The organism is Jeotgalibaca dankookensis (assembly GCF_002005405.1).
Taxonomy (GTDB): Bacteria; Bacillota; Bacilli; order Lactobacillales; family Aerococcaceae; genus Jeotgalibaca; species Jeotgalibaca dankookensis.
Map to the genome: position 1 here is coordinate 1,672,469 of NZ_CP019728.1, position 57,671 is coordinate 1,730,139.

General features: G+C 38.3%; 52 protein-coding genes, 1 tRNA gene, 2 riboswitches and 2 other annotated features (1 of these 57 cut by a window edge). Of the genes, 11 read left to right on the forward strand and 42 right to left on the reverse strand.

The window, feature by feature from the left end:
• Positions 1–281 precede the first annotated feature (281 nt).
• A complete protein-coding gene (locus tag BW727_RS08200; protein ID WP_062471469.1) occupies positions 282–1,265 on the reverse strand; it encodes an AI-2E family transporter in 984 nt (327 codons plus the stop codon).
• A 154-nt stretch (positions 1,266–1,419) separates the two neighbouring features.
• Between BW727_RS08200 and fabV the strand changes: the two genes are divergently transcribed.
• Positions 1,420–2,616, forward strand: a complete 1,197-nt coding sequence (gene fabV, locus BW727_RS08205) for an enoyl-ACP reductase FabV (RefSeq protein WP_062471472.1) — start codon at positions 1,420–1,422, stop codon at positions 2,614–2,616.
• A gap of 77 nt (positions 2,617–2,693) precedes the next feature.
• Here fabV and BW727_RS08210 read toward each other — a convergent pair whose 3' ends face one another.
• The 4 genes from BW727_RS08210 to yghU form a co-directional block, all read right to left on the reverse strand.
• Positions 2,694–3,656, reverse strand: a complete 963-nt coding sequence (locus BW727_RS08210) for a hypothetical protein (protein ID WP_062471475.1) — start codon at positions 3,654–3,656, stop codon at positions 2,694–2,696.
• Positions 3,657–3,794: 138 nt separating this feature from the next.
• Complete coding sequence (locus BW727_RS08215; RefSeq protein WP_149025744.1) at positions 3,795–4,202, reverse strand: hypothetical protein; 408 nt, start codon at positions 4,200–4,202, stop codon at positions 3,795–3,797.
• A 26-nt stretch (positions 4,203–4,228) separates the two neighbouring features.
• The gene (locus BW727_RS08220) at positions 4,229–6,499 is read right to left on the reverse strand and encodes an ATP-binding cassette domain-containing protein (protein WP_062471481.1); all 2,271 of its coding nucleotides are present in this window, start codon (positions 6,497–6,499) and stop codon (positions 4,229–4,231) included.
• Positions 6,500–6,644: 145 nt separating this feature from the next.
• Positions 6,645–7,433, reverse strand: coding sequence for a glutathione-dependent disulfide-bond oxidoreductase (yghU, locus tag BW727_RS08225; protein ID WP_062471485.1), 789 nt, complete (start codon positions 7,431–7,433; stop codon positions 6,645–6,647).
• Positions 7,434–7,658: 225 nt separating this feature from the next.
• On the opposite strand from yghU, the gene BW727_RS08230 reads away from it, so the two are divergent.
• Together BW727_RS08230 and BW727_RS08235 are read left to right on the forward strand one after the other, a co-directional pair.
• The gene (locus tag BW727_RS08230; RefSeq protein WP_062471487.1) at positions 7,659–8,135 is read left to right on the forward strand and encodes an RrF2 family transcriptional regulator; all 477 of its coding nucleotides are present in this window, start codon (positions 7,659–7,661) and stop codon (positions 8,133–8,135) included.
• 18 nt (positions 8,136–8,153) lie between these two features.
• A complete protein-coding gene (locus BW727_RS08235) occupies positions 8,154–10,769 on the forward strand; it encodes a YhgE/Pip domain-containing protein (RefSeq protein WP_062471490.1) in 2,616 nt (871 codons plus the stop codon).
• Positions 10,770–10,820: 51 nt separating this feature from the next.
• Here BW727_RS08235 and BW727_RS08240 read toward each other — a convergent pair whose 3' ends face one another.
• The 3 genes from BW727_RS08240 to rlmH form a co-directional block, all read right to left on the reverse strand.
• Complete coding sequence (locus BW727_RS08240) at positions 10,821–12,014, reverse strand: NAD(P)/FAD-dependent oxidoreductase (RefSeq protein WP_062471492.1); 1,194 nt, start codon at positions 12,012–12,014, stop codon at positions 10,821–10,823.
• Positions 12,015–12,145: 131 nt separating this feature from the next.
• Positions 12,146–12,216 (reverse strand) — tRNA-Ala (locus BW727_RS08245).
• A gap of 89 nt (positions 12,217–12,305) precedes the next feature.
• A complete protein-coding gene (gene rlmH, locus BW727_RS08250; RefSeq protein ID WP_062471495.1) occupies positions 12,306–12,785 on the reverse strand; it encodes a 23S rRNA (pseudouridine(1915)-N(3))-methyltransferase RlmH in 480 nt (159 codons plus the stop codon).
• 173 nt (positions 12,786–12,958) lie between these two features.
• Here rlmH and BW727_RS08255 point away from each other — a divergent pair, with 173 nt between their 5' ends.
• Together BW727_RS08255 and BW727_RS08260 are read left to right on the forward strand one after the other, a co-directional pair.
• Positions 12,959–14,344 (forward strand): TrkH family potassium uptake protein, encoded by a 1,386-nt coding sequence (locus BW727_RS08255; protein ID WP_077795828.1) that lies wholly within the window; start codon positions 12,959–12,961, stop codon positions 14,342–14,344.
• A 12-nt stretch (positions 14,345–14,356) separates the two neighbouring features.
• A complete protein-coding gene (locus BW727_RS08260) occupies positions 14,357–15,025 on the forward strand; it encodes a potassium channel family protein (protein WP_062471498.1) in 669 nt (222 codons plus the stop codon).
• Between the two features lie 398 nt (positions 15,026–15,423).
• Here the strand turns inward: BW727_RS08260 and BW727_RS08265 are convergent, their stop codons facing one another.
• The 5 genes from BW727_RS08265 to BW727_RS08285 all read right to left on the reverse strand — a co-directional run bounded on the left by BW727_RS08265 (position 15,424) and on the right by BW727_RS08285 (position 20,595).
• On the reverse strand, positions 15,424–16,869 hold the full coding sequence (locus BW727_RS08265) for a TrkH family potassium uptake protein (protein WP_062471501.1): 1,446 nt from the start codon (positions 16,867–16,869) through the stop codon (positions 15,424–15,426).
• Between the two features lie 10 nt (positions 16,870–16,879).
• Entirely contained in the window at positions 16,880–18,232 is a 1,353-nt protein-coding gene (gene trkA, locus BW727_RS08270; RefSeq protein WP_062471505.1) for a Trk system potassium transporter TrkA, read from the reverse strand.
• Positions 18,233–18,377: 145 nt separating this feature from the next.
• Positions 18,378–19,490: an alpha-hydroxy-acid oxidizing protein gene (locus BW727_RS08275; protein ID WP_062471508.1), complete on the reverse strand. Its 1,113-nt coding sequence runs from the start codon at positions 19,488–19,490 to the stop codon at positions 18,378–18,380.
• A gap of 30 nt (positions 19,491–19,520) precedes the next feature.
• Positions 19,521–20,228 carry an LrgB family protein gene (locus tag BW727_RS08280; protein ID WP_062471511.1) on the reverse strand — a complete coding sequence of 236 codons (708 nt, stop codon included), beginning with the start codon at positions 20,226–20,228 and terminating at the stop codon, positions 19,521–19,523.
• Complete coding sequence (locus BW727_RS08285; RefSeq protein WP_062471514.1) at positions 20,221–20,595, reverse strand: CidA/LrgA family protein; 375 nt, start codon at positions 20,593–20,595, stop codon at positions 20,221–20,223. Before BW727_RS08285 ends, BW727_RS08280 begins: the two co-directional genes overlap by 8 nt.
• Before the next feature lie 175 nt (positions 20,596–20,770).
• On the opposite strand from BW727_RS08285, the gene BW727_RS08290 reads away from it, so the two are divergent.
• On the forward strand, positions 20,771–21,673 hold the full coding sequence (locus tag BW727_RS08290) for a LysR family transcriptional regulator (protein ID WP_062471517.1): 903 nt from the start codon (positions 20,771–20,773) through the stop codon (positions 21,671–21,673).
• Between the two features lie 44 nt (positions 21,674–21,717).
• On the opposite strand, the gene BW727_RS08295 is transcribed toward BW727_RS08290, so the two are convergent.
• The 10 genes from BW727_RS08295 to BW727_RS08340 form a co-directional block, all read right to left on the reverse strand.
• Positions 21,718–22,959, reverse strand: a complete 1,242-nt coding sequence (locus BW727_RS08295) for a S1C family serine protease (RefSeq protein WP_062471520.1) — start codon at positions 22,957–22,959, stop codon at positions 21,718–21,720.
• A 64-nt stretch (positions 22,960–23,023) separates the two neighbouring features.
• The gene (locus tag BW727_RS08300) at positions 23,024–23,800 is read right to left on the reverse strand and encodes an MBL fold metallo-hydrolase (RefSeq protein WP_227807267.1); all 777 of its coding nucleotides are present in this window, start codon (positions 23,798–23,800) and stop codon (positions 23,024–23,026) included.
• Positions 23,801–23,903: 103 nt separating this feature from the next.
• Positions 23,904–25,724, reverse strand: coding sequence for a DUF2207 domain-containing protein (locus BW727_RS08305; protein ID WP_062471527.1), 1,821 nt, complete (start codon positions 25,722–25,724; stop codon positions 23,904–23,906).
• Positions 25,725–25,842: 118 nt separating this feature from the next.
• Positions 25,843–26,733 (reverse strand): two-component system regulatory protein YycI, encoded by an 891-nt coding sequence (locus tag BW727_RS08310; RefSeq protein WP_062471530.1) that lies wholly within the window; start codon positions 26,731–26,733, stop codon positions 25,843–25,845.
• Complete coding sequence (locus tag BW727_RS08315; protein ID WP_062471533.1) at positions 26,723–28,039, reverse strand: YycH family regulatory protein; 1,317 nt, start codon at positions 28,037–28,039, stop codon at positions 26,723–26,725. Before BW727_RS08315 ends, BW727_RS08310 begins: the two co-directional genes overlap by 11 nt.
• Positions 28,036–29,886 (reverse strand): cell wall metabolism sensor histidine kinase WalK, encoded by a 1,851-nt coding sequence (walK, locus tag BW727_RS08320; protein WP_062471536.1) that lies wholly within the window; start codon positions 29,884–29,886, stop codon positions 28,036–28,038. The genes BW727_RS08315 and walK overlap by 4 nt, the downstream gene beginning before the upstream one ends.
• 5 nt (positions 29,887–29,891) lie before the next feature.
• Positions 29,892–30,599 (reverse strand): response regulator YycF, encoded by a 708-nt coding sequence (yycF, locus tag BW727_RS08325; RefSeq protein ID WP_062471539.1) that lies wholly within the window; start codon positions 30,597–30,599, stop codon positions 29,892–29,894.
• A 149-nt stretch (positions 30,600–30,748) separates the two neighbouring features.
• Entirely contained in the window at positions 30,749–32,125 is a 1,377-nt protein-coding gene (locus tag BW727_RS08330; protein WP_062471542.1) for a L,D-transpeptidase family protein, read from the reverse strand.
• 113 nt (positions 32,126–32,238) lie between these two features.
• Positions 32,239–32,928 carry an O-methyltransferase gene (locus BW727_RS08335; RefSeq protein ID WP_062471636.1) on the reverse strand — a complete coding sequence of 230 codons (690 nt, stop codon included), beginning with the start codon at positions 32,926–32,928 and terminating at the stop codon, positions 32,239–32,241.
• 86 nt (positions 32,929–33,014) lie between these two features.
• Complete coding sequence (locus BW727_RS08340; protein WP_062471545.1) at positions 33,015–34,349, reverse strand: hemolysin family protein; 1,335 nt, start codon at positions 34,347–34,349, stop codon at positions 33,015–33,017.
• A 277-nt stretch (positions 34,350–34,626) separates the two neighbouring features.
• Between BW727_RS08340 and cbpA the strand changes: the two genes are divergently transcribed.
• Positions 34,627–35,265 carry a cyclic di-AMP binding protein CbpA gene (gene cbpA, locus BW727_RS08345; protein WP_062471548.1) on the forward strand — a complete coding sequence of 213 codons (639 nt, stop codon included), beginning with the start codon at positions 34,627–34,629 and terminating at the stop codon, positions 35,263–35,265.
• Between the two features lie 57 nt (positions 35,266–35,322).
• On the opposite strand, the gene BW727_RS08350 is transcribed toward cbpA, so the two are convergent.
• The 8 genes from BW727_RS08350 to BW727_RS08385 form a co-directional block, all read right to left on the reverse strand.
• The gene (locus BW727_RS08350) at positions 35,323–35,967 is read right to left on the reverse strand and encodes an MBL fold metallo-hydrolase (protein ID WP_062471551.1); all 645 of its coding nucleotides are present in this window, start codon (positions 35,965–35,967) and stop codon (positions 35,323–35,325) included.
• Between the two features lie 53 nt (positions 35,968–36,020).
• The gene (locus BW727_RS08355; RefSeq protein ID WP_062471554.1) at positions 36,021–36,509 is read right to left on the reverse strand and encodes a QueT transporter family protein; all 489 of its coding nucleotides are present in this window, start codon (positions 36,507–36,509) and stop codon (positions 36,021–36,023) included.
• Positions 36,510–36,514: 5 nt separating this feature from the next.
• Positions 36,515–36,560: riboswitch (PreQ1 riboswitch) on the reverse strand.
• Between the two features lie 83 nt (positions 36,561–36,643).
• Positions 36,644–37,780, reverse strand: coding sequence for an alanine racemase (gene alr / locus BW727_RS08360; protein ID WP_062471557.1), 1,137 nt, complete (start codon positions 37,778–37,780; stop codon positions 36,644–36,646).
• 13 nt (positions 37,781–37,793) lie between these two features.
• Complete coding sequence (acpS, locus tag BW727_RS08365; protein WP_062471560.1) at positions 37,794–38,144, reverse strand: holo-ACP synthase; 351 nt, start codon at positions 38,142–38,144, stop codon at positions 37,794–37,796.
• A 272-nt stretch (positions 38,145–38,416) separates the two neighbouring features.
• Positions 38,417–39,979: a degradosome RNA helicase CshA gene (gene cshA / locus BW727_RS08370; protein WP_062471563.1), complete on the reverse strand. Its 1,563-nt coding sequence runs from the start codon at positions 39,977–39,979 to the stop codon at positions 38,417–38,419.
• Positions 39,980–40,334: 355 nt separating this feature from the next.
• On the reverse strand, positions 40,335–41,717 hold the full coding sequence (locus tag BW727_RS08375) for a UDP-N-acetylmuramoyl-tripeptide--D-alanyl-D-alanine ligase (RefSeq protein ID WP_062471566.1): 1,383 nt from the start codon (positions 41,715–41,717) through the stop codon (positions 40,335–40,337).
• 67 nt (positions 41,718–41,784) lie between these two features.
• Positions 41,785–42,870, reverse strand: coding sequence for a D-alanine--D-alanine ligase (locus BW727_RS08380; RefSeq protein ID WP_062471569.1), 1,086 nt, complete (start codon positions 42,868–42,870; stop codon positions 41,785–41,787).
• Between the two features lie 113 nt (positions 42,871–42,983).
• On the reverse strand, positions 42,984–43,733 hold the full coding sequence (locus BW727_RS08385) for a hypothetical protein (RefSeq protein ID WP_062471572.1): 750 nt from the start codon (positions 43,731–43,733) through the stop codon (positions 42,984–42,986).
• A gap of 157 nt (positions 43,734–43,890) precedes the next feature.
• Here BW727_RS08385 and BW727_RS08390 point away from each other — a divergent pair, with 157 nt between their 5' ends.
• Entirely contained in the window at positions 43,891–44,622 is a 732-nt protein-coding gene (locus BW727_RS08390) for an SMI1/KNR4 family protein (RefSeq protein WP_062471575.1), read from the forward strand.
• Between the two features lie 50 nt (positions 44,623–44,672).
• Here the strand turns inward: BW727_RS08390 and BW727_RS08395 are convergent, their stop codons facing one another.
• Positions 44,673–44,951, reverse strand: coding sequence for a type B 50S ribosomal protein L31 (locus tag BW727_RS08395; RefSeq protein WP_062471579.1), 279 nt, complete (start codon positions 44,949–44,951; stop codon positions 44,673–44,675).
• 165 nt (positions 44,952–45,116) lie between these two features.
• On the opposite strand from BW727_RS08395, the gene BW727_RS08400 reads away from it, so the two are divergent.
• Positions 45,117–45,983, forward strand: a complete 867-nt coding sequence (locus BW727_RS08400) for a DegV family protein (RefSeq protein WP_062471582.1) — start codon at positions 45,117–45,119, stop codon at positions 45,981–45,983.
• Positions 45,984–46,002: 19 nt separating this feature from the next.
• On the opposite strand, the gene BW727_RS08405 is transcribed toward BW727_RS08400, so the two are convergent.
• The 8 genes from BW727_RS08405 to BW727_RS08440 all read right to left on the reverse strand — a co-directional run bounded on the left by BW727_RS08405 (position 46,003) and on the right by BW727_RS08440 (position 53,382).
• Positions 46,003–46,353, reverse strand: coding sequence for a DUF6568 family protein (locus BW727_RS08405; protein ID WP_062471585.1), 351 nt, complete (start codon positions 46,351–46,353; stop codon positions 46,003–46,005).
• Between the two features lie 40 nt (positions 46,354–46,393).
• Complete coding sequence (rho, locus tag BW727_RS08410; protein WP_062471588.1) at positions 46,394–47,653, reverse strand: transcription termination factor Rho; 1,260 nt, start codon at positions 47,651–47,653, stop codon at positions 46,394–46,396.
• A 28-nt stretch (positions 47,654–47,681) separates the two neighbouring features.
• A complete protein-coding gene (locus BW727_RS08415) occupies positions 47,682–48,953 on the reverse strand; it encodes a UDP-N-acetylglucosamine 1-carboxyvinyltransferase (RefSeq protein ID WP_062471591.1) in 1,272 nt (423 codons plus the stop codon).
• A gap of 81 nt (positions 48,954–49,034) precedes the next feature.
• Entirely contained in the window at positions 49,035–49,796 is a 762-nt protein-coding gene (locus BW727_RS08420; protein WP_062471594.1) for an AAC(3) family N-acetyltransferase, read from the reverse strand.
• Positions 49,797–49,875: 79 nt separating this feature from the next.
• On the reverse strand, positions 49,876–50,733 hold the full coding sequence (fba, locus tag BW727_RS08425; RefSeq protein ID WP_062471597.1) for a class II fructose-1,6-bisphosphate aldolase: 858 nt from the start codon (positions 50,731–50,733) through the stop codon (positions 49,876–49,878).
• A 142-nt stretch (positions 50,734–50,875) separates the two neighbouring features.
• Positions 50,876–52,198: an APC family permease gene (locus BW727_RS08430; protein WP_062471600.1), complete on the reverse strand. Its 1,323-nt coding sequence runs from the start codon at positions 52,196–52,198 to the stop codon at positions 50,876–50,878.
• Positions 52,199–52,329: 131 nt separating this feature from the next.
• Positions 52,330–52,905, reverse strand: a complete 576-nt coding sequence (gene rpoE, locus BW727_RS08435) for a DNA-directed RNA polymerase subunit delta (protein WP_062471603.1) — start codon at positions 52,903–52,905, stop codon at positions 52,330–52,332.
• Positions 52,906–52,950: 45 nt separating this feature from the next.
• Positions 52,951–53,382, reverse strand: coding sequence for a YwiB family protein (locus tag BW727_RS08440; protein ID WP_062471605.1), 432 nt, complete (start codon positions 53,380–53,382; stop codon positions 52,951–52,953).
• 155 nt (positions 53,383–53,537) lie between these two features.
• On the opposite strand from BW727_RS08440, the gene BW727_RS08445 reads away from it, so the two are divergent.
• On the forward strand, positions 53,538–54,380 hold the full coding sequence (locus BW727_RS08445) for a lipoate--protein ligase family protein (RefSeq protein ID WP_062471608.1): 843 nt from the start codon (positions 53,538–53,540) through the stop codon (positions 54,378–54,380).
• A complete protein-coding gene (locus BW727_RS08450) occupies positions 54,364–55,728 on the forward strand; it encodes an HD domain-containing protein (protein ID WP_062471610.1) in 1,365 nt (454 codons plus the stop codon). Before BW727_RS08445 ends, BW727_RS08450 begins: the two co-directional genes overlap by 17 nt.
• Before the next feature lie 52 nt (positions 55,729–55,780).
• Here BW727_RS08450 and BW727_RS08455 read toward each other — a convergent pair whose 3' ends face one another.
• Positions 55,781–56,326 carry a folate family ECF transporter S component gene (locus tag BW727_RS08455; RefSeq protein ID WP_062471613.1) on the reverse strand — a complete coding sequence of 182 codons (546 nt, stop codon included), beginning with the start codon at positions 56,324–56,326 and terminating at the stop codon, positions 55,781–55,783.
• 33 nt (positions 56,327–56,359) lie between these two features.
• A riboswitch (THF riboswitch) is annotated at positions 56,360–56,460 on the reverse strand.
• A gap of 75 nt (positions 56,461–56,535) precedes the next feature.
• Positions 56,536–56,967: a pyridoxamine 5'-phosphate oxidase family protein gene (locus tag BW727_RS08460; protein WP_062471616.1), complete on the reverse strand. Its 432-nt coding sequence runs from the start codon at positions 56,965–56,967 to the stop codon at positions 56,536–56,538.
• Positions 56,968–57,170: 203 nt separating this feature from the next.
• Positions 57,171–57,432: a binding site (T-box leader), on the forward strand.
• 42 nt (positions 57,433–57,474) lie between these two features.
• Positions 57,475–57,671: a binding site (T-box leader), on the forward strand (it continues 45 nt past the right edge of the window).

Here is a 57,671-nt window from a genome sequence, read left to right on the forward strand (position 1 = left end):
CATCCTCCATCTTTTTTTATATAAAATTATAATAATTGCTTCTTAGACTTAGTAATAGGCATCTAGTAATCTATTATGGTGGTTATTTAAATAAGATGCAAGCGTTCTTTCATTTTCATACAAAGTGTCCTATCATCAACCACCTCTTTAGTTAATATAGCTATTTCCTTATAGACGGACAATATGTTAATGATTTTTATTTACGATAATGAATTTCTTTCTATTCGATGAACCACGTACGTCACAATAATTTTAAGGCATAGGTAAAAAGGTGTAGCAATTTAAACCCCAATTACGCCAAACAAGTTAATCGACACCAAAACAACGACGATAACGGTAAAAGGATGAATGGGTAATTTGGACCCCATCACGTAAGGTGTTACAAAGTTTGACTCTATCTGTTGAATCACAATCGCAATGACTAGTGTTTTTAAAACCATAGGGAAGCTAATTGTTAAAGCTACAATAACCGCAGGAACGGTCCCGATGATTGGTCCAACGAAAGGGGTTAAGTTGGTAACCAGCGCAATGATTGTCAGTAAAAAAGCATAAGGAATGCCAATGACTAGATAACCAATAAACATCAGCATACCTAAAATAAGTGCAATGGTAATTTGACCGTTAATATATGTCGCTAACGTATCATCAATTTGCCTAGCTACCTCTTTTTGTTCAAGTCGTTCTTTTTTATCTTCCTTATCTAAAAAACCATTCAATCCTTTTTTTATTAAGGCATCGTCTTTCATCAGATAAGCAAAAGAAAGGAAAATTAATAGAATTTGTGAACCGATACTCCCCACGCTGGAAAATAAATCCGGCAGTCTTCTTGAAAAATTGATTGCTTTTTCTTGAACCCAAGCCACGGCATTATCAAAGATATTTTCCGTTGGTAAATAGCGATCAATTAATTCATAAAGAGCAAAATCTGATTCCGAAATAGCTGAAAAATCTAAGTTTATCGCAAGTTGGAGTGCTTGTTCATAAACAATTTTTACTACAAAGAAAAGTAAAAAGCCAAAAATGATAAAGAACAAGGTAACTGCTAAAAGGGCTGCTAACCCTTCTTTTCCTGTCTTACTAAAAATCCACAGTTTAATGGGACGAAAGGCATAATACAGATAGATCCCAAAAATAATTGGCACTAAGAGATAAAAAAAGACACTAGCAATGGGATAAAAAGTGTCGTATAAAAACGTTAATAAAATAAAAGCAAGTAAGACCAGTACAATATTCACGAGATACCGTGTGATTCGCGATTGGTTCATAATGGCGCTCCTTTTAAAATTTTGATAAGATAGACCAAAGCTTAGACAGTCATCCTGATATTCTTTTACTTTAACAGTTTTTTTATTCTTACCACTAAAACAACCTTTTTCTGGTATTATATTCTTATTAAGATTTAATGGGGGAAAATTAATCATGTTAAAATTCGAACAGAAATTACGAGGCAATGTCGCTTTAGGTGTTAATCCATTAGGATGTAAACAAGATGTTTTAAATCAAATCAATTATGTGAAAAATAATGGTACTTACGAAGGCCCTAAAAAGGTTCTTATTATTGGTGCTTCTTCTAGTTATGGTTTAGCAACACGCATTAGTCTGGCTTTCGGAGCAGGGGCAGACACTATCGGGGTTTCCTTTGAAAAAGGTCCAAAAAATGAAAGAAATTTAGGCACTGCTGGTTGGTATAATAACATTGCTTTCCGTCAAGCCGCTGAAAAGGAAGGTCTCATCGCTAAAAACTTTGTCGCAGATGCTTTTAGCCATGAAACTAAACAAGAAGTTATTGATTACATCAAGCAAGAGTTCGGTGGAAAAGTAGATCTTGTCGTTTACAGCCTCGCAAGTGGCGTTCGTAAAGATCCTGACACGGGTGAGACGTACCATTCTGCTATTAAAGCGATTGGTGAACCGGTAATTGGCCCGCATATCAATATGCAAACAGAATCTTTTTATACAGAAAAATTAGAAGCTGCCAGTGACGAAGAGATTGCTAACACAGTTAAAGTAATGGGGGGAGAAGATTGGCAGTTATGGATGGAAGCTTTAAAAGAAGCAGACGTTCTCGCTGATGGTGTTCTAACGACTAATTACTCTTATCTAGGAACCGAACTGAATCATGTTTATTATGGTGGAGGAACACTGGGACGTGCCAAGGCGGACTGTGATGAAAAGGCAGCAAATATTGATGCGTTGCTTGCGGATATTAATGGAAAAGCTCAAATGATTGTGGCGACGGCAGTTACTACCAAGGCGAGTTCTGTTATTCCCTTTTTCCCAGTTTACTGTATTGCTCTTTACAAGGTGATGAGTGAACAAGGCACCCACGAAACCCCAATTATGCATCAAGAACGTATTTATCGTGAAATGGTTTACGGTGATAAACCTGAATTCGATAAAGAAGGCCGCCTCAGGCCAGATAATTGGGAAATCGATGCTGATACACAAGCTAAAACTAAGGAACTTGTCTTACAGTTAAACGAGACAAACTTCAATTCGGATTTAACCGCGTATGACCTTTTTTACAAAGAATTTTCAAATCTAAGTGGCTTCCTAGTTGATAATTACGTTGAAGAAGCGATAACTCTAGATGAGTTAAAAGCATTAGAATATTAATACAGTTCATTTACCAAAATGATGAATAAAACAGCCTCTTCCTGTAATTAGTCTAGGAAGAGACTGTTTTATTGTGTTTATTTACTTCCATATTTGTAGCCTTTATATAGAGCTGAAATAGCTCCCAAAATAGTTGTGATAACAATAACTCCTACTATTAACGTAATGAGGCGATCAAAAGAGAGAATAGCATAGGATTCAAATTGACGAATAAATCCATTATCCCAGATGTTGGCGCTACTAATAGCAGAAATCAAAAACAGCGAAGAGAGAACATCCAAGACGGTTATGGTAATTGCTAATCTTAATGTCCATCTTCCTTTAACTAATTTAAGGAGTTCAACTATTATTGTTAAAATAAAAATAATTACAATAACGATTCGAAATAAAGGGATAGTTTCTAGATTAAAAAGTGGAAAAAATTGTGTCTGATTTTCAATTTTGAAATAAAAACCGATACGGTCAGATGATAAGAAAAAAATAGGTAGAATGATGGTAGTAAAGACAATCGTAAATATTGATTCTCCACGGGAAATCCGTGCTTTTTTTTCTGGTAATTCAGCTAGCTGAGAAGGGTCCCATTTTTGATTCTGGTTAGGTTTTTCAAGCGAAACGCCGCTATACTCGATAAAAGCAAAGATACCTGTTACCCACATTACCCCTTGAGCAAGGGATGTGATAAGGGTTCCGACATAGCTACTTGTAAATTTTACTAAACTGCCAACGGAAAAAACCACTGCAATACCAGAGGCAATTGATATTCCAATAAATATAGACAGGGCAACAATTTTCAATACAGATATATAAGCATCAAAATACATAGGACCAATTAAATAGCGTTCTTTTCCGCGATATTTATTGGCTAAGCGCTTTGGATCTCCCAATTCTTTTAGCACCAAATCAATTTTTTCCTCTTGGTTTATTTCACTGTCTAGCACACTTATCTTTTCAAGAATAAGTTCTCGTAACTTCTCGGCGGTTTCTACTTTGGCATTTTTAGGCAACTCTCTCGTGACCGCATAGATGTATTTTTCAATCATGGTTTACCCTCCTCTACTTCTTGCTCGTTACTAACAAGTGACCAAGTTTTACGGAGTTTTTTTCTGTTCTCATCTTTACGTTTATAGTAATTCATCACGTTGCAATCTGCAATTATGAGTGCCGTTAAAATGCTTCTTCTAATAGATTTCTTTGCGAAGAACCGGAATTATAAAGATTGTTACTTGTGCTATAAGAGTCGCAAGTAAATCATCTCTATCAACTGCAATTTCTTGGAAAACAGAAAAGATAACTTCATTCATAACTGCTCCTATGACCACTAATAGACAAATATAAAAATATTTCTTTATCGTCAAAGGAGTCGTAATAAGTGGGGTTTTGCTGAATGCTGGTTGATAGAGTTGTTTCAACATAGCCGTTAAAACCCAAGCAAAGGCGAGATTAGGAACATTCCAAAAGAGACTTAAAAAAGAATAAGTGGTTATCCATCCTGTTTTCCTTACTAAGTAGGTGAGATACCACAGAATAATCCCTACCAGACCAAAATAGTCAATACTGTTGCGGTTTTGGTTGCCTTCTTTATTCAAAAAAACCTTCCCCTTTAGTTTTTTAATTACTGTGTCGCTTTCTTTAACCATTTAGCAGTTAGGGTGTTTGCCTCTAACAAGTCAGTTGGCCGACCTTTGAAAATCACATGTCCGCCTCTTTTTCCACCTTCTGGACCCAATTCAATAATCCAATCACTTGCTGCAATAAAATCTAGGTTATGTTCAATGACAATAACCGAATTTCCTTTATCAACCAAGTCTTGGAATACTCGTAGCAACTTATCGTTATCTTTCATATGCAAACCCAGGGATGGTTCGTCTAATAGGTAGATTTGACCTTCTTTTTTTAAATGACTGGCTAACTTCAAACGTTGGATCTCTCCACCACTCAATGAACTTGTTGTTTGTCCTAAGGTTAAATAACCCAGTCCCACTTCTTTAAGGGTACCAACTTTTGTAAGAATTTTTGACCTCTCGAAATAATCCACGGCTTCATCAATCGTGAGTTGTAGAATTTCGACTATATTTTTACCGCGATAACGAAAAGACCGCGCTTCATCCGAGTAACGGGTCCCTTCACAAGCCTCACAGCGAATGGTCACCGGATCGGCAAAGGCAACATCTGGTTTCACTTCACCTTTCCCCTTACAAACAGGACAGGCTCCGAGCGAATTAAAGCTAAATAGACCTGGCGGTTGCCCCGTTTCTCTTGCAAAGACAGCCCGAATATCATCCATAATCCCCATATAAGTCGCAAGCGTTGACCGGCTGGAAATTCCTATACGGTCTTGGCTAACGGTTATAGTTTCAGGATACCGCTCAGGGAAAGCTTCTAGCATGAGGGAACTCTTACCTGAACCCGAAACCCCTACAATAGAAACCAAAACATTCTTAGGAATCCCAATACTGATATCTTTCAAGTTATTATTCGTAGCGTTTTTTATTTCAAAAAACTGATTCGTTTTGCGCGGATGCTTGTTGATGGATAGGTGGCGTTCCAACTTGGTTGCTGCACCGGGAGCATTCTTTAGCCCTGTTGGTTTTCCTTGATAAACAACTTCCCCGCCGCCAACACCTGCTCCAGGCCCCATTTCAATAATTTGATCAGCTGCCTTTATTACGGATAAATCATGTTCAATGACGATGACCGTATTATAATGATTTTTTATATTTTTTAACATGGTAATCAGTTGATTAACTTCTTCTGGATGCAACCCAGCGCTAGGCTCATCAAAAATATAGGTCATATTATTCAAACTACTCGCTAAATGACGAGCGATTTTAACACGCTGTGCTTCCCCACCGGACAAGGTTCCCATTTTTCGAGATAAACTCAAATAACCCAAACCCATTTCAATGAGCTGATTGATTAAAGGAATGGCTTGTTGCGCAATTGATTGACCCAGCGAATCGGTTACTTTTTTTAATTCCTCTACCAACTCTGTTATTTCCATCTCTCTATATTCTAAAATATTAAAACCATGTATTTTACTAGTTAAAACTTCTGGATTCAAGCCCGAGCCATGACAAAGTGGGCACACTTTATTCGATGAAACGGCTAAGACATCGTCTTGTGAAACTTGTTTGAGTTTGGTTACATCCCGGTTAATATAGAGTCTGACAAAGCGTGGCAACAGTCCATCCCATTGCGCGTTTTGGGGACCATCTTTAGTATGGAAAGGTGCATAGACCGTCCCGCCACCAGAGGGCCCATAGAGGAATAATTCACGCGTTTCTTCCGGATAGTCTTTGATTGGTAAATCTGGATCAAACAATCCACAGGTTATCATCCATTGGCCTTGCCAACCCGAAGGAGATAAAGGCTTAAATTGAACCGCATAATCACGTAAGGATTTATTAAAGTCAACGAGTTTATTAATATCTGGTGTAACGACTTGACCAAACCCATCACATTTCGGACACCTACCAAAAGAACTTTGTGTCGTGTACTCCGTTGCCGAACCGATTGAAGGATCACCAATTCTCGAAAATAGCAGTCTAATTAATGGATCGATATCCATATAGGTCCCCACCGTCGAACGCGAATTCCCACCAACCGTTCGCTGTTCAACGACTACAACGGGGCTTAAGTTCTGCATCAAATCAACATGGGGGCGTTCATAGCGTGGCATTTGGTTTCTAACATAGAGCGGATAGTTTAAGGTCATCTGCCTTCTACTTTCGGTAGCTAAGGTATCAAAAGCAACCGAACTTTTTCCAGAACCAGATAGACCGGTAAATACAGTTATCTTTCCCTTTAAAAGATTTAAGTCAATATTTTTAAGGTTATTTTCTTTGAGACCTCTTAAAATAATTTCATCTTTAAATTCTGTCATATCGCTTACCCTTTCTAGTCACTTTTTTATTTCTCTCTCCTCATTTTTATCATATCGATGGTATAAAAGCACACGAAAGCGATTTAAATGAAACGTTTCATTTAAATAAGGACGCTCTATTGCGTAGAGCGTCCTTATTTAGAAATTATTTTTCTATCGGTTGATATTCTGCTTTTAATCCTCTTTGAACAGCTGGTCGTTCGACGATACGATTTGCCCATTCTAAAAGATGAGTATATTCGTCCATATTTAAAAACTCATAGGACCCTTCATATAACGTTCCTAACGCTAATTGGCCATACCAAGACCAGATAGCGATGTCTGCGATTGTATAGGTTTCACCCGCTATGTAAGGTCGCTCTGCTAGCGTTTGATCTAGTAAATCTAATTGTCGTTTTGTCTCCATCGTAAAACGATCAATGGGATATTTCATCGGTTCTGGTGCATAGGCGAAAAAGTGACCAAATCCGCCTCCCACATAAGGTCCTGCTCCCATTTGCCAGAATAACCAATTCAACGTTTCAGTTCGACCATGAATATCGGTTGGAATGAGTTGGTTAAATTTATCAGCTAAGTAAAGCAAGATCGATCCCGATTCAAAAATTTCTAAACGCGGACTTTGACTTTGATCTACAAGTGCTGGAATTTTAGAATTAGGATTAATCTTAACAAAATCTGACCCAAACTGATCCCCTTCACCAATATTAATCAAATATAAGTCATAATCGGCTCCTGTTACCTTTAACTCCTTTAACTCTTCAAACATGATTGCTATTTTAACCCCATTCGGCGTTCCTAATGAATAGAGTTGAAACGGCGCTTCACCAACTGGCAACTTCTGTTCAAATCGGCTCCCCGCAGTCGGATTATTACCTGTTTTATTGGAATTTTCTTCTTCCCACTTCCATACTTTTGGCAATTCATATGTTCCCATATGACCCCTCCTCATTCTTATTATCGTACCTTTATCATACACTTCTGAGCTAGTAGACCCAAATGATAAACGTCCTCATCTAATTAGTTTGTTAGTACTCATCCTTGATTTAATAAGAATAGCTTTATTTAATTTATTAAAAATTAACAATATCATTGCATTGTTTTCAATCATAGATATAATATATCTATGGATATAACTTGTCTACGATAGGAGGCGAAATAAATGAAAATGAAAAACAGTGTGGAACAAGCCATTTGTATATTAATTATGCTAGCTACTCAATCTAATCAACTCCCTTTAAAAAGCACCATTATCAGTCGACGACTATCTGTTTCTGATTCTTACTTGAAAAAAGTTATGCGTGAACTTGTCGTTTCTGGTTTAGTTTTATCTGAATCCGGCAGAGAGGGAGGTTTTCGCCTGTTAAAAGCACCTAAAGAGATTACGATGCTTCATATTTACGAAGCAATTGAAGGTGAAAAGAGTTTCGTTAGATCTTCTAACTTGGCAGAAAAGGTTTTTATAAACACGGATAAAATAAAAAGTAAAAAGCGTGAAGTATTGGACGTCTTTTTTGATGCAGAAAAACAATTCAAGCAACGGTTACAACAATATAATTTGGAATCGCTTCTGACAGAAGAAAATCATGAAGTTGATTCTATCAATTGGAAAAAATTAGTTTCAAATGAAAATAGTTAGAGAAAGAAGACGTGTACAATGTTTAAAAGAGAATGGAAATCAATCTTTAAAAATAAAAAAATGCTCGCTATCCTTCTAGGAATTAGTTTAATTCCTTCTTTATATACGGTTATCTTTTTAAGTTCTATGTGGAATCCTTACGGGAAATTAGCAGATTTGCCTGTTGCAATCGTCAATTTAGATAAACCCATTCAGTTTAATGATGAAGAGTTAGCCATTGGAGATTCTTTAATAAATGGATTAAAGGAATCTGATGCTTTGGACTTTCATTTTGTATCACAAACAGAAGCAAATTCTGGATTAGAAAAAGGGGACTATTACATGACCTTGACGATCCCAGAAAATTTTTCTGAGAATGCAACAACTATTATGGATGAAAAACCTAAGCAGATGGTCTTAGATTATGAAACAAGTACTGGACGTAGCTACATCGCTTCCAAGCTCACTTCATCGGCCGCTAATGAAATTAAAGAAACGATTTCTAACGAAGTAACAGCTATTTATGCCGAGTCTATATTTAATCAACTTGAAACGGTAGCAGATGGTATGGGGAAAGCCGCAGATGGTTCTAAACAATTAACGGATGGCGCCGTCGAAATTAAAGATGGTAATCAAACGGTTACAAGCAATTTGAATACTTTAGCCGCTAGTACGTTAATATTTAAAGATGGTACTGAAACCTTAAACGTTGGCTTACAAACCTATTTAGATGGAGTAACGCAAGTAGATAATGGTGCGGTTGCACTGAATGAAGGTGTAGAAACCTTAACAGGGAAAGTCCCTCTTTTAGAATCGGCTGTCCAACAATTAGCTCAAGGTTCAGCAAGCTTAAATGATGGGAGTGACGCCTTACAAACAGGTCTTACTTCTCTCGTTGACAATACTGCTACTCTTTCAGGTGGGATGGGTACTCTCAATGAAAGTATGGCGCAATTAACGCAAGGTAGCCAGCTTTTAGTAGATGGTTTAGAGCGTCTAAATACCACTATGACAAGCCAAGAACAAGAAGAAAAATTAAACCAGTTAAAAGTTGGATTAGATCAAATGGATGCTGGGTTAGGAACGTTAAACGATCAATTACAAAATTCTTCTATATCTTCAGAGTTAGAAGGTGTAATGGGTCAACTAAGCAATCTCACTGGCTTAGTATCTGCCACGCAAATAGAACTAGAAAATATTCTAGTTGCGAGCGAACCGACTTCAAATACCAGCGCTATTATGACGGCTATCCAAGAGAGCAATGCTAATTTGAGTCCTGAACAAGCAGCTGCCGTTGAACAAATTGTTTCTTCTCAGTTGCAAACGATTGGCGCTCAACAATACGCCTCTATCCAAACCATTGGAGCTGGCTTATCAAGTCTCTCTTCCTTAAACGACATTGATGCCTCCGCAATTTCCAATCAAATTTTGGCCTTACAAGTGGGTGTCAGTGAATTAGCAGCCGGTTATGACCGTATTTACGGTGGCACCTACGCATTGATGGATGGCTTTAATGAGATTGGTACTAACAGCCAAGCCTTGTTATCAGGTGCTGAATCTCTACAAAATGGTTTAAGAAAAGCTCAAACTGGGACACAAACCCTGTCTGATGGGCTCACACAGCTTTTAGGTGGGTCACAACAATTAGCAGACGGTAGCAGTGAATTGCTTGATGGCAGTTCGCGTCTCAATTCTGGCTTACAAACGTTGAATAACCAAACAGGCGTACTTGCAGCAGGTGCAAATGATTTACAAAACGGAACACGAGCACTTGTTACAGGAACCAATCTGTTAGTTGAAAAAGCTCCCGAATTAACGGATGGGGCCAATAAACTAACCGATGGGGCTGAAAAAATTAATGAGGGATCAAGTCAATTGGCTGATGGGTCTACTAAACTTGGCGATGGTCTCTTCTCACTAGTAGATGGCACTGCTGAATTAAACAAAAAACTGGCTAATGGTAGCAAGGCCTTAAATGAAGTCAATCCATCAGACGATACCTACGAGGTTATGGCTCAACCCGTTATTTCTCGTCAAAGCGAGCGTGCACCCATTGCTAATAACGGGACCGGAATGGCACCTTATATGATGTCTGTAGCCTTATTTGTTGGGGCGATTAGTTTGAACTTGATGTATGACGTCTTTACCCCAAATAAATATCCAAAAAGTAGTCTCAGCTGGTGGGCAAGTAAACTATCTGTTGTTGGAGCAGTAGGAATTTTACAATCCTTAATCATGGTGACACTTTTAGTTAATGTAAATGGTCTAGAAACACTGTCGCTTGGAAAAACGCTATTTGTAACTATCGTAACGGCACTGACTTCTATTTCCATTGTTATGTTGTTTAATCTTTTATTTGATAAAGTAGGATCGTTCTTAATGTTAATCTTCCTAGTTCTTCAATTATCAGGTTCAGGTGGTACATACCCGATTCAATTATCAAATAATTTCTTTAAAGCGATTCACCCCTTCCTACCCATCACCTATTCGATTGATGCTTATCGAAACGTTTTTGGAATTGGCGGCAGCGTCCAATCAGATATGTTCGTTCTAATAGGGATTTTTGTAGTCGTGAATCTGTTCATTATCTTATTCTATACAGTGAAACGTCAAAAGATGGATCAAGAAAATTTTGAAAGCTTTTCATTATTTTAAAAATATTTCCTAAAAAAAAGAACCCTATAAAAAGGGTTCTTTTTTTTACTTTTAACGATCGATTCGGAGTAAATTCTGATAAGGATTCTCTTTTCCTTCTATCAAATCGGCTAACAAAACTGCTCCTGCCATTGAATAACACGTCCCGTTTCCTTCATAGCCGAGAAGAAAATATTTATTAGCTTGAGACGGATCAGCCCCAATAAAAGGCAGCCCATCTTTTGAACCATAGAACAAAGCATTCCAAACATACTCGATATCGATATTTAAATGCGGGAAAAGTGTTTCAATTTCCTCTGCAATCTCTTCATTTATCTGGCGAATTTTGTCGGGATCCTCTACCACTTGATTAATTTCTTCATCCCGACCACCAGCAATTACCCGGTGGTCGGGTGTCGTACGGAAATAAAGGTAAGGTCGTTTTGTTTCCCAAACCATCACGTCATCCTTCCACAAATCTCCCGTTATTGGAGCGGAAGCAAAAGCGTAGGTTCGCGATTGGATACATTTATCTTGAATAGCGGGGTAAATGGTTGTATAACCTGTACCCAAAATCAAATGATTGAAGTGGATAACAAAACCATCGACAGTTTGAACAGAATTTGTCGTAATCTGATCAAGGTCAACCTCTGTATTTTCATAGTAAGTGACTCCTTGCTCACTATTCTTTTTCGTTATAGATTGAATAAACTGATAGGGATTTACTTCCGCATCGTGCCAAGTGCGTAAGGCAGCGGCTTTATCGATCTGATACCGTTCTGTTAGTTCTTGCCGGTTTAAAAACTCAGAAGGAAAGCCGTATTTATCAAAGAGTTTTTGATCTTTCATCAATCTCTCTTGGTCCTTTTCTTCACTGGCATAATTAATACTATCCCGTAATCGGTAACCAGTGGGACCCTCCAATTGGCGGTTAAGTTCAGTCAACTGGTCCATTGCTTCCAAACACATCTGATAAAAAAGCACTGCCTTTTCTTCGCCAATATCTTCTGCAAACTGACTGATACTCTTATCACTACAGTATTGTAACATCCCTGTGTTAGCCACACTGCTTCCATAGGCAACCGATTTTTTTTCTACTACAACTACATCCAGTCCCCGAGTAGATAAAACATTGGCACATAAAGTACCTGACATCCCTGCTCCGACTATTAAAACATCCGCGTGAATATCTTGCTTTAATTTTTCAAATTGAGAAGTAGCCGGCTGTGTTTGATTCCAGTATGTATTCCCCGCATATAGATCCATAAAGACTCTCCTTTGTTTGATAATTTTCTTTATTTTACCACAGCGCTATTCTTGTATAGAAATATTAAGGCTAAAAATATAGTAAACATAAAAAACAAGCCATCTTAACAATGGCTTGTTTTTTATGTTTATGGACGATACGAGAATCGAACTCGTGCTACTAGCATGCCATGCTAGCGTACTCCCGCTATACTAATCGCCCAGAATCTCTAGCGTTATTCTATTCCGCTAAAGATAATTATAACACAAAGTTTGTAGATATTCTTGCTTAATCTGTTTTAATTTTTATTATCATTTATGATACGCATGTCCATTCATAATCCTAAAAGCTCGGTACACCTGTTCTACTAAGACTAGTCGCATCAACTGGTGAGGGAAGGTGAGTTTGCCAAAGGAGATTTCTTGGTCAGCACGTTTGAGGACTTGGTTGCTTAATCCGAGTGAACCACCGATAATGAAGGTAATGTTACTTTTTCCTTGAATGCCGAGTTGGTTGATTTGATCTGCAAAAGCGGTTGATTCGTATTGTTTGCCGTTAATTGCTAGAGCAAAGACATAGCTTTGATCGCTAACTTTTGCGAGAATCCGTTCACCTTCTTTTTCCTTAATCAGTTCCATCTCTTTCTCACTCAAGTTTTCTGGTGCTTTTTCGTCGTTAACTTCAATCATTTCTAATTTACAGTAGCTACCTAGACGTTTTACATATTCGGCGATACCTTGTTTGAGATATTTTTCTTTCAATTTTCCAACCGCAATAATCTTTATATTCATGACTAAACTCCTCTTTTTATCTTCTCTCCATAGTAGTCAAAAAGAGGCGTGCTTGCAAGGTTCAATCCTGTAAGGAGAACCAGTTTTTTTCATCATTTAACTATCTTTTTTATGATTTTCGTACTACAATATTTCTATTGCAAACAATGTGCACTTATAGAAAGGAAAGGCCCATGTTCTTAAAATATTTTGAAAAATGGTCGACATCACAAAAAATAGCGGCCAGTTTTGCCGCGGTTAGTTTTATCGGTTCGATTCTCTTGTCCTTACCGATCAGCCAACTGCCGACATCCAACGCGACCTATGTGGATAATCTTTTCTCATCCATCTCCATGGTGTGCGTAACCGGTTTGTTTACAGAATCGATTGCCGATTCTTATACCTTATTTGGACAGATTGTCTCTTTAATTCTTATTCAAATTGGTGGATTGGGGTTAATGACCCTCATCGCTATTTTCGTTTTACGGCTGTCGAAAGGTAAAATTGGGTTTAAAAATAAACTTGCAGTCCAACAAGGAATTAACCGCGGAGATAGCCAAGATTTCCGTAATTTTATTTATATCATCATTAAATATACCTTTGTTATCGAAGGGATTGGCATGATTCTACTCAGTTTTTACTTTGTACCAGAGTTGGGCTGGTCTAGAGGCTTGTTCACGTCTTTATTTTTAGCAGTATCGGCCTTTTGTAATGCTGGTTTTGATATTTTAGGGAATTCGAGTTTAACTCAGTTTGTCCATAACCCACTTATTAATCTAACGATTGCCTCATTAATTATTTTAGGTGGCATTGGTTTTTCTGTTTGGTTTGATGTGGCTCATTTAATCAAGACTAATCAAAAAGCTAAAACCAGTTCTTCCCTTATTAAACAAATCCGCACGCTGACAATCCACACACGCTTAACAATAACAATGACGCTAGGTTTATTGTTAACTGGTACTTTGCTCTTCTTTATCGCAGAGTATGCGAATCCAGAGAGTATTGGTTCGTTTTCATTGGGGGAAAAAGTCCTTGCCAGCTTCTTCCATACGGTTACCATGCGAACAGCTGGGTTTGCGACGGTCGATTATACCGGTATTACCCCTTTTAGTATGTTTACCAGTACAGTCTTTATGTTTATTGGTGGATCACCGGGTGGAACTGCTGGTGGGATGAAAACAACGACAATTGCCATTGTTTTACTCTTGTTCTACAACGAATTACGTGGCCAAGATAATGTGAATGTGTACTATCATACAATTACCAAATCGATTGTAAAACAATCTCTCGTTATTTTTATTTCCATGCTTTCCGTTCTTTTACTTGGTGCCAGTCTTTTGTTACTATTTAATCCTCATGTCAATCCTCTCTTTTTGATTTTTGAGGCTGTATCAGCGCTTGGAACAGTGGGTGTTACCGCAAACTTAACTCCTTCTCTTTCGCGTATGAGTCACTTTGTCATCATGTTCTTAATGTTTGCCGGTCGAATTGGACCGATTACCTTGTTAGATAGTTTAATTAGAAAAAATAAAGCGGTAAAAGATATCCTCTATTCTAAAGGAAGTCTTATCATTGGTTAGGAGAATAATAAAATGAGTAAATTAATTGGGATTCTCGGTTTAGGTATTTTTGGATCAACCATTGCCAAAACGTTAGCAGAATACGGCAGCGATGTCATTGCCATTGATAAAAGCGAAGAAAACGTCAACCGCATCCAGCCTTTTGTAACCAAAGGGATTATCGGTGACTTTACAGATATGGAACTACTGCGAACGGTTGGTTTGGAAGATTGTGATGCTGTTATAATTGCGACCGGGACAAACTTAGAAGCAAGTGTTTTAGGGGTTTTAAACTGCAAAAAATTAGGGATTAAAAAAATTATCGCAAAAGCAAAAAATAAAAATTACCGAGAAGTTTTAGAAGAAATTGGTACGACAACGGTAATTCAACCTGAAAAAGAATCGGGTTTGCGAATTGCCAAAAAGATCTTACGGACAAATATTGAAGACATTGTTCGTTTAGATGATCAAACATCCGTCGTTGAGTTTTATCCACCTGCTACTTGGGTGGGTAAAAGTCTAATTGAACTAGATTTGCGTAAGGTATACGATATTAACATCATTGGTATGCGAAAATCTAAAACAGGTAAATTACTAGTTTCCTTTGATCCTAACGATCCAGTGACAGAAGAACTTGTCTTAGTTGGGATAACAGAATCGGATACGTTTGAACAAATTGATTATTTAAATGAATTAAAATAAGTGATAACCAGGACAATTCTCTTGTCTTGGTTATTTTTTTGAGTTTATCAACGTCTTTAACAGGTTATCCACAAAAGTTATCCACATGTACACATGTTCGCCACCACATTTGGTAGTATTAAGAAATACGTACCCAGATATTGATTTTGGAAATTGCAAGCTTTATTTTTTATCCCTGACTTGTACACATCCCAAATTCACAAAACAAACGCTATTAAATAGGCTTTAAGTATTATTAATTCACAATCATTAAATAGTTATCCACAGTTATCCACAGATTTTGGGGATAAGATTTATTTTAGAAAGGGACGTCATTCACCTTTTAGAAGACTTATTGACAGGGTTAAAATAGTTTTCCCAAAACTTATCCACAAAAAAAGTAGAAACCAATTTGGTTTCTACTTTTTCCAGGTACGCGGTGCAAATAATATTAAAATAGGAAATATTTCCAACCGGCCAGCTAACATACCAAAAGATAAGATAATTTTCGATAAGTCTCCTACTTCAGCAAAACTTGAAGTGGGTCCAACAAAACCAAGGCCTGGTCCGATATTGTTAAAAACGGCCGCTACCGCACTAAAGGCCGATTTGAAATCAGGTAAGTCTAAACTGATTACCATAAACATCGTAATAAACAGCAGGATATAAACAATCATATAGTTGGTGACGCTATTTTCAGTCTTTTTATTTAGAGGCTTCTTATCATATAGAATCGTTACAATACGATTGGGTTGCGCAACACTTTTGATCTCTGCAATAAAAACTTTTATGTAGACTAAAACACGAGATACCTTTAATCCGCCCGCTGTAGAACCTGCGGAGCCACCTACAAACATCAAGAATAGAAGAATAGCTTGCGAAAAGAGAGGCCAACTTCCAAAGTCAACTGTGGAAAACCCAGTCGTTGTCATCACGGAAGAAACCGTAAAGAAGACATCTCGTACTAAGACATTATAAGACGTATAGGTAGGGAACAGGTTAATTGAAATAAGTGTCACTGCCCCTGCTACAATAAAAAGATACCACTTTAATTCTTCACTTCCAAAGACTTGTTTGATTCTGCCTAATAATAATAAATAAATCAGATTAAAATTAATCCCGAATACTAACATTCCAAAACCAACAACCCATTCATAATAAGCACTGCCATATGGTGCAATACTCCCATTACGAACACCAAAACCGCCTGTTCCTGCCACACCAAATCCATGTAAAATTGCTTCAAACGCATCCATTCCACCTAGAAATAACAAAAGAATAATGACAGCGGTCATGACTAAATAAATAATATAGAGGATACGTGCGGATGAAGACAATTTAGAAACCAACTTTCCAAAGGTTGGTCCCGGTGTTTCAGCTTTCATAATGTTGACAGACTGGGAACCCATTTGGGGCAAAACAGCTAGCGCAAAAACAAGAATCCCCATCCCCCCAATGAGATGTGTAAAACTACGCCAAAATAAACTCGAATGCGCCAATGCTTCGACATCGGTCAAAATACTAGAACCGGTCGTTGTAAACCCGCTCGTTGTTTCAAAAAACGCGTCTACTAAACGTGGAATGTCACCATTAATCACAAAGGGTATCCCACCAAATAAGGAAAACAACACCCATGACAAAGCAACAATCACAAAACCTTCTCGTGCTGTCATCCGGTTGTTTTTTGGCTTCTTTAGTGAAAAAACGGTTCCTATAACGGTTAAAATAATACTAACCGATAAAAAACTGAAGGTGTATAGAAAGGCTTCTTTGTAAATTAGACTGACGATAAGCGGAAATAACAACAGTAGTCCTTCTATTTGAAGCAGTCGGGCAACGACATAACGAACCATCGCTTTATTCATATCCTCACCCCTATTTCAAGATATCATCGATGTCATCGAAGTATTTATCTTTGGTTATAATAATTACTTGGTCATCGGCTTTGATAACATCTTGTCCAGATGGAATAATTAACTTCCGATCGCGGACAATATAACCGACTAACAGATTCTTTTTAGTTTTCATGGTTTGCAACGGGATTCCAATGACTCTACTGGTCGCTTTGACTTTAAATTGGATGGCTTCTGCTTGGTTATCCGCTAAACGATAAAGAGCTTCCACATCTGAAACGGCATTGTTCCCAAGGCTGCGTACAAAGTGCAAAATTGTGTTCGCGATGACACGTTTGGGTGTAATAATGGATTCCATACCGAGACCATCAAATATTTTTAAAAGAATCTCGCGGTTTACTTTCGTGATGACTTTATCCACGTCTTGACGTGCTGCGTAAAGAGATGCAATAATATTTTCCTCGTCTACGCCGGTTAATGAGACGAAAGCATTATAATTATTAATACCCTCCTGTTGCAAGACGTCTTGATCCGTTCCATCTCCCAAAATCACTTCAACATCCGGATAGACTGCACTCAGCTCTTCCGCTACCGATCGATTGAGTTCGATGACCTTGATCGACATACGATACTCTTTTAAATAGTCGATTAAATAGTAGGTTAAACGGCCTCCCCCGATAATAAGAGCAGAATGAACTTCTTTAGTTCGAGGAAGAATGGTTCTATAAAATTTACGTATCGTTTGTTTACTGCCTAGGACAAAAACATGGTCGCCTGCGTGAATATGGTCTTTACCGGTTGGAATGAGCGTTTCTTCTTTTCGGCGAATCGCGCACACCAAAATCTCCCCATAACGGGTTCGGAAATCAAAAAGTGATAAGTTATCCAGCGGGCTATCAGGGCGTACTTCAACTTCAATCAGCTCTACTTTGTTTTTTGCAAAGGCTTGGATACTTAAGATTGTTGGAAATTTAATAATACGGGCAATACTACGAGCAGATTCTAATTCGGGGTTGATCATTAAATTGACCCCTAAGCTCTCGCGGAACGGCTCAAAATGATTGGAATATTCTGGATTACGCACACGCGCAATCGTATATTTAGCTCCTAACTTTTTTGCTAAGATACAAGCCATCAGATTCACTTCATCGGCGGGTGTAACGGCAATAAAAATATCACAATTCTTAACGCCGGCTTCTTCTTGGATGCCATAGCTTGCACCATTACCAGCGATACCAGATATATCATTACTGTTGATTAGTTGATCCAGACGTTTTTCATTTTTTTCAATTAAGATAATGTCATTTTCTTCGGTTGCTAATTCGGTACAAAGAACGGAGCCCACTTTCCCTCCGCCGGCAATCACGATTTTCATTCGACTCGTCCTTTCATTTTTAAACATGTTCTTATTATTGCATAACGTGAATATCTTTACACACTTTTCCTATTGTTTCAACCCACCAACCAAAACAAATTAAAAAACTTCCTATCATAGTGATAGGAAGCTCTTTAATATCCTTTTATTTATAATCAAACAGGCGCGCTTTTTTTATGTCAGCAATTGTTTGCGTGCCAGCTAGTTGCATGACACGTTTTAAATCTTTTTCAAAATATTCAAGTACCGAGTAGACACCTTTCCAGCCCCCTAGAGCGAGTCCATATAAAACTGGACGACCGAGAGCGACAATGTCGGCCCCACTTGCGAGTGCTTTAAAGATATGTTCTCCACGACGAATCCCACTGTCAAAGACAATCGGTACACGCCCCGCAACCGCTTCTGAGATACCTTCTAAGGTAGCAAATGATCCAGGAGCACTATCCAATTGACGGCCACCATGATTGGATACCCAAATGCCCGATGCGCCGGCACCAATTGCTAATAAGGCATCTTCCGGTGATTGAATCCCTTTAACAAAGACGGGTAGCCCCGAATATTCAGCAATAAACTTCACATCTCTTGGAGCAATTTTTTGTTTTGATTGCGCATAAATATTATTTAAAGACATGTTCTTACCAGAACCTGTTAAATAGCGCGAGACAATAGGCATTCCGAATGGATAAACAAACTGGTTACGTTCGTCTCTGTGACGATTTCCACTTAATGTAGAGTCAGCGGTTAAAATAATCGCCGTTGCCCCATCTGCTTTTGCTTCATCTAAAATATTTTTATTTAACTCATCATCTTTACTCATATAAATTTGGAACCAACGCGGGCTACCATTGAGTCCTTCTTCGATTTCATTGAAGGAAGCACCTGAGTAAGCACTGATTGACATAATCGTTCCAAACTCAGAAACACCTCTTGCTGTCCCTGCTTCTTTGGTTTGGTGAGCTAAACCGTGAGCAGCAATTGGCGCCATAATGAATGGAACTTTAATATCAATTCCGAAAATAGAAGTAGAAGGATCTGGATGCTCAACATCAGCTAAAACACGTGGGATAATCCCTTTTTTATTCCAAGCTTCATTATTTTGTCGAAGGGTGAATTCATCTCCGGATGCACCCGACATATAATCAAAACCACCTTTAGGAACAATCTTACGTGCTTCGTCTTCTAGTTCATAGGTATTAATCACTCGGATTTCTTTTATTTCACTTGGTGCGTTATAAACCACTTTTTCTTCATTTGCCATTTTTGCCACTCACTTTCTTTTTTTAATTATTTATTTAAATAACAACTGGGTAATTGGTTGCATTAGCGGTGCTAAGATTACAACGACAATACCGGTTACTACAATTGATAACCCCGCCATAGCACCTTGGACATCACCTAATTCAATTGCTTTGGTTGTTCCAATCGCATGAGAGGAACTCCCTAGAGCAACACCTTGTGCTACTGGATCATGAATATTAAAAAGTTTAAATACAGTCGTTCCAATGACGGAACCAATTACTCCTGTAAAAACAACAACCGCTACAGTTAGTGATACAATCCCACCGAGTGATTCCGAAACGCCCACCGCAATCGCAGTCGTAATCGATTTAGGAATCAGAGTTGCAACCATTTCGATGTTGAAGCCAAATACTAAACCAAATAGATAAATCATCAAGGTATGGAGAATCACACCGGTAACAATCCCTGTCAATATAGCAGGATAGTATTGTTTCAAATATATGAAGTTCTTCTCAAGCTTGATTGCAAGTGCAACTGTCGCTGGTGTAACAAATAAGGATAAGAAACGCCCACCTTCGTTATAGGTTTCAAGAGGGATATCAGTCACCAGCAGGATAACAATAATTACAATAATAGCGAATACGAGTGGTGTAAATAAAGGGTTTGGCCACTTCTCATTTAGCTTGGCAGCCAATAGATACAACCCAACGGTTAAGGTAATCCATAACATAGGATTATTTACAATTGCTTCAAACATTTGATTGGCCCCCTTTATCTGCTTTTAATTTAATGGCTTGAACAACTTTTCCAACAAGACCCATCATTAAGAAGGTCGTAACAAACATTAGGATTAATAACTGCCACCATGTATCTGCTAAAACCCCGAAGTTGGCCATCAACCCTACTCCAGCCGGAACAAAAAAGATCCCCATGTTACTCGTTAACCACGTACCGATTTCATCGACTTGTTCAACACGCAACCATTTCGTATGGAGTGTTAAAAATAATAAGACCATTCCAATGACACTCCCAGGTATTGCTACAAAAGCTGATAAGGCGATAGATAGCACCTCTCCTATAAAAGAAAATAAAAAAATCCAAAACAGCTGTTTATATATCTTCAAAAATCCCAATCCCTCTCTGATAGGTTTGTAAGCGTTTCTATAGTTGAACTATAGCACGGCTTTCTCAACATATGAAATATTGTTTTATTATGGTACTATAAATATTGTTTATACTTGTTGCATTTACTATAGGTTTTAATTATGTATTAATCTTCACAAGATGAAAGGAGCACCCATGAATATCCAAGACCTCATTTACTTTAACCACTTAGCTACTTCACGCAATTTTACCGCGACAGCTAATCACTTCTTTGTATCTCAACCTTCAATTTCTATGTCTCTACAGCGTTTAGAAAAAGAACTCGATACGCTCTTATTAGACCGGAAACGTCTCCACAATCAAATGCGATTAACACCAACAGGTGAAATATTGCACAAACACGCCGTTACGGTTTTACAAATATTAGAAAACGCTCAAGAAGAAATCAATGACTATAAGAACCATATGGTAAGTTTTGGATTTCTACCTACTGTAGGTAGCTACTTTATGCCCCAATTACTTCCTGAGCTCGGAAAATTTGCTTCAAATATTAAATTTATTGAAGAAGAAAGTTCAGACGTTATGCTAGAGATGGTGACGTCGGGTCAGGTTCCAATTGCGATTACAGGAGGTGATGAACCTTTCTTTAATCGCCCCTCACTCTTACAGGTCCCTTTACTTGCTCAGGAACTCGCACTTTGGGTCTCACCAAATCACCCTTTAACGAAAAAGAAACAGGTCACACCTGTTGATTTGCAAGATGTTATTTTTATTTCTTTACAAAAAGGGTATACCCATGAACGGGTATTTAATCAGTGGTGCGAGGAGCACTATCACACACCTCCACAGATTATCTATACAAAAGAAATTAAGACTGCCCTTTCTCTTGCCGCATCTACTGATATGGTAGCTTTTATGATCGATATTCTTGTTCATGACAAAAATAATTTAGTGAAGATCACTATTCAAAACCCACCTATTTTCTATATCAGTTTAGTAGTCAACCAAGCATCTGAGCAAACCTATTTTCAAAAAGAGTTTAATACGCTTTTGGTTGATTTAGCAACTCAATTATCAGATTCTTCCCTACCTAGATAAAAAGGATTCTTCCTAGGGATTTTCCTAGGAAGAATGTGTAGTTATTATAATTGGTCTTGTCCATCTACTAAAGTTACTTCAACCGTTCCTAAATTTCCTTTGCGATACAACTCAATCGCCACTGTACTACCAACTTCTTGACGGTAAAGGATTTTACGAAGTTCTACCATGTTACTAATTTTTTCGCCCGCCATACCGACGATGACATCGTATTGTTCCAGTCCCGCTTTTTCAGCTGCCGATAAACCTAAAACTTCTGCTACTACAACGCCAGCCGTTACGTCTTCAGGAAGACCTAGTACTTCACGTTGTTGAGGAACAGATACTTGTTGCAAGTCCACCATACTAACACCTAAAACTGGACGAATCACTTCACCTTGCGCCTCTAGTTCGGCAATAATATTGACAACGTCGTTACTTGGTATTGCAAATCCCATTCCTTCTACATTAGAAGAAGCGATTTTCATAGAATTAATACCAATAACTTTACCGGCAATATTTATGAGCGCACCACCTGAATTACCAGGGTTAATTGACGCGTCAGTCTGAATCGCCGTTACATCCCAGTCAACCAAGCCGTCTCCGTTAATATCGGTTTCTACCGTTCTTTCTGTTGCTGAAATGATACCTTGCGTAACAGAAGTCGCAAATTCTGTTCCAAGTGGGGATCCAATCGCAATAGCAGGTTCGCCAACATTGAGACTATCAGAGTCACCAAATTCCGCTACGGTATTAATGTCTTTTGACGAAATAGCAAGGACTGCCAAATCTGTCCAAACATCAGAACCGACAATATCCGCTTCAATCTTAGTCCCATCTTTTAATAAGACTTCCACAGCATCTGCACCGCTAATCACATGATTGTTGGTTACAACATAAGCAGTCTCGCCTTCAGTTTTGTAAATGACGCCACTACCGGTCCCATTCATAGCGAGGCCACTATCATCTGTTTCGGTTTGTGGCATAGTGAACCCAAACGGGTTACCAACACTTTCTTTTAAGTTAATAACTGAAACGACAGCATCTTCTACCATTTCAACCGCTTCTGTCGTACCCGTTGTAATATTTAAACTTATATTGTTTACATCGGTACCCTTATTATCTACTTCTGTGATAGTAGACGAATCGTTAAAGGTACTCATATCCACTGTCCCAGAACCAACTAAAACGCCCGTTCCAAGTAGCGCAACGGTCAAACCACCAATAATACCACCAAATAAACCATTCTTTAAGCCAGATTGTTTTTTCTCTTGTTTTTGTTTCATACCTATTCTCCTCTCTCTCATTATGCATCATACCGGCTATTCTTGAAAATTCTATGAAGAAACTTTGTAAAAATACTTCTTTCACTCATACTTTGAATAGTTCTGTTGCAACATAAGGGTCTGTATCGAGAACTTTAAAGGTGTGATTGACACCTAGCCCTTTTTCACTCAAAATCGTTTCCATGGTTTCATGTGCCAGGCTCTTAATATTGTTATCTTGGCTCAAATGGCCTAGATAAATACGTTTGGTTTTATCTCCTACCATTTCTGAAACCGCAAGTGCGCCATCGTCATTTGACAAATGACCTTGATCGCCTAGTATCCGCTGTTTCAAGTTCCAAGGATAGCGGCCCATTCTCAAAAGCTCTAAGTCATGGTTACTTTCAATCAAGTAAGCATCCGCATTTTTAAGCAGACCTCGCAAGCGATCACTGACATAGCCGGTATCGGTTAGCATAACAAATTGCTTGTTGTGATAGTGGAAAGAGTAAAACTGCGGCGCTACAGCATCATGAGAAACACCAAAACTTTGGATATCCATATCACCAAGTGTTAAAACTTCTCCCATTTCAAAAATATGCTTCTGTTCATTTTTTATTTGACCCACTGTTGTTGGTAAAGCTTTCCATGTTGCTTCATTCGCATATAAATCGACGCCATAGCGACGTGCCAAGACACCTAATCCATGTATATGATCACGATGTTCGTGCGTCACCAAGATAGCATCTACTTCAGATAAATCGCGGTCGATTTCATGCATCAAGGATTGAATTTTCTTGCCACTTAAACCACAATCTACGAGTATTTTCTTTTTAGGTGTTTCAATGTACGTACAGTTTCCTGAGCTACCACTTGCTAACATACTAACACGAAAACCACCCTGTTCATTTAATTCAGTCACTGCGATTCCCTCCATTACTCTATCCATTCTACCTTATTACCGAGAAAAAATCAGCAGTTTTGATTTAAAAGGCGCCACCGCCTGAACCCCCACCTGAACCGCCTGATGAGCCCCCGCTAAATTCGCCTCCTGCTCCTGATGCAGATAAACTAGGAGCGGCTGCAGCCATTCCACTGGAAACACTTTGATTTACAAAACCAATATAAAAAGGATTGTAATAATAGTAAGGATAGAAAAGGGAAGTGGTTTGTACAAGGTCTTCTGGGTATTGAATCGCCATTTGATCTAAAACCGTTTCAGCTATTCCAAAAGCTGTTGCATAAACCACATATACATCCCATAATCCAACTGAACCGATATCTTCCATACGAAAATCCCCTACATCTTCAAGCATCCGCTTAAAGGCACGCCAATCTTTTCCAGCTCGGTCTCCTTCTGGTGTGAGCGGTGGATGTTGACTATAATAGTAGGCGGTATAAATACCGAGGCTAACACCGACAATGGCGAGCACGTGCAACCAGGCTACATCTAGTATAAAAGCAGCAGCAACTAACCCAACAAAAAAGATAATCGATGCCACTACACTCATCACCATTAGTCCAAAAGCTAAACTGGCATGGGGTGCACGGTAATGTACCGTATAACTTTGCGCATCTTCTGCTACCGTTCGTACCCATTCTTCTCGTTCCTCATTAAACCGTTTCGCTTTTTTAGGACTTGCATCACTCTCTTCAATTTCACTAAAGGTAACGGACTGTCCATCTCCTGTTTGGTCAATCAGCCAAAAAAGCAATTGTTTTTCATGTTCAAAGAGCGCATCACTTGGTTCCTTTAGTTTAGTTAGTCGGTAGTCAAAGCCACGGGGCAAATCTAGTTCTTCCATTTTTAAATAACCTTTACGAACCAAATCAAGAATAGTAGCCGATACATCCACTGCATCTGGATTCTTTTTAAAAACAGCTTTCATCATAATAGCTGGAGACATATCTTCTGGCAGTTCATAGACGTAATCAGGTTCCTGATAAGGATTCGGATTTGTTTGCATGTATTTTTTCCGCAACCACCATAAGACGAAGAGAGTAAAAATTGGTCCAATGATACCCAGAATAATACTAATTAAAAGAAAACGCTCGCGCTGAGCTTCTTGCTCTCTTTGTAAACTTGCTTCATTTGCTAATATGGTTTGCAGACGATCTTCTTCCACCTGATTGGTATTATCAAAGGTTATATATGTGGGAAAAATAACATTTGCTTCGACAAACGTTTCGGCCGGATTAGCATCTAGACTCAAATCGACAAACTGATCATTTTCAATTGTCACCTGACCGGTCGCATCGCCATGTGCCCATGCCTGTAACTCACCTGGCTCAACTGGATGCGGGAGACTGATACGAATATCCACATCATATAAAACATCTTCCCAAGCCCCTCCAATGACCTTCCGATTAAATTGAGCGATGTCGTTATAGTTCGTGACCATATCGGGAATCCGATACTCATAAACAACTGTTAATGCCTGATCTTCGACAGGATTATAAACTGTGAAATTTAAATAGGTTTCGGTATCCTCGACTTCATAAGTTCCGCTAGTTTGTGAGTTATCTCGGGATATTATTACGGGCTCCTTACCTACTTCTTCAACCTTTACCAAGAGATCAGTTGGTGTTTCATGAGGTTCATAATCCAAATCAAATAGAAAGCCATTAAACTCCCCTTCAAAATCATAAGTAATTTTTTCTTTAAAATAGGCACTACCATCTTCTACTATATCAACCGTCACATCGTAGTTAATAATCTCATAAGACTTCGCTTGAACGCTCCTCATTGGCAAGATTAAGACCAATAAGAAGGACAGACTTATGACAGCCATCACTTTTTTTAGCACTTTTACCGCCTCCTTTATTAAATAAAGTATAATCCATTTTTGCTCAGATAGCGACTGACGTGAAGGATCTCTCACAGACAAAAAAATAGGAAGGAAAGATTTTATCTCCCCCTTCCTATTAATTATTACCCATTATTAAGCTAGCTTTATCACGACTAGTATTAATTTTTGCTTCCTCTTCTACTTCTGCTTCTTCAATCACAATTGGGGCTTTAATAACACTACCAGTTAAGGCATCTACCCATTTGGTAATAATCGGTAGATTATCCCGTGTAATTTCAACATACCACATGGGACTGTATATATTCATATCGCTCAAACTCAAAGTTTGGTAATACGCTAAAGTCAGTAATTGAATGCTCGAATTTGAAGGGATTTGGTTATTTAAATATAAGGTTTCAATAGCGCTCTGTTCTGAAATAACGGTACGCGGTCGTCCTTGTACCTCAAGAATGCCCGCATACGTTTGTTCGTAAGATGTGACTTGATTTTGGTCATTGAGATAAAAAATAAGTGAAGAAGTCCCATCTGCAATAGCTATGTTATCATCTGTTTTTTGGACATAAATGATGCGCCGATTGCTAGGTTGGTATGAAAATAACTCATAGTCACTTCCTCGCAATACGTACCCGTCATCGATAAAGGCTTCCAGAGGAGCGGTTCGTTCAGAAAGAGTAAGCGCTTGTGTATCAAAATCCAACTTAATGGGTTCTGAAAGCACACTCAATAAAATATTATTCTCCATACGTGCAACTTGATTTTTCAAACTTGTTGCTTGCGCTTCTAAAAAATCGTTTTTATCTGTTTTAATGACCGGAATCATTTCTTGTTCACTACTTAGCGTACGCGTATCAATACTTTCATTACGCAATCCTTCTTCTAAGTTGACCGTACTACTTGGATCTCCCAAATTGAATGCATCATTTTTTTCGAGAAGAATGGTCAAGAGGTAGAGGTTTAAAACGGAAAAAGTTACAATTAAGATCATCTGAATACGTTTATAATCCAACTCTTTCACCTCTTTCCGTCTCAACCAGCCATTCTTCCAAGGTTTTCCAGTTTCCATCTAGGTTTATAAACCATGTCGGTAAAAGCGTCGCAATACGGCTGCTCTCGTCGCTACTGCTCCATTCATACGCAATCTCCATGTCTTGGATGTCGTTATAGCGAATTCCTGCTTCATCTAGTTGTTGAATTACTGTTTGAACATACGGAACGGTTATTGCTTCCTTACGGTCCTCAAGTGGCGTTTGGATGACTTCAGTCGGGTAAGTTAATTCGACTAACCCTGAGCTAGACATTTCCATTTTAATGAGACCCGGATTCCATTGACCAGAAATAGGTAACCCATTTAGATAACGCCGGTAAAACACATCGTCGCTTTCTGTATCATAGCCATTAAAATAAAAGGCTTGGGTCCACGTATCCATAAATTTAAGTGTATGGAAACTATCACGGACATGTTGGTAGGCAGACAATTCCGTTTCATCTAAGTTATTACGGTAGTAATATAGAACACCAGTCTTTTTATCAATTTTTAGTTGGGAGACATTATCGCTATAGATCGTTAATTGTTCATTGCTGTCATCCCGTAGTTCTGTTGTATCATCAAACAATCGATTAATAAAAAAGCTGTTGGGTTGTTTTTCCGATAGGTAAACAACCTTATTTAAGGAGACATCAGATTGTGGTAAGAAGCGAACGCCATTTTCAAAGGTATATGTTTCTGACTTGATAAACTTTTCAGGGCTGTTGGTATAAATATTTAACAAAGGTTCTAAAGATACGTTTGAACGTTCAGCGATATAGACATTTAAGCTTTTATCATCAATTAAATAGATGGGATCATCCTCATTCATTGAAATAATAATACGTGAAATCGTATTATTATCGAATCCTTCCGGCAACCGCTCAAAATAACGCGTCAACATTCCCAGATAAATGGACGCTGGAAAGTTTATTTCAACTTTATTACGGTTCAAAATCAAGGTGTTGTACTCTTCACGCGAGTAAGTTCCTTCAAAAAAGAGCTCGGATAACTCCCAGTTTTTCAAAAAATTATCGGCTTTTTTAACGATCTCGTCATCTTGACTCACAAAAGAATCGCTAGCCTTGTGGAAAACAATTTGATGGGGACGAAAGACATCATCAATATTTTTTACACTAGAAAGATTGGTTGTTTGTTGGGAAGGTGAGACCGTTTGAATTTCAACCGTCCCAGAAGGAACACTCAGTATCCGCCAAGTTAAAAATAAGCTCAAAATAACCATAAGATAAAGCGTGTAAGTAATTAGGCTTGAACCTTCACGTTTCATGACCATTCCTCCTCTTCAAATGAGACATAGGGAAGCGAAATAAAGAAGGTTGATCCTTTGTTCTCCAAACTTGTCGCCCAAATGCGGCCCCCATGTAACAGCAATACTTCTTTAGAAATTGCTAAACCAAGGCCTGTTCCACCCATCGAACGTGCTCTCGCTCTATCCACTCGGTAAAACCTTTCAAAGATGTGTGAGAGATCTTTGCGAGGAATACCCATTCCTTCGTCTGTAATACTCATCACGACACTATTATGGGTTTCCATCAAACGACAGGTAATGGTTCCGCCTTCTGGTGAGTATTTCAAGGCATTATTCATAATATTATCTATCACTTGGGTAATTTTATCTTGATCGACATCTACCCACAATGTTCGTTTGGTAAAATCTCGAACAATTTGATAGTTTTTATCTCGAAGTGCACCCGACTGTACCATCATATCGAAACGATCTAGTATGTGGCTGAGGAGATCATTGATACTAATGTATTCTTTTTCTAATTCCATATTTCCTTGATCCATTCGTGATAAATGAAGGAGATCTGAAACCATTCGAATCATGCGCTCGGTTTCTGTTGCAATGACTTTTAAGAACGAAGGTGCAATCTCTGGGTTTTTCCAAGCGCCCTCTTGTAAGGATTCCGTATAACTTTTTACACTGGTTAAAGGTGTCCGTAATTCATGGGAAACGTTCGAAACAAAGTTGCGTCTTTCTTGTTCAATTTTTTCTTGTTCGGTAATATCAGTTAATACACAGACAACACCACTAATAAATCCTGTTTCGCGCTGGATAATCGAGAACTCCCCTTGAAGGGTAGAATCTTCCTTATCATCTTCGTTTTCAACATGCAAAATTAACTCATCATCTTTTTCTAAAAGATGTCGGAAGGTGAAGGTTTTATCAAGATTGAGAACTTTCATAATTGATTTCCCAACAGCGTCTTCTTGGTTAATACCCAAAAGTTCAACCGCTCGATTATTAATAATCATCACACGACCACGTCGATCTGTTGCGATAACACCATCTGACATGTGCTTTAAAACACTATCTAATCGTTGTCGTTCTGCTTCAGTAGTTTCTTGAGCATCTTTTACTTTTAAGGCCAAGTCATTAATAGTTTCGGCTAGTTGTCCCATTTCATCATTTCCATAAATACGAATTTTTCCCGAATAATTTCCTTGAGCAATCGCTAGTGTCTGTGTGCGCATCTCTGCAATGGGACGCGCTACTCCTTGAGATATAATAATCGCCAAGAAGATAGTAATCACAACTGCAACGGCCGATGCACTGACTAGGATTTGTACAACTTCACTAATTTGAGTGTACACAACCTCAATGTTTGATTCCATCATAACAGCACCGATTATCTCATCCGGATTAGTAGGAGAGAATATCGATGAGACTGTTTTTAATACCCGACTATTACGTTCTTCATCTAAGTACTGATATTTGCGATCACTTTCTAACAATAAAGATTGTTGAACATCGCGATCGGTAGATTTTGTTCCAACCATGGATTGCCTAGTTTGGTCGTTAATTCCAACAATGTAACCTTTTGCATCAATTACTTGTACTTCTAGAAAATCACCACCAATATAGTCACGCAAAACATTTTGTGTGGCCAAGTTAATTTCTTCCTGATTTTCACTTTCAAGTACTGGTGTGACTGAATTTTCTAAAAAACGGACATTCAAACTCATCTGACTATCAAAGTTACTGATTAAGTCAGACTCGAGTTGACGTATGAAATAGGCGCCAATAATTTGTAAAGATACCAATAGCAAGAAAATAAATAGCATTGGTATCTTAAAGTGGATAGAATTTCTCCATTTAATTTTTTTTATCATAATTCTTACTCCAGATCTGGATTCCTCAAGAAGTAACCCACTCCCCTACGGGTAATAAGCCAAGCTGGATGACTAGGAGTATCCTCGATTTTTTCACGCAGACGTCGAACGGTCACATCAACTGTACGAACGTCTCCAAAGTAGTCATAACCCCAAACTGTTTGAAGCAAATGTTCCCGCGTCATAACTTGACCAAGATTTTTAGCTAGATAATGAAGCAATTCAAATTCGCGATGAGTAAGTTCAAGCTCTTCGCCCCGTTTCGATACAGAATAGAGTCCTTCGTGAATCGTAAGCGCACCAATATGAATTTCATTAACTGCAGCTTCTTCTGGTTCCGTAACAGGTGCCACGTTAACCCGCCTTAAGTTAGCTTTCACGCGGGCAACTAATTCGCGATTTGAGAAGGGTTTGGTTATATAATCATCTGCCCCCAGCTCTAAACCGAGCACCTTATCAATTTCAGAATCTTTTGCGGTTAACATAATGATTGGAACGTCACTGTTCTTGCGAATTTGGCGGCATACTTCTAACCCATCCATTTTTGGTAACATTAAGTCTAGTAAGACTAAATCAGGTTGTACCGTTTCGAACTGATTAACGGCTTCTTCTCCGTCGAAAGCGGTATGAATTTCATACCCTTCCTTTGCAAGATTAAAATTAATAATGTCAGAGATTGGTTTCTCGTCATCTACAATTAATATTTTCTTCATTTTTATCAAACTCCTTAAAGGATACGTTCTCTTTTCTCAATGCAACTCTAGTATACACATGTTCAAAGTCGCTTGCAAAGGTATTAGAAAGCGTTTTATTAAGCGATCTTATCCTTTTATTGACGGGGACGTTCCAACAGGCTATTTCTTTAAAAAATAACGACGGGGGTACCAATATCGATTAATGCGTATAGTTGTCCCATTGCACCAGGCGGTGTATTGATACAGCCGTTTGATCCATTTGTCTTCCATTGTTCGGGAGAAAAAGATGCTTGCCAAGCGGCATCATGGATTCCAACACCATCCCAGTCAATCGGAATCCAATAATCTACTGGTTGCGCGTAATCATTACCACGTCTTGGATTATAACCAATTAAATCTGTGTCTTCCACCTTATTCCAAGCCATAAAAACACCAACGGGCGTTGGGGTTTGTGAGTGGCCAGATACAATCGGTGTCTCAAATACGCGTTCACCATTTTGGTAATAATACATATTTTGCGAAGCTAAATCAATTTCAATATAGGTATTCCCAATATCGGTTCCATCTTCATGATAGCCTGAACCAAGTATAGCCGGTGTTACCGTAACATTTTCGCCTGCTAGAATATAGTCTACTAAATTACCAGATTCTTCTTCTACGGCAACGGACCATCCATATTCACCAGCTGGTACTTCTACAGTACCACGGTTCGTACTCTTAAAGGAACGGGGTTTGCCAAAGGTTGCATATTGATCATGTAATCCATCAAGATAGCCACGTGCTGCATCTCTATCAACGACTACTTGACCCGTTTCATCTACTGATAACCATTGAGCAATTTGTTCTTTTGGTACTTGAATTTCTTGTCCAGCCAATGTATAAGTAATCGTTGTATCAGCTGCATTTTGTAATGTTGCAATTCTTTCTTTAAGTTCTTCACTGTCTTTTGTTAGAGTTGCAAGGAGATATGTGTTTTCAACTGCTAAGGTATCTGCTTGGGAAATCATCACATTTGTGAGCTCTTCTTCAAATTTTTCCTTATTAATTTCTGTACCTGGAACTTCTTCTTCGACATAAAAAGTGCCTTCTTTATTTTTTACCTGTGCATTAACTGGTGCGAAACGCTCTTGATCCGATTCCTTTACTTCTTCTAGTAAGGTAGAAACAGCTGCTTCATCAAATTTCAAGCTAATATTTTTAGCATCTACTTGCTTTTCATTAAAAAAGGCTACTGGCCAAGCCCAATGATTCTGTTGTTCTTGAACCTTTTTGAAGTAATCGGGACTGTCGAAACTAATCTTTAATTCTTTAGGGGTAATTTCTTTAAGTGTTTGACCATTTTCAACAACGGCAACTGTTCTGCCCTCTAGTCTTTCATTAATTTGACGACTAGCTTCGGCTACTGTTTCTCCAGATATTTCAGTTTCTTGTACAAAAGTATTAGGTAGGAACCGACTCGTATAATAGAGTCCTCCTACTACATACGCAATGATGAGAACCGCTAGAGCGCTAATACTTGCTATTATCAGTGATTTTTTATTCATGTTAATCCTCCATATATGCTTGATGGCTTTTTGTTGGCTAAAATCTAATATTGTAGTTTTTTACTTACCAATTGTAACGCAAAAAACTACTTTTCGCCATTTTTTTAGACTTCTTATAAACTGTCTAGGATATAGGAAAAGTCAAACTCAGCTTGTTTTTTTATCATTAATAGACCGTCCCCTAAAGGAATTAATGAAGTTTCAAGAGCAGGGTGGTCTAATACCGTCTCCATCAACTGGTTAAGACGACGGTGGATTTTACGGACCCGTTTAGGAATGTCTTTTTCATCTTCTAAAATGGTACCACCTTGGAAGACATCATCAATCATTAAGACGCCACCTACTTTTAATTGACGCATACAATAAGGTAAAAACTCATAATACTTAGCCTTTGCACTATCCATAAAGATAAAATCAAAAGTTTGGTCTAATGTTGGCAATATATCCGCAGCATCGCCTTCTAACAAGGTGACTTTATCAGCTAGTCCCATTCTATCAAAATTAGCTTTAGCGCGTTCAATCATAATATCAAATCGGTCAATAGTAGTTAAGTGCCCATTCTCATTTAAATGTTGAGCCATTAAACTCCCTGAAAAGCCAATTGCCGTCCCTATTTCCAAAATATTTTGTGGTTGTAAAAGTCCCACTATCATATTTAAAAAAACAGCTGTTTCATGAGGAATAATAGGGATACCGCGCTCATGGGCGTAGGCTTCTAATTCTGCTAATTTACCCGAAAAAGGTTTTAATTCTTGACGCATAAAATCAACTAATTCTTCTTTTACAACCGGACGTCGCATCATTGGGTTTTTATTTTCCACTTGTTTCTTCTCCTTAAAAAAGGCCCATTCCAGTGAGGGGTTAGCCTCCCTTGAAATTGGACCCTCTTTTATTTTTCTTCTACAGCTGGTTGTTCTTTTGGTTTATGTTCCACATGGACCGATCGGATTCGGCCACTTTCGACTTTGGCCGTTGTTAGGATATAAGGCCCAATGCGCACACTTAACTTTTCATCATCATCAGGGAAATACCCAATCTCTTCAATCATATATCCACCAATCGTATCAACTTCATTTGATTCGATTTCGGTTTCGAAGAGGGTGTTAAATTTTTGCAGACTCATTTTCCCATTAATAAAATAGTTTTTCTCATCCAGTTTACGGGAGAGCCGTTGAATTTCATCGTATTCATCTTCAATGTCACCAACGATTTCTTCTAATAAGTCTTCTAAAGTAACAATCCCTTCAACACCCCCATATTCATCTTTTAAAATTGCAAGATGGGTGTGTTGCTTACGGAATTCTACCAATAAGTCATCAATAAAGATGGTGGAGGGAACAAATAAGGGGTCATTGACTAAAGAGCGGAAATCTAAAGCTTCAAAACCGATATCTTTAGATGCCTTTAGAACATTTTTCATGTGCAAAACGCCAATAATATTATCCTTGTCATTTTCGTATACGGGTAAACGTGAATAAGGACTCTCTAGAACTAATTCTAGATTATCATTTAAATCATCGTCTAAATCAATCATCAAAGTATCCGTACGAGGTACCATCAATTCACGTGCCAAGCGTGTGTCTAAGGATAGAACGCCTTCCATCATTGTAAATTCTGACGGATCAATTGCACCTTGTCCTCGACTTTGAGCAAGTATTTGACGCATTTCATCACGTGTTAGCTTCTCTTCTTGTTGTGTGAAATCAATTGGCGATATTTTTTTCAAAACACTGGTTGATATAGACAATAACCAGACAAAGGGTTTACTAAACCATTTCACAATAGCAATTGGTCCTGCCGTAAAACGAGCAATCTGCTCTGGCATTTGCAGGGCAATCTGTTTGGGATACAGCTCTCCCAATACAAGTGTAATATATGATAGAATTAACGTTACTGTAATAGTCGCAATCGTTTCCCATCCGGTTATACCACCCAATAAAGGACGAAGGAAAGGTATAAAGTTAGATGCTGCAGATGCACTATTAAGAAACCCTGCTAGTGTAATTGCCACTTGTATGGTTGCTAAAAAATCATCAGAATTATCTAAAAGCTTTAAAACCTTTTTCGCTTTACGATCGCCATCTTCGGCCATTTTCATCATTTTTTGCCGGTTAATTGATACAAAAGCTAATTCCGCTGAAGCAAAAAAAGCATTCACAATGGTTAGCACGACCACAATTAAAATAGATGACAGCAATCGCTGGGCTTCGGGGTCTGGGTTCATATCCTTCTTTTCTCCTTTTTTGTTTGCCTAAATTAAGTTAAAATAAGTAAGTTACACCAATAATAGGCAACTTATCAGTAAAAATCAAGCTAAGCTTTGCTAACTTTTTTATAAAATTTCATAACTTTCTCATTTAATTATTTTTACAAGGGTTTAGAAAGTAGTCTCTTTTCTTGTATTTATAAGCTTTCTTGCTTATTACAATTCTCTTATTTTTATTGCATTTTCTCATTTTAATGTTATTATCTTTATATAAATCTGATTGGAGGAACAACTTATGCTTATTCGCTCGCTTGCCATTCCTAAAAGGGATCTTACTACGGTAAAAGAGTCTGCTACATTACAAGAAGCAATTGATATTCTTGAAGAATCTGGTTATCGTTGTGTGCCAGTTTTGGATGAGACTGAAAAACTTTTTAGAGGAAATATTTATAAAATGCATATTTATCGTCACAAAGCAAACGGTGGCGATATGAGCTTACCTGTTACACATTTGTTAAAAAACGCTACCAAATTTATTTCTATTGATAGCTCATTTTTCAAAATTTTCTTCACCATCAAGGAATTACCTTATATTGCTGTATTAAATAAAGATATGACTTTCTTTGGTATTTTGACTCACAGCAGCTTATTAAATATGCTGGCTCAGTCTTGGAGCGTAGACATTGGGAGTTACGTGTTAACTATTGTTGCACCAAGCCGTAAAGGTGATCTCTTTCAAATTACGAAAGTTATTAATAAAACAACCAGTATTGCCAATGTGATCACTTTAGATGGGACACGTGATGACGTTTTGCGACGCGTCTTGGTAACCTTACCAGCTGAAACAACGCGTGCTGAACTTGATACCATTATTGCCGGACTAGAAAAAATGGACTACAGCGTGGTTTCTGTCGAAAATCTACAAAAAACCTAAGTTGTCTATAAAATGAAGAGAGGCGGATTTTAAATCCGTCTCTCTTTGTTTTCTTTATTATCTCGTTGCACCATTTAAAAATGGGTTAGATGCTATTTCTTCTTCTACCGTAGTTGGGTCACCATGTCCTGGAAACAAGACAATTTCACCTGGGAGCGGAACAATATGTTTATTAATCCCTTCCATAAGGGTCTCATGACTCCCATAAGAAAAGTCAGTTCGGCCGACACTTCCTTTGAAAATGGCGTCCCCAACAATGGCGAATCCATTCTCTTCAAATATAAATACAAGGCTACCTGGTGAGTGTCCAGGTACATGTTGGACTTCAAATTTAAACTGCCCGATTCGATTCGGCCCCATTGTATCCATATAATAATCAGCTGGTTTTTCAATGACCACATCCATCATTTGCGGATGATTACCAGAACCGTTTAGCATAGGGTTTTCTAACCATTCTTTTTCGATTGAACTTTGGTAGAGGGGAATGTTGTAGGTATTACGAATATCATTTACCGCACCAATATGGTCGTAATGTGCATGTGTTAAGATAATAGCTATAGGTGTTAATTCATTTTCCTCTATAACGTTTTTTATTTCTGCCGCTTCAGCACCTGGATCGAAGATAATTGTCTCTTGGTTCTCACCAATCAGAAAATAGCAATTTTCTTGAAGTGGGCCTACTGTTAAAGCAAGTAATTCCATTGTAATTCCTCCTTTAATAACCTTCTCTTCTTATTATATTGAAAGTAACCAGATTATGCCATTTTTCCAGCAAAACCAATTAACTTATTCAAGTATTTCATGAGGGGCATAGAGACAATTAAAACGACTGCTTCACCAAATGCCGCTGTTACAAAAGAAAATATAAAGGGTAGTTTTAAAACTAAATAAAGTTCTGCTGCTACGAACACCATGGTTAAACAAAAAACAAGCGTCGTTTTCATCATCCCTTTAGTCTCAGAGTCTTCCGGCTTAAATAGACGCTCTAAAATTAGAAAGGAAATGAGGGTCTGACCAAAACCAAAAATTAAATCCCAAGGCCCTAATGTTGAAAAAAATAAATTTGCAATAAAAACACCCAGTAATACGCCATATTTATAATTTTTGTTGTAAAAAACTAAATGATTTAACATTTCTGAAACGCGAAATTGGATTGCTCCAAAAGACATAAAACTAAAAACCCCTGTCAACGCCACATAAAGGGCTGCGACAATCGTATTTGTCACCATTTTTTTTATATTCATTTTTACTCCTCCTAGTTTTTTTACGTGGGATGGTCAACGAACCACGAGCTTTTTTGTAAAGCTAAATTAGTGTATCACATAAAGAACGAGAAGGAAACCCGCCTTGGCTTCCCTTCTCGTTCTTAGTTGTTTTTTTATTCGTGTGTGGAGTCAATATAAATACGCGGTACACGTTGGCTAATCCCACAGAGTATTTCGTAGCCAATGGTGCCAATTGCTGCTGCCATTTCTGATGGACCATTAATCTGGCCATGGCTCTCCCCTAGCATAACCACCTTTGTTCCAATTGGATAGGCTTTAGGAAGACTTATCATACATTGGTCCATACAGATAACGCCGCGAACTGGGCAGGCGTTCCCTTCTACAAGAACCGGTAAGGTATGTAAATCACGCCGCCAGCCATCTGCATAGCCAATCGGCAAAGTCGCAATCCATTCTCCTTCGTAAGCACGGTAGCGTGCGCCATAGCTGATTGTCTCTCCTTCTTGCATCTGTTTAACATAAGCAATTTCAGTTTCTAAAGTCAAAGCAGGTATAAGTGGATAAGGTAGAGGGAGGGTTGTATCTGATGGATTGTAACCATACATAGCAATTCCAATACGAGCAGCATCGGTCTCGTAGTCTTCACGCCATAAAGTCATAGCAGAATTTGCTAGATGGACCATTTTGGGACGCACTTTCATGCTGGCTACTAACTTTTTGAAAACTTCATATTGACGCTCTACTTGAAACTCATCTTCCCCGTCTGCTGTAGCAAAATGGGTAAAGATACCTTCTAAGTGAAGAGACTCATGTTGCTGGCAAAAAGATTCAAATGCCCGTACTTTGCTTTCTGTTCTGATACCAATGCGACCCATTCCGGTATCAACTGCTAAGTGAATGCGCAAGGGATTGTCCGTCTTCCGTAGTGCCAGTAATGGTATTGCTTGCTCTAACCATTCAATCGATGAAACGGCCACACTGATATTAGCATCCGCCATTAAAGCGACATCACGGACTTCTGTCAATCCCATCACTAAAAGAAAATCTTCAGTAAATCCACTTTCACGTAACTCAAAAGCTTCATCAAGAATAGCTACGCAAAAACCATCTACTCCAGCTTCTTTAGCAGCATTGGCAACCGAAACTGCTCCATGTCCATAGCCATCCCCTTTTACAACTGCCAATAACTGTTTATCAGGCTTCATATGTGAACGAATCTGTTGTATGTTTATCTTAATTGCTCCTAAGTCGACTTTCGCCACTGTTGGGCGATGAATACCACGTACCATATCAACGTACCCCTTACTTTTCTAAAATAACTTGCGCGATAATAATGTTAGAAGAATGCGAAATCGAAACCCAAATCTTCCCGTCAAAAGGGGACTTGGTCACAATAGGTTTACCTTTGGAATCAGGCAGTACTTCCATATCTTGAAATGATAATTTCCCAATCCCAGTTCCTAAAGCTTTCGAAAAAGCTTCTTTAACTGCATAACGACCCGCTAGAAACTCCATTTGGCGTGTGCCGTTCATGTTAGAAAATATAGCATGTTCTTTTATTGTCAATATTCGCTCGGCAAATGTTTTTCTTCGCTCATAAGCTTTGGCAATACGGTCTAATTCTGTAACGTCCAGACCAATTCCTACAATCATCGTGATTACTCCTTCGGTTTTTCTTTCTATCCATTCATTATGGCAAAAATAAAGATCTATCGCAATAGGCTTGCTGAGTAAACATCAGTAGTCTGCCATTCTTTTTCTCCAGTGATGATTTTTCTTGATATTTCATCATTGGGATAATTTTTTAAGTCCTTTATGATGAAATTTGCTCTTTTTTAATCATTAGAAATTATTTTAGCCTTCTAAGTGATGATTTTTTGCGAAATAAAAAAGAAGAGCCGAAGCTCTTCTTTTAAAAATTACTATTAGTCGTTACTTCTTATTTTAAAACTTGGTTTACCGCTACCTTTTGATGATCCTTTACGGTCATCACGACGCTTGCCACCACTAGATGGACGGCTGTCACGGTCTTTGCTAAATGAACGGCCTTTGTTGTTGCGGTCTCCGGATTGACGACGATCGCCTGAACGGCTTCCGCCACTTTTTCCTTTGTATCCGCCACTCTTACCACGGTAGCCGCTGCCACCTTTTTTACCGCCACCACGGCTTGGTAATGGACGTTCTGGTGTAATCGTAACAGGAACTTCAGTCGCTTCTTTTGTTTGGCTTTTAATAAGTGCCGAAGCCAGTTCTTCTGTTGTGTATTTATCCATAAGGTGTTTAATTGCACGATCATACTTTTCTGATTCAGTTTCTTTAACAAGCGTATCAATTGAATCAATTGCATTTTTCAGTTGACCAACTAACGCTTCTTCATCTGAAGGTGGACGCAATGGTGAGATTGCTTTTCCGGTTAGTTTTTCGATTGTGCGTAGGTAGCCCATTTCATTTGGTGTTACAAATGTAACGGACATACCTTCTTTACCAGCACGACCAGTACGGCCGATACGGTGAACATAACTTTCAGGATCTTGTGGAATATCATAGTTATAAACGTGTGTTACACCTGTTATATCTAGACCACGTGCTGCAACGTCTGTCGCAACTAGAATATCTAAATTACCTGTTTTAAAGTCTTTTAGAACACTCATACGTTTTTTCTGAGTTAAGTCACCATGGATACCTTCAGCACGGTAACCACGAAGTTCTAGACCATTCGCTAATTCATCAACACGGCGTTTTGTACGTCCGAAGATAATGGTTAATTCTGGGTTTTGAACATCGAACAAACGAGTCATGTTATCAAATTTTTCGAAATCTTTACATTTCACAAAATATTGATCAATCAGGTTTGCTTGCATTTCTGACGCTTTAATTTGAACGTGTTCTGGTGATTTCATGAATTTTACACCAATACGTTTAATTGCTGGCGGCATTGTTGCTGAGAACAAGAGTGTTTGACGTGTATCTGCTGGCGTTTCGGAAATAATTGCTTCGATGTCTTCCAAGAAGCCCATGTTCAGCATTTCGTCACCTTCATCTAAAACAAGTGTTTCAACATTGTTCAATTTTAAGGATTTACGACGGATTAGGTCTAACAGACGTCCGGGTGTTCCAACAACGATATGTGGATTGTTTTTCAAGGAGCGGATTTGACGGCCAATATCTGCGCCACCATAAACAACTTGTACGGATACGCGTTTTTCGCGACCTAAGCGGTACAATTCTTCTTGAGTTTGAATCGCTAACTCACGTGTTGGTGCAATGACTAGTCCTTGAATCGCGCGTTTATTGCGATCAATTTTTTCTAGCATGGGTAATCCAAACGCTGCTGTCTTTCCTGTACCTGTTTGTGCTTGTCCAATAACGTCTAACCCCTTTAATCCTAAAGGTATAGTTTGCTCTTGGATTGGGGTAGTTTCTTCAAACCCCATAGCTTCGATTGATTTAAGTAGTTCGGGAGATAATCCCAGTTCTGAAAATTTCATGTTTCCTCCTAGTTTTTGAGAAACATTAGAGAGTTTTATAAAATCGTAAGATGGCGTCTAGCTCTGCCTTCTCAATCCTCTAAATTTGTAGATATCAAATATCATATGCAAATGATTAGATAATCCTTTGAATAGTAAGTTTGTTGGTCTCATTCTTCATTCCTGAAGAAAAACCCTCTGTTATTCCTCTATTTTTTAACATCTTTAATCCTAACATAGCTTTTGAATATTTGCAAGTATTTTATCCAAATAATGAAAATTAATAACATCAATATGCCTTAAATGTCGTTACTTTTTAGTATAAATAGTCACGATTGTTTCATTTTATTATGAAATAAGTTTTAAAATATTGTTATCAATAAGATACTCGCAAGCTTTTTACAACCGATAACAAATCAGTTCCAAAACTTGCTTTAATTAAGAGTTGGTCGTTCTCCTCAAGCGTATTCTGAAGAGCCGAAACCAGCGGTGCTTTATCACCTTTAATGTAATGTAAACGCTCAGATGGAAAAGTTTCTTTAAGCGCTTCAAATAAAGCAGACATTTCTTCGCCATAGAGATAAATTTGATCGAAATGCTCAGGATCAATAGCAGTTGCTAAATCTGCATGAAGTTTTTCAGATTGCTCACCTAATTCTAAAATGTCTCCAAGCAAGATAAAACGACGCCCTTCATTAGGTAAGTGACGATACGCTTCTAAAACAGCCTTCATTGAAGTTGGACTAGCATTATACGCATCATTTAAAATTTGTGAACCCTTGATTCCAGGCACCCATTGGCTACGATTTTCTGTCAGTTCAAAATGCTCTAAATAACCCTTTGCATCCAACATCGAAATCCCAAAGTGTTCTGCAATGCAGAGCGCTACTAGTGCATTTTGCACGTTATATTCGCCTAAAACGGGAATTGAAAAAATCACCGTCTCATCAATATTAACCTTAAATGATGTTTCTTCTTTACCACTTTGAATCCCGTAAGCATAGACACTAGCAGTGTGATCAATCCCAAACGTTGCTTTATGATAGTCCCCTTGGATTGGCATTTCTTCTCGCAAAAGTGGCTCATCAATTGGGTAAATAAAGAGCCCATCAGACTTTAGCCCTTCAAGAATCTCTAGTTTAGCTTTTGCGATATTACGGCGACTTCCGAGAAATTCCAGATGACTTTCGCCAATCAAAGTAATCGCTGCAACATCAGGCGTCGCAAGTTTACTTAGCAAAGAAATTTCACCAAATCCCGACATACCCATTTCTAAAACGACAACTTCTGTATCCGCCGGCATTTCTAAAATGGTATACGGTAAGCCAATTTCATTATTGTAGTTCCCTTCGGTTTTATGGACGTTATATTTAGCATTTAAGACAGCTGCAGTCATATCTTTCGTGGTCGTCTTACCATTGCTACCGGTTATAGCCACGACCTTAGGATTTATTTCATTTAAATAAGCTCGAGCTAGGTCCTGTAAAGCAGTGAGTGTATCCTTTACTAAAATGACCGCGATGCCTTCTGGTGCTTCCTCTTCTGGTGCACTCCACAAGGTAGCAGTAGCGCCATTAGCAATAGCTGCTTGCACATAGTCATGGCCATCCGTAGCTCCTTTTAGTGGTACAAACAGACTTTCTCGTGATGCTTTACGTGAATCGAAGACCACACTCGTAATTTCCGCAAAACGGTTATCTGAACTATAATCAATAGCTTTAACCGCTTTTACGACATCAATAATACGCATTGGTTTCATATTATCTTCATCCCTTCTCTATAAAAAAAACCGTCTCTTGACCAGACGGTTTTCAGCATAACGTACTTTAGTTTACTTGGACACGACTAATCTTACTTGAATAGCGTTTCAAAGCTAATTGAATTAATTCCTCTACAAGGTCACTGTATTTTAATCCAGCTTGTTCCCATAGCAAAGGATACATCGAAAATTTAGTGAAACCTGGTAGAGTATTCACTTCATTTAAATAAATTTCATTGTTACTGGTGACGAAAAAGTCGCATCGACTCAAGCCAGTCCCATCCAGAACACGAAAAGCTGAAGTAGCATACTCTTGAAGTTTCTCAACTAATTCATTAGGTATCTCCGCTGGAATACTGAGTTCCGTTGTATTATTAATATATTTTTCTTCATAATTATAAAAGTCCGTATGTTTAATAATTTCTCCAGCTGGTGATGCGTGGACATCATCGTTGCCTAGAATAGCTATCTCAATTTCACGCGCTTCTACACCTTGTTCTACTACGATTCGATGATCATATTCAAACGCCATTTCAATCGCAATCCGTAGCTCTTCACGTGTAGCGGCTTTAGAAATACCAACGCTTGAACCCATATTGGCAGGTTTAACAAACATTGGATAAATCAAAGTGCCTTCGCAACGTTGAAAAATAGCTTCTTGATCTTCTTGCCAATCGTAGCGCATAACGGGGACGTAAGGTAATTGCGGAAGACCTGCTTGTTGGAATAATTGTTTTGAGATAATTTTGTCCATTCCGGCAGCACTTGCTAATACACCACATCCTACATACGGCATATCAAGCACTTCGAATAAGCCTTGAACGGTCCCATCTTCGCCATTAGGGCCATGTAGAACAGGAAAAACGACGGCATCCTCTGATTGGATTGCTGCTGGTGAAATCTTTATACCAACTGAATGTTCCCCTTCTTCTGTGGCCATTCTTTTTGTGTCTCCTGCTTGTAGTCGAAGAAACTCAGAGTGCGCTAAAGGTTGGGATAACAATTCTCCCTCTAACCATTCACCATCTCTAGTGATATATATCGGTACAACATCGTAATAATTGTAATATATTTCTTTAACAATGGAGTGAGCTGTCAGAATTGAAATGTCATGTTCTGCACTCTTTCCCCCGTATATTAGAAAGACTTTCATATGTTATCTCCTTAGTTTCATAAGCGAATTTATAAAATTACCAACGTTATTGTAACACACTCAAAGGGTCTGTGGGATTATAAAAAAGAACTTTTCAATTCAATCGGCTTATCTTAACTGAGGTCGTAATCAAGTCCCCAAACATCTGTCTCTTTATTATATGTCAGCGAGCCTACTGCTTCAGTATCACTAAAAGGCGTTTTCATTGTCGCGAGTTTGTCTTCCACAATAAAAATAGGAACTGTATAGACTGCATCCGTTATTGTCATTTGTTTAAATGAAAAACAGACACCCTCTCTAAATAAGCGAATCATTTCTTGCTTGTCTGAGATTTGAAAAGCTGATACAGTTTGTTCTTTTTGAAAGATTCTCTTTCTTGTATTGACGAATTTCTCCATCCTTTTACTGATTGCATCCGCAAAATGGTCTAAAAATTCATCGAGATAGCGATAATAAATTTTTGTGAAGCCGTTTTGCATCGTTAGGTAGATGTAATTATTTTGGAGTTTGTAATAGAATGGTGAATGGAGGTAATTGTGCGCGTGTCCAATGTACAAGATTTCTGAAATTTCTACAGGCGTAAGTTGATGTAACATTTCAATATTAGAAAAGTCTATCCAAGATCCTACTTTATGGGGTTGTGCTAATCCATCTTTTAGGAAGGAAATAACATTCGCTTGCCCTCTAATCGTTTGAAATCCAGTATAATCGTCATAAGTGCCATTTGTATAATCATTTTTTATTAATAAAATATTTTTAGGAATATTTTTTAGTGGTATATCTTTTACTTGGCCTACAATTCCCTTACTGAGAACGTTATTGCCAACCGTATCGTAATACACGTAAATAATTTCTTCGGGCATTTGCCATCCTCCCTTCTCATAATTGTCTCTATCTAGTTTACTATTTATAAGGATTCAATAGGTATCAACCTCATGTTAATGTTATTACAATTATATATCTTTTATCTTATTTATCTAGCAAAATGAGTTTATAAATTTATTAAGGGGATGTCTTTTAATGAAAACCTACTTATTTCCAACTAATTTAGAGGAGAACTTGGCAATATCCTACCAGAAAAAGCAACTAACTCCTACTTTATCAACGGAAGATCTACCAGAAAGTTACCTAACGTTACTACGGGAACAAAATGGTGGTTATGTTCGTAAGCTTATTGTTCCCACTAAAGAGCCTACCTCTGATGGTTTGGATTATGCCTATCTTCATTATATTTTTGGGCTTCATTCTATAAGAGCATTTACAATTCCTTATCAGGATTTTCTACCGGACTATTTTATTATCTTCAGCGCCCATCAGCAACAGTATTTTGCTTTTGATTATTCAAAACAAGGGGATGAGCCTAGTATTCGGTATATCGATACCGAAACAGACAATTGGCAAACAGTTGCACCTAACTTCACTCATTTTCTAGAAGAGTTAAAAAAAGGGGAAGAAGCGCTTCCCCTTATTGGTGCGTTCACACAAATTCAAGCGAATCATGCCTTTTTAATGGTTCAAGATTCACAACGGTTAGAGGCACTTTTCCAACATCTTGAAGCCATTGAAGATAAGCACTGGTATTTTGAATGGCTTTATTATTTTGCAAAACAAGATAACTACCGTCAAATCGTTTTTTCAGCTTTGGAAACACAAATTAGTTATTTTCGTTTGTATTTACCAAACAATGCACAAGAGGTTTTTGATTTATTTCCAGAAAAAGCTGCTTGGATCCAGTCCGAGTTAACTGTTTAAAGAATACAAAAAAACCAGCCCCGTAAAGGACTGGTTTTCTGCTTTTAAAATTATGCTTCTGTTTCTTCGTCTTCTTCTGTTTCTGTTTTGAAGCCGTATTTTTTGTTGAAACGGCCCACGCGTCCTTCTGCTTGCGCAAATTTTTGACGACCAGTGTAGAAGGGATGAGAATCTGAAGTTACTTCCATACGAATTAATGGGTATGTGTTACCGTCTTCCCATTCAACAGTTTCGCTTGAACCTTTAGTTGAACCTGAAAGGAATTTAAATCCTGTTGAAGTGTCCATGAACACAACTTGTTGGTATTTTGGATGGATCTCTTGTTTCATCGGTATTTCTCTCCTTTTTGCCCTGAATTATTTCCTAAATCAGAGATATTTGTGACTTCTGTCTTTAACATTAAGATAGTAACATGCTAATTTTAATAATGCAAGGATAAGTTTTTCTGATGTGTGTTAAAATGGTGATAAAATAAGTTTCTAAAGGAGGCTACTATGAAAAAATTTATTATTACAACTGAAAGTGGTTCGGATCTATCTGAAGAATTAATCGAGCGCTATGACATCTACATTGTTCCCATGCACCTTAGTCTAGGCGATCGAACAATTGATGATGGCAGTGTGCCGGTTGAAGAAATCTTTCAATTTTATGAAAAAACAAATATCCTTCCTAAAACTTCTGGTTCCACACCAGAAGATTACCGTTATGTATTTGAAAAAATTGTGAAAAAATACCCTGAAGCACAGATTATCAATATTGCTTATTCAGCTGTAACAAGCGTTTCTTATAATTCGTGTCGGGTTGCTGCCGAAGCGTTCCCGAATGTCCATCTTGTTGACAGCAAAAACGTTTCCGCCGGCCTTACCGCTATTGTCGTCGCAACGGCACAATTTATTGAAGAAAATCCTGATGTATCCCCGCAAGATGTCATTGCTTTTGTAGAAGAAATACGGGAACGAACACACTTTTCATTTTTACCACAATCATTAAGCTATTTACGCGCAGGGGGACGCGTTTCGAACGTTCAATTTCTAGGGGCGAGTGTCCTTAAAATTCTTCCTACCATCGTTTTAAAGGACGGTTACCTCGTCGCTTCCAAAAAATACCGCGGTTCTTTTCAGCGTAGTATCAAAAAAATGGTTCTTGATTTCCTTAATGACTATGATATTGAGCCAGGAACAGTGACAGTTGGCGGTACACCGCGCTTATCAGAATCTGATGTCGTGATTGTGATTACTGAACTATCTTCCCACAACTTCCCAAATCCAAAAATTTTTGAAGCGGGTGCTGTTATTGCAAGCCACGGTGGCCCAGGTGCTTTCGGCCTTGTGGGTATAGAAAAAAAGAAAGGCAAGGACTAATGTCCTCGCCTTTTTTGTCTTATTTAACTAATAATTCTGTTAATTTTTCTTCGGAAGCACTACTGTCAATATTTAGATTCGTAAATTCACCCGGTCCAGTAATTGTTACAACTTGAGGGACCAGAGGAACATTTAGTTTATCTCGAAGTGCCTTAATTTGTGAGTCCGTTTGCGTATTGATACTATTTAGATAGTGAACGGTAAGTCCATTTTCTTCTTGGACATGTTTCAACTTAGGTACAAATCTTTGGCAGAAAGGACACGTTGGTTTACCGATAAAAAGAATGGTTTCTTTACCTTCTTCCAGACGTTCTTCTACCTCTGTGGCATTTAACTCTATAAAATCACTTACTGCTGTTTGATAGTCCATTTTAAAACCACCTTCCCTAAAAATATCATACCATCCCTTGTTAGTTCATCAAAGTAATTCGTTTGACGAAATCATCATTTGTTACTGTTGTTCGCAGTTGCTTTAAAAACTCTTCTGTATAATGCAAAGTATCGCCGCGCATTGTTTTCCGCAGTTTCCAAATTGCTTCCAGTTCTTTACTATCTAATAATAGATCATCCCGACGTGTTCCCGATTTTTTAATATCAATCGCTGGGAAAATACGTCTTTCTGATAATTCTCGTGACAGAACCAGTTCCGAGTTTCCGGTTCCTTTAAATTCTTCATAGATAACATCGTCCATTCGGCTACCAGTATCAACCAATGCCGTTGAAATAATCGTTAAGCTACCGCCATCTTCTATATTTCGCGCCGCTCCAAAGAAGCGTTTTGGTCTATATAAAGCAGCCGGGTCTATCCCACCACTCAGTGTACGGCCACTTGGAGGAATCACGAGATTATAAGCACGGGCTAAACGGGTAATACTATCCATTAAAATAACGACATCACGTTTGTCTTCTACTAAACGCATAGCGCGCTCTAAAACGAGTTCACTGACGCGGACGTGATTCGAGGGCTCTTGGTCAAAGGTTGAATAGACCACATCACCATCAACGCTTCTCTCAAGGTCCGTTACCTCTTCCGGTCTTTCATCGATTAAGAGCATAATCAATTCTACATCCGGATAGTTTTCACTAATTCCATTTGCAATACTCTTTAAGATCGAGGTTTTACCAGCTTTTGGTGGTGCAACGACTAGCCCTCTTTGTCCAAAGCCAATTGGCGAAATTAAATCAATCATTCGATTGGTAATATTTTTTTGGTTAATTTCCAAATTAATCCGTTTATTGGGATAGATAGGGGTTAAGCCCGGGAAATGCGTTCGCTCTTTGGCAAGATTAGGATCTTTCCCATTGACACTATTGACTTGCATTAAGCCATAATAGCGCTCGGATGATTTAGGCGGTCTTGCTTTTCCACCAACTTTATCCCCGTTTCTCAAATCAAAACGACGAATTTGCGAAGATGATATATAGATATCTTCTTGGCTAGGAGAATAGTTAATAGGTCTTAAAAAACCAAAACCTTCTGAAGAAATAATATCTAAAATACCTTCTGTCATAAAGAAGCCTTGCTTTTCTTCTTGAGCGCGGATAACCGCATGTGCTAATTCTTTTTTGTTCATTTGGCTGTAGTAAGGGATTTTGTATTCCTTGGCATAAGCATAAATTTCTTTTAATGTCTTTTGTTCTAGCTCACGCAAGTTCAGCATGTCTTTCAAAGTTTAGCACTCCTTGCAATAGTATTAATCATTCAGTTATTCCAACCATTTCAATATCTGCTCCTAAAGCAGTTAATTTTTCAACGATTCCATCGTACCCGCGTAAAATATTTTCTACGCCATAGATGGTAGTTGTTCCTTTTGCTATTAATCCAGCAATCACCATCGCTGCCCCAGCTCTGAGGTCACTTGCGGTAACTTCTGTTCCCATTAGCTCATTTGGTCCATCAAAGTAAATGGTTCCACTCTCCACTTTAATACTGGCTCCCATTCTATTTAGCTCTGGTATATGATTGACGCGTTTTGGATAAATCGTATCAATTAAAGTTCCGTTACCTTTTGCTTTCAACAAGAGGGGAGTTAGTGGTTGCTGTAAGTCAGTTGCAAAACCTGGATAAGGAAGTGTCTTAATATGAACCATTTTCAAATCATCTGATTGACGGACTAAAATACTATCTTCGCCAATCTCCATATCGACCCCCATCTCCTCTAGCTTCGCAACGAAGCTCTCCAAATGTTCAACAATTACGTTTTTGATAAGTACATGTTCACCCATAGCAGCAGCTACGGCGAGATACGTCCCTGCCTCTATTCGGTCAGGAATAACGGTGTGGCGACACCCGTGTAACGCCTCTACGCCTTCAACACGAATAACATCGGTACCTGCGCCGCGAATTTCCGCGCCCATGTTATTCAACAAGGTGCAAACATCAATAATTTCTGGTTCCTTAGCAGCATTTTCAATGACTGTTCTTCCTTCTGCATGTACGGATGCTAAAATTGTATTGATAGTCGCTCCAATAGATACCACATCTAAATATATACGATTACCAACTAACCCTTCTTCCGGCGAAGTCAGATAAATAGCGCCCATTTCATTGCGCACCGTTGCGCCTAGCGCTTCAAACCCCTTAATATGCTGGTCAATTGGACGTGGTCCTAAGTTACAACCTCCAGGAAGACCAATGACGCCTTCACCAAATTTAGATAAAATTGCGCCCATAAAATAATAAGATGCACGTAAGCTTGTTATCTTACCACTGGGCATTGGGATGGAAATCATATCGGTCGGATCTATTTTTAAAATTCCTGCTTCGGCATCAAAATCAACGCTGACATTATATTCTTCAAGGATTTCGATTAGGGAATGGACATCTTGAATATCAGGTATACCTTCTAAAGTAACTTCTGAGTCTGCCAGAATGGCTGCCGGAATTAACGCTACGGTAGAATTCTTCGCACCGCTAATCGTTACTTCGCCATTCAATGGCTTATTGCCATGTATAATTATTTTTTTCATTTCTTATGCCTCACTTTTATTCATCCTTTTACTTGCCTCTATGATAACAAACCAGCACCAAAAATTGTCAATAATTTTTCTTTAATCTATTAATGGTTGATTCTCCAAAAATAAATCCGGATCTTTTTTTAACAGGTCCGATATAACTTCTGTCATTTTAACCGTATCACACACACGTACTTCAGCGTCTCCAAACTTTCCTAACCACATGGCTCCGGTTGCTAAGAGATGTTTATCTACTTTCCAATAATGTTCAGACCAAGATAAACCACTATGACGACGTGAAGGAACAGAAATTTTAGTGCCATCTGGTAGTATGGTATAGAGGGCTTCATGAGTATCGGCCATTCTATTTGGAACATTATTCCATTCTTCTATCCCATGAATAAACGTATTCCTAGTTAAGTCTACACCAACTAAGATAATTTGTCCCTTCCGATCTAGTAGCTTACCAAGCGACGAACCACGCGCACATGGCGTATCGTGTGTCTCATCACCTTGGATGAAACTTTGCGCATCTTTACCTAAAGCAGCTACTGAGTGAGTTGGATGGTAGGATCTGTAGACACCTGGGCGTTTGCGGAAACGCTCTGTTAATATTCCGACGTTTGACGGTGAGTCCGCTACGTAAAAATTTGGGTTATCTGCATTAATATAATTCCATGTATGGGTCGGTAGAATCAAGAGACCATTTTGCATATAGTCAGATAGACTATCTAAAACAGTATCAGGTCCCCCTTCTACAGACCCCATACTTTTATAGGAAGAATGAACCAATAGACTCCCTTGAGGGTCTATTCCCATTGCCCCTAGCTGGCTTAATAGCTCGTTTTTTGTATACATTTAGGCTCTCCTTTCTGTACATTATTAAAAAACCGAAGCAAATGGCTTCGGTTTTTAGTAGTTATTGTTAAATCATTTATTATGCTTTGTTACTTGAACCAAAAATATTCATTGTTTTACGGACAGTTTCAACAATTGCTTCTTTACCTGGTGCAATGACTTTACGTGGATCGTAAACGTCTGCATCAGCTGCTAATTTTTCACGAACAGCTTTTGTCCAAACTTGTTGTAGTTCAGTATTAACATTAATTTTTGAATGGCCATACTCAATAGCTTTTTCAATTTGGTGCTTAGGAATTCCTGATCCACCATGTAAAACAAGCGGTGTATGTGTTAAGTCAGAAATTTCTTTCATTTCTTTGAAACCTAGTTTTGGTTCACCAGAATATGGACCGTGAACAGAACCAAGTGCGGCTGCAAGTGCGTCAACTTTTGCTTCTAGTACCATGCGCAAGCTTTCTTGTGCATCCGCATATTGAACACCACCAGTAACACCATCTTCAGTCCCACCAACTGTTCCAATTTCAGCTTCAACTGAGGCACCTTTAGAATGTGCGTAGTCTACTACTTTTTTTGTATTTTCAATATTTTCATCGATTGGATAATGTGACATGTCAATCATCACTGAGGAGTAACCTGCATCAATTGCTGATTTACAACTATCGTAGCTTGAACCATGATCTAAATGTAAAGCAACAGGTACAGTAATATCCATTGTTTCTAGTAATGCATTTACCATTGATGAAACGACTAAATGTCCACCCATGTATTTAGCAGCACCTTCTGAAACTCCTAATATAATTGGAGAATTTTCTGCCTGAGCAGCTTCTAATGCAGCTTGCGTCCATTCCAAGTTATTAATATTGAATTGCCCTACTGCATATTTACCTTCTAAAGCTTTGTTTAACATTTCTGTCATACTTACTAAACGACTCATGTTTCTGCCTCCTTGATATTACAAACATTTTTTATGTTTGGACTCACTAACTCCTTTATTTTAACAAACAATTTGTGAAAATACTACCATTATCACCGATATCTTAGAGTGAAAGCGCTTCTTTATAGCGTTTTTAGTTAATTTAACCAATATTCGCTTTTTTCTGACTATAATGATAAACCGGCCATCCTAGTAAGGTTAAACTTAGTCCTAAAAAAGAATTTAAAGGTTGTGTTAGTAGCGTACTAATCATAATAAATAATCCGCCCGCTATTGCTAACAGGGGAATAAATGGATAGAAAGGAACCCGGTAAGCGCGATAGCGTTCAGGCTCGCGTTTTCGTGAAAGGATCACTGCTAAAAATGTCATTGTAGAAAAAATCCAAATTACAAAAACAATTAAATCAGTTAATTGATTAAATGATCCCGTTAGCATCATCGCAATAGAAATAACTAAGATAAAAATACCTCCATTAGTAGGAACCAAGGTTCTACGATTAATTTGTCCGAACCAATCAGCAAAAGGAAGCATCCCTTTATGAGCTAAAACGTAAGGAAGACGCATACCAGAAAGAAAGTAACCATTCATAGCGCCGAAAACTGAGATGAGAATGCCTATCGTAATAAACTTCCCGCCCATCCCAGGAAACAGTTTGCTTGCTACAGTTGCAGCTGGTGTTGCTGTCTCAGCGAGCGTTGTACTGTCCACAACAAATAAATATGCAACGTTTATCGCCAAGTAGACAGCCATTACAATGGATAACCCACCTACAATCACGCGAGGTAAATCTTTACCAGGGTTTTTCATCTCACCAGCTAAAGTACCCACATTCATCCAACCGTCATACGCAAAGAGTGTCGCTACTAAAGCGCCACTAAAAGCAGGGAAGAAGGCACGGGTATCAGAAGCGAAAGGTAACAGTCGCTCTGTTCCTCCGCCAGGATAAAAGAGACCCGCTATAATAATAATAAAAAGAGGAACCATTTTTAAAACCGTTGCAACATTCTGGATTCCACCACCATATTTGCTGCCTAAAAAATTAGTTAAAGCAATAAAAATAGCCGTACCGATTGCAATTAGTAGTGTAGATTCTTGTGTAAAGGCAAACAGGTTAACAACTTGCGTCGCAAATATAATCGCTAAAGCAGCAAAATTAGCTGGAAAGTAAATAACAATTTGCGCCCAGCCAACTAAAAAGCCCCAAAACTCTCCATAAACCTCTTCCAAATATACGAGCATTCCCCCTGTTTGTGGGTAAATCGTCCCAATTTCTGCAACGGTCAACCCGCCCGCAATGGTTATCACTCCGGCAACAAACCAAGCGAACAGACCCACTCCTGGTGCTCCACTCGCTGAATAAACAGCAGTTGGTTTAAAGAATATTCCCGCTCCAATAACGGTACCAATTAATACCGTTAAAGCGGTCATTCCATTAATATCTTTCTTTAGTTCTGGTTTTTTCATGTTTTTTACCATCTCTTTTTTCTATTAATTATGAGTAGACAAGCAAAAAGCCTCAAAAAAACTAGATTTTTAAGTCTAATTTTTTTGAGGCTACTCAAAGTCAAAAAAATATCGTCTTTTTAGAAAAAGGCTTATTCTTCTTCCTCTTCTTCATCTTCTAATTCTTCATCTTCAATTATCGTTAGGTCTTCTTCGATACTTTCTGGTACGTCATCTAAATCTTCATCTAGATCTGCATCTAAGTCGTCGCCTTCAACTTCAACTTCCTCTTCGTCTACTTCCACATCGTCTTCATCTTCATCAGAAGAGAAAGTATCTTCAGGGTCATCATCGTTGTAGTCAATGACATCGTCATCCTCTGAGGTTGCAAAAGCATTTAGTTTCTTACGCTTTTTACGACGAACTTGAACTTCTTCTTCGTCAATAGTAGATAAAATTTCCTCATCAATTGAGTCAATCGGATACCAAGAGCGTAGTCCCCAACGGTTTTCACCTAAAGAAATAAAACTACCATCAATATTTAAATTCGTATAAAAACGTGTCATTTTCTCTTCAAGCTCTGCTTCAGATAGACCAATATAGTCTTGTACTTTTGCTAACAGATCATTGAAATCTAGAACCTCACCCGTTTCTTCAAAAATTTCGTGCGCTACTTCAATCATGGATAATTCATTTTTATTGATACCATCTAATCTTGTTAGTTTCAATTATGCCACGTCCTTTCAAAAACTTTACTCCTAATCATACAATAATTAGGTAGTGAATTGCAATGATAATTCATAATTTCCAAGCATCTGTTCCTTAGTACCTATAGTATACACCACTTGTATCTGTCCTGAGAATGGTTGTTCTTGATAATTTTGTAGCATCTTTTGAGCATTGGTCTGTATTTCAATCATACCTGCTTGCGTTGGGATTTGAGCACTCCCTTTTTTATTGGAGTCAAGAGAAATACGGGATAATAAGTCAGAACCAGAGCGACGAATAATCGTCATCATACCCGCTCGAGATAGTTTGATGGTTACTTTGTTAGTCGTTTCAGCTTCTGTATAGCGCAGGTAGAGCCATTCCCCCATCTCAACAATTTGACCTTGTCCTTCAAAAAGAAAAATTTCTTCTTGTCCTTCTTGCTTGACGATTGTTTCCATGCGGTATTCTACCAGTGTTCCTTTTTTTATAGACAACCTGACAACGCCCTTTCCTTTATATTCTTCCTTAGTATAACTTTTTCACTTCAATAAGGTCAACAAAGCACCTCAAATTAAAACGCTTTTTATAATGACGGAGTTAATGTTTGGTATAATAAAGAAAATAATACATTAAAGATAGGACGATGAGCATGACACATTACCTTATATATGATCAGATTCCTGACAGGATGAAGAAAGATTCTTATTTTCACTTTGCTTTAGCGGATGCTTTAATTCGTCAAGTAAATAAACATCCAGAGCAAACCATGCTCCATTTTTGGCCAACCGATAAGAAGGTCATTCTAGGAATGATGGACACTAAGTTACCCTACTTATCCGATGGTATTTCAAGTTTAGAAAATGAGGGTTACGAAGTTGTCGTTCGCCCTTCCGGCGGTTTAGCCGTTATCTCTGATCCTGGTATTTTAAACTTCTCTTTTATAATCGCTGAACCAGACAATAAGAAATTATCAATTGATGATGGTTATGAAATGATGGTTGCCATTGTCCGCCAGGCCTTTTCTGCCTATGGAAAAGAAATTAAAGCCTATGAAATTACTGATTCATACTGTCCTGGAACGTTTGATTTAAGTATCAACGGGAAAAAATTCGCAGGCATCGCACAGCGCCGTTTTAGAAGAGGAATCGGTGTGATGATTTACTTAAGCGTTGATGGGAACCAACAAGAACGCGGCCAAGTGATTCGAAACTTTTATCAAACCAGTCTAAAAGGCGAGGAAACAAGATGGCATTATCCCGATGTTAATCCTGATTCCATGGCTAATTTAACAGAACTACTAGATCCCAAGTTAACCATTCAAGCTGTCCAAGACCTTTTAACACAAGCCGTCATCAAAAATACGGTCACACCTCTTGATAGAAATGTATATGATTCGGAACTTCTCACTGAATACAACCTTGCTTACGATAAAATGATTAAACGCAATGAGAAAATTTTGCCTAAGGAGAGAGAAAATGAAAAGCTTCCATAATGTCGAACTATTAGCAAAAGAAAAAGTTTTCCGTGATCCGGTTCATGGTTATATTCACGTCCAACACCGTATTATTATGGAGTTGATTGATAGTCGTGAATTCCAACGCTTGCGTCGCATTAAACAGCTTGGAACTTCCTCTTTCACTTTCCATGGGGCGGAACATTCGCGTTTTAATCACTCCCTAGGCGTTTACGAAATAGCCCGCCGGATTTGTGATAAATTTGTCCGGAATTATCCCAGTCAAGAAAAGGGAGACGGCTTGTGGGATGATGATGAAAGATTGGTTACCCTTTGCGCCGCACTTTTACATGATTTAGGACACGGCCCATTTTCGCATACCTTTGAAAAAATTTTTAATACCGATCACGAAGTGGTCACAATTGCCATTATCTTATCTGAAGAGACGGAAGTGAACCAAATCCTTCGCTCCATAAGCACTGATTTTCCTGAACAAGTCGCATCGGTTATTTCTAAAACCTACCCAAATCCACAAGTGGTTCAAATGATTTCGAGCCAAATTGATGCCGACCGGATGGACTATTTATTACGAGATGCTTATTATTCGGGGGTTACTTATGGAACCTTTGACTTAACACGAATTCTACGTGTTATTCGCCCTTATACTAATGGTCTCATTTTTGATATTTCCGGCATGCACGCAGTCGAGGACTACGTGGTTAGTCGCTATCAAATGTACATGCAAGTCTATTTCCATCCAGTTTCTCGTGGTATGGAAGTCGTTTTATATCATCTTATGAAACGAGCTAAAGATATCTACTTAGATGAAGACCAAGAATTTATCTATGCGACCTCTTTCTTAGAACCTTTTTTTAAACAAAACTGGACTTTAGCAGATTATCTGCGCCTTGATGACGGAGTGCTGACCACTTATTTTAGTCATTGGATTGATGAAGTGGATCCGACGCTAAGTGATTTAGCTAGCCGCTTTTTGAACCGAAAACCTTTTAAATCCGTTCGTTTTGATAACACACGTGACGCTGAACGTGTCAAAGAGTTGCAGTCTTTGATTCAGCGTATGGGCTATAACCCTGATTATTACACGTCAACAAATAACAGTTTTGATTTGCCTTATGATCTCTATCGTCCTGGGCAAATCAGCAGCCGTACACAGATTGAATTTATTCAAAAAAACGGTCAAATGATTGAACTCTCTGAAGCGAGTGCGATTGTTTCATCCCTAACAGGTCAAGTTCGTGGTGACCAGCGCTTGTACTTCCCACGCGAAATTACGCATGGTTTTTCTGCCGGCGGTGTTAATCTTTTTGATAATTTAGCCGAAGAATTTAGAAGTTATATTGAAAACGAAGCGATTATTTCCGAATAAAATAAGCGTTCTGAAACGGTGGATATTTCCCGTTTCAGAACGCTTATACTAATTATGCTCGCCATTTAATAGGATAGTCAGATAAAACGCGTTTGATGGACGAATTCCCTGTTATTCCATACATAATTGCAACTGTAATAGGCAGAGACAGTGCATTTTGAGCTAGACGCACTGGTAAGATGGCCCAAAAAGCCTGATCATATAAGATATATAACCATAAAGAATTTAAACCCACATTCACAAAGACCGTGACTAACAAACTCGCTACAAATAAGCGCGTGACAGTTAATGGCTTCTTATAAAGAATAAGGGCATAAATAACCGGCGCAATAGCAGCTGAAAGCGTAAACCCTGGATAGTAGGGAAATCCTTTTGGAAAAAGGAAGAAACCTAATAAATCAGCTGTTGCCCCCGTGGAAAAACCAATACCTGGCCCATACATAATCGCTAGCAATATAGTAGGGATAAAGGTAAAACCAACGCGAACAAACTGCGTTTCAATTGCAAGAAAGCGTGTTAATACAACTTTCATCGCAATCATTAAACCAATCACAGCAATATCTCTCGCTGAAAACTGATTTGAGAACTTCTTAAACATGACAGCAACTCCTTTTAGAGTCGCTACAAAAAATGCAGCGAATGCGAGAACAAAACCGCAAATGATTTCTCATTTTTCGTTCGGTGGCAACATCCCATCCTACCGACACTTAACGCTTTATTCTCTACTCTGTTAATATTTCCCATTACAGGATTAAGCCTATCTTACGATAAACATGAATTACATACAAGATACCAAGTGAAATCTATTTATTCTGCATTAATTTTAAAGGTGTAGCGATGGCCTTGAGTCATGCTGTGGTAGAAACCTTCTCCTTCATAAAGTTGGAAAACCTGTGCTTTTTGGCGATCGCTATCTTCGGGGTAAACGTGTTTGACGTAGGGATTATCTGCTAACATTTCTTTTAATAGTTCTTTCCCAACTTCTCTTACTTTCCCTTCAATCCGGATTACTTGAATCAAATAGCCATCCTCCGACATTGCTGTGATGGCCACATTAGGATTATGAGTGAGTTGTTGATAAAAATTGGTTTTGGGACTAGTCATGAAAAAAACACCGTTGCTATTGGCAACACCAATATGTGCATGACGCGCGTGCGGTTGATTGTCTTGGTCTACTGTCGCAAAAACAGCAACCTTCATTTTTTCTTGTAAAACGCCCATAATATCTTCTAATTCCATCCTAACACTCCTTATAAACGTATTTTATAGTTAAAAGTTTGAGAAACAGCTCACATGACTAACCGTTTTATAAGTTCGCATCTCTCACCTACCTACCTATTATAACAAATACAAGAGGAAATAGGCTTGCAGTTGAAGATCATTTTAGAAATTTAAATTCATTATTGACACAAAATGAGAAATTGGTTATAGTTAGTTCATTGAAAAACACGTTGAAGAGAAGAGTATATCAAGAAGTCCTTCCATAGAGAGCTTGGTCAGGTGAAAGCAAGCAAGGAAAGAATGATAGAAGATGGTCTCAGAGTGGCTTGTCCGAATGCATAGCTTTAGGTCAAGACGGGAACGCCCGTTATAGTGTCACAGTATCTATCTCGTTTTATAGAGGGTACTGGCTAAGGTACAAGGAGCAATCCTTTTACAAACAAAGGTGGTAACACGAGATTAAACTTTACTCTCGTCCTTTCTAACACATAATGTGTAGAAAGGACGAGTTTTTTTATTTTATAGATAAACGCATAGAAGAGGAAAGTACCATTGTTTCTATCTCACAGAGAGCTTGAACAGGTGAAAACAAGCAGATAGAGCAAGGGGAAAATGGCCTCAGAGTGGCAAAGACGAGCACGTTTGCAAGTCTTTGATGGGTACGCCCATTACAGCGTAGGAGTGGGATAACCACTTCATGAGAGATTTTCCATGAGGATAAT

Excerpts from the sequence above, each read along its gene's own strand:
- BW727_RS08200 (WP_062471469.1), bottom strand. The coding sequence starts at position 1,265 with ATGAACCAATCGCGAATCACACGGTATCTCGTGAATATTGTACTGGTC.
- fabV (WP_062471472.1), top strand. The coding sequence starts at position 1,420 with ATGTTAAAATTCGAACAGAAATTACGAGGCAATGTCGCTTTAGGTGTT.
- BW727_RS08210 (WP_062471475.1), bottom strand. The coding sequence starts at position 3,656 with ATGATTGAAAAATACATCTATGCGGTCACGAGAGAGTTGCCTAAAAAT.
- BW727_RS08220 (WP_062471481.1), bottom strand. The coding sequence starts at position 6,499 with ATGACAGAATTTAAAGATGAAATTATTTTAAGAGGTCTCAAAGAAAAT.
- yghU (WP_062471485.1), bottom strand. The coding sequence starts at position 7,433 with ATGGGAACATATGAATTGCCAAAAGTATGGAAGTGGGAAGAAGAAAAT.
- BW727_RS08230 (WP_062471487.1), top strand. The coding sequence starts at position 7,659 with ATGAAAATGAAAAACAGTGTGGAACAAGCCATTTGTATATTAATTATG.
- BW727_RS08235 (WP_062471490.1), top strand. The coding sequence starts at position 8,154 with ATGTTTAAAAGAGAATGGAAATCAATCTTTAAAAATAAAAAAATGCTC.
- BW727_RS08240 (WP_062471492.1), bottom strand. The coding sequence starts at position 12,014 with ATGGATCTATATGCGGGGAATACATACTGGAATCAAACACAGCCGGCT.
- rlmH (WP_062471495.1), bottom strand. The coding sequence starts at position 12,785 with ATGAATATAAAGATTATTGCGGTTGGAAAATTGAAAGAAAAATATCTC.
- BW727_RS08255 (WP_077795828.1), top strand. The coding sequence starts at position 12,959 with ATGTTCTTAAAATATTTTGAAAAATGGTCGACATCACAAAAAATAGCG.
- BW727_RS08260 (WP_062471498.1), top strand. The coding sequence starts at position 14,357 with ATGAGTAAATTAATTGGGATTCTCGGTTTAGGTATTTTTGGATCAACC.
- BW727_RS08265 (WP_062471501.1), bottom strand. The coding sequence starts at position 16,869 with ATGAATAAAGCGATGGTTCGTTATGTCGTTGCCCGACTGCTTCAAATA.
- trkA (WP_062471505.1), bottom strand. The coding sequence starts at position 18,232 with ATGAAAATCGTGATTGCCGGCGGAGGGAAAGTGGGCTCCGTTCTTTGT.
- BW727_RS08275 (WP_062471508.1), bottom strand. The coding sequence starts at position 19,490 with ATGGCAAATGAAGAAAAAGTGGTTTATAACGCACCAAGTGAAATAAAA.
- BW727_RS08280 (WP_062471511.1), bottom strand. The coding sequence starts at position 20,228 with ATGTTTGAAGCAATTGTAAATAATCCTATGTTATGGATTACCTTAACC.
- BW727_RS08290 (WP_062471517.1), top strand. The coding sequence starts at position 20,771 with ATGAATATCCAAGACCTCATTTACTTTAACCACTTAGCTACTTCACGC.
- BW727_RS08295 (WP_062471520.1), bottom strand. The coding sequence starts at position 22,959 with ATGAGAGAGAGGAGAATAGGTATGAAACAAAAACAAGAGAAAAAACAA.
- BW727_RS08300 (WP_227807267.1), bottom strand. The coding sequence starts at position 23,800 with ATGTTAGCAAGTGGTAGCTCAGGAAACTGTACGTACATTGAAACACCT.
- BW727_RS08315 (WP_062471533.1), bottom strand. The coding sequence starts at position 28,039 with ATGAAACGTGAAGGTTCAAGCCTAATTACTTACACGCTTTATCTTATG.
- walK (WP_062471536.1), bottom strand. The coding sequence starts at position 29,886 with ATGATAAAAAAAATTAAATGGAGAAATTCTATCCACTTTAAGATACCA.
- yycF (WP_062471539.1), bottom strand. The coding sequence starts at position 30,599 with ATGAAGAAAATATTAATTGTAGATGACGAGAAACCAATCTCTGACATT.
- BW727_RS08330 (WP_062471542.1), bottom strand. The coding sequence starts at position 32,125 with ATGAATAAAAAATCACTGATAATAGCAAGTATTAGCGCTCTAGCGGTT.
- BW727_RS08335 (WP_062471636.1), bottom strand. The coding sequence starts at position 32,928 with ATGATGCGACGTCCGGTTGTAAAAGAAGAATTAGTTGATTTTATGCGT.
- BW727_RS08340 (WP_062471545.1), bottom strand. The coding sequence starts at position 34,349 with ATGAACCCAGACCCCGAAGCCCAGCGATTGCTGTCATCTATTTTAATT.
- cbpA (WP_062471548.1), top strand. The coding sequence starts at position 34,627 with ATGCTTATTCGCTCGCTTGCCATTCCTAAAAGGGATCTTACTACGGTA.
- BW727_RS08350 (WP_062471551.1), bottom strand. The coding sequence starts at position 35,967 with ATGGAATTACTTGCTTTAACAGTAGGCCCACTTCAAGAAAATTGCTAT.
- BW727_RS08355 (WP_062471554.1), bottom strand. The coding sequence starts at position 36,509 with ATGAATATAAAAAAAATGGTGACAAATACGATTGTCGCAGCCCTTTAT.
- alr (WP_062471557.1), bottom strand. The coding sequence starts at position 37,780 with ATGGTACGTGGTATTCATCGCCCAACAGTGGCGAAAGTCGACTTAGGA.
- acpS (WP_062471560.1), bottom strand. The coding sequence starts at position 38,144 with ATGATTGTAGGAATTGGTCTGGACGTTACAGAATTAGACCGTATTGCC.
- cshA (WP_062471563.1), bottom strand. The coding sequence starts at position 39,979 with ATGAAATTTTCAGAACTGGGATTATCTCCCGAACTACTTAAATCAATC.
- BW727_RS08375 (WP_062471566.1), bottom strand. The coding sequence starts at position 41,717 with ATGAAACCAATGCGTATTATTGATGTCGTAAAAGCGGTTAAAGCTATT.
- BW727_RS08380 (WP_062471569.1), bottom strand. The coding sequence starts at position 42,870 with ATGAAAGTCTTTCTAATATACGGGGGAAAGAGTGCAGAACATGACATT.
- BW727_RS08385 (WP_062471572.1), bottom strand. The coding sequence starts at position 43,733 with ATGCCCGAAGAAATTATTTACGTGTATTACGATACGGTTGGCAATAAC.
- BW727_RS08390 (WP_062471575.1), top strand. The coding sequence starts at position 43,891 with ATGAAAACCTACTTATTTCCAACTAATTTAGAGGAGAACTTGGCAATA.
- BW727_RS08395 (WP_062471579.1), bottom strand. The coding sequence starts at position 44,951 with ATGAAACAAGAGATCCATCCAAAATACCAACAAGTTGTGTTCATGGAC.
- BW727_RS08400 (WP_062471582.1), top strand. The coding sequence starts at position 45,117 with ATGAAAAAATTTATTATTACAACTGAAAGTGGTTCGGATCTATCTGAA.
- BW727_RS08405 (WP_062471585.1), bottom strand. The coding sequence starts at position 46,353 with ATGGACTATCAAACAGCAGTAAGTGATTTTATAGAGTTAAATGCCACA.
- BW727_RS08415 (WP_062471591.1), bottom strand. The coding sequence starts at position 48,953 with ATGAAAAAAATAATTATACATGGCAATAAGCCATTGAATGGCGAAGTA.
- BW727_RS08420 (WP_062471594.1), bottom strand. The coding sequence starts at position 49,796 with ATGTATACAAAAAACGAGCTATTAAGCCAGCTAGGGGCAATGGGAATA.
- fba (WP_062471597.1), bottom strand. The coding sequence starts at position 50,733 with ATGAGTCGTTTAGTAAGTATGACAGAAATGTTAAACAAAGCTTTAGAA.
- BW727_RS08430 (WP_062471600.1), bottom strand. The coding sequence starts at position 52,198 with ATGAAAAAACCAGAACTAAAGAAAGATATTAATGGAATGACCGCTTTA.
- BW727_RS08445 (WP_062471608.1), top strand. The coding sequence starts at position 53,538 with ATGACACATTACCTTATATATGATCAGATTCCTGACAGGATGAAGAAA.
- BW727_RS08450 (WP_062471610.1), top strand. The coding sequence starts at position 54,364 with ATGAAAAGCTTCCATAATGTCGAACTATTAGCAAAAGAAAAAGTTTTC.
- BW727_RS08455 (WP_062471613.1), bottom strand. The coding sequence starts at position 56,326 with ATGTTTAAGAAGTTCTCAAATCAGTTTTCAGCGAGAGATATTGCTGTG.
- BW727_RS08460 (WP_062471616.1), bottom strand. The coding sequence starts at position 56,967 with ATGGAATTAGAAGATATTATGGGCGTTTTACAAGAAAAAATGAAGGTT.